At 63.4% G+C, this 57,671-nt stretch carries 51 protein-coding genes, 2 tRNA genes and 1 rRNA gene (2 of these 54 cut by a window edge); 21 read left to right on the top strand and 33 right to left on the bottom strand.

The features are described from left to right. From PRtIB026_RS06860 to mrcB, 11 genes are all read right to left on the bottom strand, one after another. A 16S ribosomal RNA gene (locus tag PRtIB026_RS06860) occupies positions 1–873 on the bottom strand; it reaches 664 nt to the left of the window's first position. An 857-nt stretch (positions 874–1,730) separates the two neighbouring features. Further along, positions 1,731–2,756, bottom strand: coding sequence for an IS110 family transposase (locus PRtIB026_RS06855; protein WP_203646634.1), 1,026 nt, complete (start codon positions 2,754–2,756; stop codon positions 1,731–1,733). A gap of 408 nt (positions 2,757–3,164) precedes the next feature. Further along, positions 3,165–3,773, bottom strand: coding sequence for a protein-methionine-sulfoxide reductase heme-binding subunit MsrQ (msrQ, locus tag PRtIB026_RS06850; protein ID WP_232857780.1), 609 nt, complete (start codon positions 3,771–3,773; stop codon positions 3,165–3,167). Beyond that, positions 3,773–4,786: a protein-methionine-sulfoxide reductase catalytic subunit MsrP gene (msrP, locus tag PRtIB026_RS06845; RefSeq protein ID WP_203648058.1), complete on the bottom strand. Its 1,014-nt coding sequence runs from the start codon at positions 4,784–4,786 to the stop codon at positions 3,773–3,775. Before msrP ends, msrQ begins: the two co-directional genes overlap by 1 nt. A gap of 77 nt (positions 4,787–4,863) precedes the next feature. Continuing rightward, positions 4,864–5,715 (bottom strand): CDP-diacylglycerol--serine O-phosphatidyltransferase, encoded by an 852-nt coding sequence (gene pssA / locus PRtIB026_RS06840; RefSeq protein WP_028691215.1) that lies wholly within the window; start codon positions 5,713–5,715, stop codon positions 4,864–4,866. Between the two features lie 151 nt (positions 5,716–5,866). Then, the gene (gene ilvC, locus PRtIB026_RS06835) at positions 5,867–6,883 is read right to left on the bottom strand and encodes a ketol-acid reductoisomerase (protein WP_027917653.1); all 1,017 of its coding nucleotides are present in this window, start codon (positions 6,881–6,883) and stop codon (positions 5,867–5,869) included. A gap of 53 nt (positions 6,884–6,936) precedes the next feature. Beyond that, complete coding sequence (ilvN, locus tag PRtIB026_RS06830; RefSeq protein WP_003250040.1) at positions 6,937–7,428, bottom strand: acetolactate synthase small subunit; 492 nt, start codon at positions 7,426–7,428, stop codon at positions 6,937–6,939. Position 7,429: 1 nt separating this feature from the next. Continuing rightward, positions 7,430–9,154, bottom strand: coding sequence for an acetolactate synthase 3 large subunit (locus PRtIB026_RS06825; protein ID WP_203648059.1), 1,725 nt, complete (start codon positions 9,152–9,154; stop codon positions 7,430–7,432). 407 nt (positions 9,155–9,561) lie between these two features. Further along, on the bottom strand, positions 9,562–9,894 hold the full coding sequence (locus PRtIB026_RS06820) for a YqcC family protein (protein ID WP_203648060.1): 333 nt from the start codon (positions 9,892–9,894) through the stop codon (positions 9,562–9,564). Beyond that, entirely contained in the window at positions 9,891–10,670 is a 780-nt protein-coding gene (locus tag PRtIB026_RS06815) for a tetratricopeptide repeat protein (protein WP_203648061.1), read from the bottom strand. The genes PRtIB026_RS06820 and PRtIB026_RS06815 overlap by 4 nt, the downstream gene beginning before the upstream one ends. A gap of 26 nt (positions 10,671–10,696) precedes the next feature. Continuing rightward, positions 10,697–13,018 (bottom strand): penicillin-binding protein 1B, encoded by a 2,322-nt coding sequence (mrcB, locus tag PRtIB026_RS06810; RefSeq protein WP_203648062.1) that lies wholly within the window; start codon positions 13,016–13,018, stop codon positions 10,697–10,699. A 116-nt stretch (positions 13,019–13,134) separates the two neighbouring features. Between mrcB and PRtIB026_RS06805 the strand changes: the two genes are divergently transcribed. From PRtIB026_RS06805 to PRtIB026_RS06795, 3 genes are all read left to right on the top strand, one after another. Further along, positions 13,135–14,697, top strand: coding sequence for an AAA family ATPase (locus PRtIB026_RS06805; protein WP_203648063.1), 1,563 nt, complete (start codon positions 13,135–13,137; stop codon positions 14,695–14,697). Positions 14,698–14,797: 100 nt separating this feature from the next. Further along, a complete protein-coding gene (locus PRtIB026_RS06800) occupies positions 14,798–15,145 on the top strand; it encodes a pentapeptide repeat-containing protein (RefSeq protein WP_062572758.1) in 348 nt (115 codons plus the stop codon). Positions 15,146–15,450: 305 nt separating this feature from the next. Next, on the top strand, positions 15,451–15,729 hold the full coding sequence (locus tag PRtIB026_RS06795) for a TfoX/Sxy family protein (RefSeq protein WP_203648064.1): 279 nt from the start codon (positions 15,451–15,453) through the stop codon (positions 15,727–15,729). A gap of 170 nt (positions 15,730–15,899) precedes the next feature. Here PRtIB026_RS06795 and PRtIB026_RS06790 read toward each other — a convergent pair whose 3' ends face one another. The 4 genes from PRtIB026_RS06790 to PRtIB026_RS06775 are packed head-to-tail and all read right to left on the bottom strand — an operon-like array spanning position 15,900 to position 19,491. Further along, positions 15,900–16,793, bottom strand: a complete 894-nt coding sequence (locus PRtIB026_RS06790) for a ChaN family lipoprotein (RefSeq protein ID WP_203648065.1) — start codon at positions 16,791–16,793, stop codon at positions 15,900–15,902. Between the two features lie 12 nt (positions 16,794–16,805). Then, complete coding sequence (locus PRtIB026_RS06785) at positions 16,806–17,573, bottom strand: heme ABC transporter ATP-binding protein (protein WP_203648066.1); 768 nt, start codon at positions 17,571–17,573, stop codon at positions 16,806–16,808. Beyond that, positions 17,573–18,556 carry a FecCD family ABC transporter permease gene (locus PRtIB026_RS06780; RefSeq protein WP_234560893.1) on the bottom strand — a complete coding sequence of 328 codons (984 nt, stop codon included), beginning with the start codon at positions 18,554–18,556 and terminating at the stop codon, positions 17,573–17,575. Before PRtIB026_RS06780 ends, PRtIB026_RS06785 begins: the two co-directional genes overlap by 1 nt. Before the next feature lie 50 nt (positions 18,557–18,606). After that, entirely contained in the window at positions 18,607–19,491 is an 885-nt protein-coding gene (locus PRtIB026_RS06775; RefSeq protein ID WP_203648067.1) for a heme/hemin ABC transporter substrate-binding protein, read from the bottom strand. Between the two features lie 161 nt (positions 19,492–19,652). Between PRtIB026_RS06775 and PRtIB026_RS06770 the strand changes: the two genes are divergently transcribed. Beyond that, positions 19,653–19,970, top strand: coding sequence for a Rieske (2Fe-2S) protein (locus tag PRtIB026_RS06770; protein WP_203648068.1), 318 nt, complete (start codon positions 19,653–19,655; stop codon positions 19,968–19,970). On the opposite strand, the gene sfsA is transcribed toward PRtIB026_RS06770, so the two are convergent. Next, positions 19,960–20,673, bottom strand: coding sequence for a DNA/RNA nuclease SfsA (gene sfsA / locus PRtIB026_RS06765; RefSeq protein WP_203648069.1), 714 nt, complete (start codon positions 20,671–20,673; stop codon positions 19,960–19,962). The two genes, PRtIB026_RS06770 and sfsA, sit on opposite strands and share 11 nt — an antisense overlap. Positions 20,674–20,676: 3 nt before the next feature. After that, entirely contained in the window at positions 20,677–21,849 is a 1,173-nt protein-coding gene (locus PRtIB026_RS06760) for a pyridoxal phosphate-dependent aminotransferase (RefSeq protein ID WP_203648070.1), read from the bottom strand. 213 nt (positions 21,850–22,062) lie between these two features. Here PRtIB026_RS06760 and dksA point away from each other — a divergent pair, with 213 nt between their 5' ends. From dksA to PRtIB026_RS06680, 16 genes are all read left to right on the top strand, one after another. Then, positions 22,063–22,506 carry an RNA polymerase-binding protein DksA gene (dksA, locus tag PRtIB026_RS06755; RefSeq protein WP_203648071.1) on the top strand — a complete coding sequence of 148 codons (444 nt, stop codon included), beginning with the start codon at positions 22,063–22,065 and terminating at the stop codon, positions 22,504–22,506. A gap of 100 nt (positions 22,507–22,606) precedes the next feature. After that, complete coding sequence (gene gluQRS, locus PRtIB026_RS06750) at positions 22,607–23,494, top strand: tRNA glutamyl-Q(34) synthetase GluQRS (RefSeq protein WP_203648072.1); 888 nt, start codon at positions 22,607–22,609, stop codon at positions 23,492–23,494. Between the two features lie 302 nt (positions 23,495–23,796). Continuing rightward, positions 23,797–23,973 (top strand): hypothetical protein, encoded by a 177-nt coding sequence (locus PRtIB026_RS06745; protein WP_003250005.1) that lies wholly within the window; start codon positions 23,797–23,799, stop codon positions 23,971–23,973. After that, positions 23,957–26,932 carry a sensor histidine kinase gene (locus PRtIB026_RS06740; protein ID WP_203648073.1) on the top strand — a complete coding sequence of 992 codons (2,976 nt, stop codon included), beginning with the start codon at positions 23,957–23,959 and terminating at the stop codon, positions 26,930–26,932. The genes PRtIB026_RS06745 and PRtIB026_RS06740 overlap by 17 nt, the downstream gene beginning before the upstream one ends. A gap of 4 nt (positions 26,933–26,936) precedes the next feature. Continuing rightward, a complete protein-coding gene (locus PRtIB026_RS06735; RefSeq protein WP_203648074.1) occupies positions 26,937–28,379 on the top strand; it encodes a sigma-54-dependent transcriptional regulator in 1,443 nt (480 codons plus the stop codon). 762 nt (positions 28,380–29,141) lie between these two features. Beyond that, complete coding sequence (locus PRtIB026_RS06730) at positions 29,142–30,530, top strand: polynucleotide adenylyltransferase PcnB (RefSeq protein ID WP_203648075.1); 1,389 nt, start codon at positions 29,142–29,144, stop codon at positions 30,528–30,530. Positions 30,531–30,532: 2 nt separating this feature from the next. Continuing rightward, on the top strand, positions 30,533–31,012 hold the full coding sequence (gene folK, locus PRtIB026_RS06725; protein WP_203648076.1) for a 2-amino-4-hydroxy-6-hydroxymethyldihydropteridine diphosphokinase: 480 nt from the start codon (positions 30,533–30,535) through the stop codon (positions 31,010–31,012). A gap of 250 nt (positions 31,013–31,262) precedes the next feature. Next, positions 31,263–32,063 (top strand): 3-methyl-2-oxobutanoate hydroxymethyltransferase, encoded by an 801-nt coding sequence (gene panB / locus PRtIB026_RS06720; RefSeq protein ID WP_110735118.1) that lies wholly within the window; start codon positions 31,263–31,265, stop codon positions 32,061–32,063. Continuing rightward, the gene (gene panC, locus PRtIB026_RS06715) at positions 32,060–32,923 is read left to right on the top strand and encodes a pantoate--beta-alanine ligase (protein ID WP_203648077.1); all 864 of its coding nucleotides are present in this window, start codon (positions 32,060–32,062) and stop codon (positions 32,921–32,923) included. Before panB ends, panC begins: the two co-directional genes overlap by 4 nt. Positions 32,924–33,187: 264 nt before the next feature. After that, complete coding sequence (pgi, locus tag PRtIB026_RS06710; protein WP_232856611.1) at positions 33,188–34,852, top strand: glucose-6-phosphate isomerase; 1,665 nt, start codon at positions 33,188–33,190, stop codon at positions 34,850–34,852. A gap of 218 nt (positions 34,853–35,070) precedes the next feature. Beyond that, positions 35,071–37,005, top strand: coding sequence for an acetate--CoA ligase (gene acs / locus PRtIB026_RS06705; protein ID WP_203648079.1), 1,935 nt, complete (start codon positions 35,071–35,073; stop codon positions 37,003–37,005). 76 nt (positions 37,006–37,081) lie between these two features. Further along, positions 37,082–37,384: an ArsR/SmtB family transcription factor gene (locus PRtIB026_RS06700; protein WP_203648080.1), complete on the top strand. Its 303-nt coding sequence runs from the start codon at positions 37,082–37,084 to the stop codon at positions 37,382–37,384. Between the two features lie 169 nt (positions 37,385–37,553). Then, positions 37,554–38,537, top strand: coding sequence for a zinc-dependent alcohol dehydrogenase family protein (locus PRtIB026_RS06695; protein WP_203648081.1), 984 nt, complete (start codon positions 37,554–37,556; stop codon positions 38,535–38,537). Positions 38,538–38,571: 34 nt separating this feature from the next. Further along, complete coding sequence (locus tag PRtIB026_RS06690) at positions 38,572–38,925, top strand: antibiotic biosynthesis monooxygenase family protein (RefSeq protein ID WP_203648082.1); 354 nt, start codon at positions 38,572–38,574, stop codon at positions 38,923–38,925. Positions 38,926–38,956: 31 nt separating this feature from the next. Next, complete coding sequence (locus PRtIB026_RS06685; RefSeq protein ID WP_203648083.1) at positions 38,957–39,826, top strand: oxygenase MpaB family protein; 870 nt, start codon at positions 38,957–38,959, stop codon at positions 39,824–39,826. 79 nt (positions 39,827–39,905) lie between these two features. Further along, positions 39,906–42,842 (top strand): DUF748 domain-containing protein, encoded by a 2,937-nt coding sequence (locus PRtIB026_RS06680; RefSeq protein ID WP_203648084.1) that lies wholly within the window; start codon positions 39,906–39,908, stop codon positions 42,840–42,842. Positions 42,843–42,911: 69 nt separating this feature from the next. Here PRtIB026_RS06680 and PRtIB026_RS06675 read toward each other — a convergent pair whose 3' ends face one another. After that, positions 42,912–43,325 carry a VOC family protein gene (locus PRtIB026_RS06675; protein ID WP_010955354.1) on the bottom strand — a complete coding sequence of 138 codons (414 nt, stop codon included), beginning with the start codon at positions 43,323–43,325 and terminating at the stop codon, positions 42,912–42,914. Between the two features lie 60 nt (positions 43,326–43,385). Here PRtIB026_RS06675 and PRtIB026_RS06670 point away from each other — a divergent pair, with 60 nt between their 5' ends. Further along, positions 43,386–43,688: a putative quinol monooxygenase gene (locus PRtIB026_RS06670; protein WP_203648085.1), complete on the top strand. Its 303-nt coding sequence runs from the start codon at positions 43,386–43,388 to the stop codon at positions 43,686–43,688. A gap of 205 nt (positions 43,689–43,893) precedes the next feature. On the opposite strand, the gene PRtIB026_RS06665 is transcribed toward PRtIB026_RS06670, so the two are convergent. The 15 genes from PRtIB026_RS06665 to ftsH all read right to left on the bottom strand — a co-directional run. Beyond that, a complete protein-coding gene (locus PRtIB026_RS06665; RefSeq protein WP_050706982.1) occupies positions 43,894–44,244 on the bottom strand; it encodes a BON domain-containing protein in 351 nt (116 codons plus the stop codon). 259 nt (positions 44,245–44,503) lie between these two features. Next, positions 44,504–46,609: a polyribonucleotide nucleotidyltransferase gene (gene pnp / locus PRtIB026_RS06660; protein WP_203648086.1), complete on the bottom strand. Its 2,106-nt coding sequence runs from the start codon at positions 46,607–46,609 to the stop codon at positions 44,504–44,506. Positions 46,610–46,857: 248 nt separating this feature from the next. Continuing rightward, complete coding sequence (gene rpsO / locus PRtIB026_RS06655; RefSeq protein ID WP_203648087.1) at positions 46,858–47,127, bottom strand: 30S ribosomal protein S15; 270 nt, start codon at positions 47,125–47,127, stop codon at positions 46,858–46,860. Between the two features lie 150 nt (positions 47,128–47,277). Beyond that, complete coding sequence (gene truB / locus PRtIB026_RS06650) at positions 47,278–48,195, bottom strand: tRNA pseudouridine(55) synthase TruB (protein ID WP_203648088.1); 918 nt, start codon at positions 48,193–48,195, stop codon at positions 47,278–47,280. A gap of 3 nt (positions 48,196–48,198) precedes the next feature. Beyond that, a complete protein-coding gene (rbfA, locus tag PRtIB026_RS06645; RefSeq protein WP_028691251.1) occupies positions 48,199–48,597 on the bottom strand; it encodes a 30S ribosome-binding factor RbfA in 399 nt (132 codons plus the stop codon). A 116-nt stretch (positions 48,598–48,713) separates the two neighbouring features. Beyond that, positions 48,714–51,254 carry a translation initiation factor IF-2 gene (infB, locus tag PRtIB026_RS06640; protein WP_110735084.1) on the bottom strand — a complete coding sequence of 847 codons (2,541 nt, stop codon included), beginning with the start codon at positions 51,252–51,254 and terminating at the stop codon, positions 48,714–48,716. A gap of 27 nt (positions 51,255–51,281) precedes the next feature. Next, on the bottom strand, positions 51,282–52,763 hold the full coding sequence (nusA, locus tag PRtIB026_RS06635) for a transcription termination factor NusA (protein WP_050706987.1): 1,482 nt from the start codon (positions 52,761–52,763) through the stop codon (positions 51,282–51,284). Between the two features lie 59 nt (positions 52,764–52,822). Next, positions 52,823–53,281, bottom strand: coding sequence for a ribosome maturation factor RimP (rimP, locus tag PRtIB026_RS06630; protein ID WP_036986186.1), 459 nt, complete (start codon positions 53,279–53,281; stop codon positions 52,823–52,825). Between the two features lie 130 nt (positions 53,282–53,411). Beyond that, positions 53,412–53,488, bottom strand: a tRNA-Met gene (locus PRtIB026_RS06625). A 98-nt stretch (positions 53,489–53,586) separates the two neighbouring features. Beyond that, positions 53,587–53,672: transfer RNA gene (locus PRtIB026_RS06620), tRNA-Leu, on the bottom strand. Positions 53,673–53,690: 18 nt separating this feature from the next. Further along, positions 53,691–54,083, bottom strand: a complete 393-nt coding sequence (secG, locus tag PRtIB026_RS06615) for a preprotein translocase subunit SecG (RefSeq protein ID WP_203648089.1) — start codon at positions 54,081–54,083, stop codon at positions 53,691–53,693. A 4-nt stretch (positions 54,084–54,087) separates the two neighbouring features. Next, entirely contained in the window at positions 54,088–54,843 is a 756-nt protein-coding gene (gene tpiA, locus PRtIB026_RS06610; protein WP_203648090.1) for a triose-phosphate isomerase, read from the bottom strand. Between the two features lie 66 nt (positions 54,844–54,909). After that, positions 54,910–56,250 (bottom strand): phosphoglucosamine mutase, encoded by a 1,341-nt coding sequence (glmM, locus tag PRtIB026_RS06605; protein ID WP_203648091.1) that lies wholly within the window; start codon positions 56,248–56,250, stop codon positions 54,910–54,912. Positions 56,251–56,266: 16 nt separating this feature from the next. Then, positions 56,267–57,118: a dihydropteroate synthase gene (gene folP / locus PRtIB026_RS06600; RefSeq protein WP_203648092.1), complete on the bottom strand. Its 852-nt coding sequence runs from the start codon at positions 57,116–57,118 to the stop codon at positions 56,267–56,269. Between the two features lie 8 nt (positions 57,119–57,126). Next, positions 57,127–57,671, bottom strand: the 3' end of a protein-coding gene (gene ftsH, locus PRtIB026_RS06595) for an ATP-dependent zinc metalloprotease FtsH (protein WP_203648093.1). 1,363 nt of this gene lie beyond the right edge of the window; the window shows 545 of its 1,908 coding nt (coding positions 1,364–1,908); its start codon lies beyond the right edge, outside the window; its stop codon occupies positions 57,127–57,129.

The following is a 57,671-nucleotide window of genomic DNA, read 5'->3' as shown; positions in this document are numbered from 1 at the left end:
GTCAACTTAATGCGTTAGCTGCGCCACTAAAATCTCAAGGATTCCAACGGCTAGTTGACATCGTTTACGGCGTGGACTACCAGGGTATCTAATCCTGTTTGCTCCCCACGCTTTCGCACCTCAGTGTCAGTATCAGTCCAGGTGGTCGCCTTCGCCACTGGTGTTCCTTCCTATATCTACGCATTTCACCGCTACACAGGAAATTCCACCACCCTCTACCGTACTCTAGCTTGCCAGTTTTGGATGCAGTTCCCAGGTTGAGCCCGGGGCTTTCACATCCAACTTAACAAACCACCTACGCGCGCTTTACGCCCAGTAATTCCGATTAACGCTTGCACCCTCTGTATTACCGCGGCTGCTGGCACAGAGTTAGCCGGTGCTTATTCTGTCGGTAACGTCAAAATTGCACGGTATTAACGTACAACCCTTCCTCCCAACTTAAAGTGCTTTACAATCCGAAGACCTTCTTCACACACGCGGCATGGCTGGATCAGGCTTTCGCCCATTGTCCAATATTCCCCACTGCTGCCTCCCGTAGGAGTCTGGACCGTGTCTCAGTTCCAGTGTGACTGATCATCCTCTCAGACCAGTTACGGATCGTCGCCTAGGTGAGCCATTACCTCACCTACTAGCTAATCCGACCTAGGCTCATCTGATAGCGCAAGGCCCGAAGGTCCCCTGCTTTCTCCCGTAGGACGTATGCGGTATTAGCGTTCCTTTCGAAACGTTGTCCCCCACTACCAGGCAGATTCCTAGGCATTACTCACCCGTCCGCCGCTGAATCAAGGAGCAAGCTCCCGTCATCCGCTCGACTTGCATGTGTTAGGCCTGCCGCCAGCGTTCAATCTGAGCCATGATCAAACTCTTCAGTTCAATACTGCTTGGGTTTTTAAGAAACCCTAAACTTGGCTCAGCAATCTCAAATGACTATGTGATTTCTCGCATGGCCACTTGTGATGCTGATAATCTTGGCGACTATCAGTCCATACTCACAAGCACCCACACGAATTGCTTGATTCAATTTGTTAAAGAGCGTTTGGTTAAGAGCCTTTCGTCTCAACCGAGGCGCGCATTCTACGCTTTCCTCATTTCGTGTCAAGCGTTTATTTTGAAGTTTTTCGTTTCACTTCAAATACTTGACTCGCTGCGATCTCTCGTAGCGGGAGGCGAATCATACAGCGTTACAACCTGCTGTCAACTGCCTTTTTCACCGCTGCCGATCGTGAGACCGAAGCACCTCCGCCACCCTCTTCAACAATCAACTCTTTGATATTCAAGGAGTTTTTTGTTCCGATGTCGCTGGAAGTGGGGCGCATTATAAGGGGATCTGAGAGAGCGTCAACCGTTAATTTCATTAAAGTGAAATATCGGGGGGGAAAGACCATGCCGGGGCCACCAAGTGTTCGCCGAGAGCCTTGCAGCGCCTATCAGATCGAGCGCCGCCCGCGCGGCGCATCGCGGCACAAGGCCGCTCCTACATCTATGGTTACCCCCATTTCTGCAATACTGTACTGAGATGTGCGTGAGTTTGGTTTGCGTCAATCTATACGGCGTCGTGTGGGAGGTTGGTCCCGCGCCTCGATGAAAATCGCGCCCGACGAGCCTAGATATTTGTTCGGCTTCTGAAGCCGAGTAGGAGCTCAGGTTGATCGCCAGGCCGGTATACCGTTCACGTCATCTGTGTGCAGCATCGCAAAACCAGGTGGGTTGTTACTCGTGTGTCTGCAGGGTCAAGCGTTCATGGCGCTTGACCCTGCATCAAATTCGCTGTGGTGTGCCGTGATGGCCCAGGCGATTCGGGCCAGTTTGTTGGCGATAGCGCACACCACCAGGTTGGGGTGGTGAACACGTAGCAAGCCACGTACCCAGTCCGCCAGCTTGCCGGTTTTGCGCTCCAGCCCAATCAGATAGACCCTCGCGCACTGGATCAGCAGTCGTCGCTGATTGCCGTCGCCCCGCTTGCTGATTCGCCCCAGGCAAGGTTTGCCGCCTGTCGTGTGCTGCCTGGGAACCAGGCCTATGGAGGCTGAATAATTTCGCCCACAGCGGAACTGCTTACCATCACCCAATTCCGCAGCCAGGGCGGTAGCGGTGATCGGGCCAATACAAGGTATCGACATCAAACGGGAAGCAAGATCATCGCTAACGGCCTGGCTATGCACTTCCTTGTCTAGAGCCTTGATCCGATCATCGAGATAGCGGAAGTGGGCATGTAGGTCCAGCAACAGCTTCTTGATCAACGGTGAGAAGGTACTGTCGTCCAGCAGAATGGGGAGCTCCCGGACCGCCTTGAAGGTGGGTGCCAAACTGACCCCCACCTCGAGCAAATAAGCGTGGATGCGGTTCATGGTGGCAGTACGGTCTCTGATGAAGCTGTCGCGCAGTGAATTGAGCATCGCCAGCGCCTGCTGGGCCTCGGTTTTGGGAGGCACGAAGCGCATCTGATCGCGGGTTGCCGCCTCACCGATAGCGGCAGCATCGGCAAAGTCATTCTTGTTGCTTTTCACGTAGGGGCGAACGAACTGTGCGGGAATAAGTTTGGGCGTATGACCCTGTCTCGTCACCTCTCGCGCCATGAAATGAGAGCCACCACAGGCCTCCATCGCCACCGTACAGGGCGCAAGATTGGCAAGGTGGCGGATGAGTGACTCACGGTTGAACCTGCGGTGATAGAGCTCATGACCCCGATCATCCTGAGCGTGTACATGGAAGCTCAACTTTCCCAGGTCGATGGCGATGATGGCGACAGTGTTCATGGCGTTGCACTCCGATAGGCACCCTGTGAAAGCTTAGAGGGCTGACACAGGGTGGGGCGGGGGTAGCCATTTCATTATTTGTTGCAACGTGCCGAACCTGTCAGGCCATGGTTGTCAGCCTTGGAGCATGTCTTGAGACAGGTGAGGCGGCAGTGGTGCCCACGCTGAAACCGCGTCGTACCCACAAGGCGTACCAAGAAATGGAACAGGATTGACTGGCCCGAAACAGATGTAGGAGCGGCCTTGTGCCGCGATGCGCCGCGCGGGCGGCGCTCGATCTCATAGGCGCCAGAGAACCCACGGCGAACACCTCTGGAACACAACGCAACCCCAAGGCGAACACCTCGCACACACAACACAATCCCAAGACAGGCACCTAACAACACCAACCCCATTCCCAACCGACCCTCAAACCGCCCTCCCCCGCCCGACCAATCGTGGAACACGCCGCCACACCGGGGGAATGCGCAGCACCAGAAGGAAAACCCCAACAGCGGCATACACCGCCCACTCCTTCAGGTCCGAGCGCACGATCCACAGGAAGTGCAACAGCCCCAACCCGAGAATCACATAGACCAGCCGGTGCAGCTTCTTCCACCGCGCGCCAAGACGCCGCTGGCTATACCGGTTGGAAGTGACCGCCAGCGCCAGCAGGCCAAGAAAACCCAAGGCGCCGACAATGATGTAGGGCCGCTTGCGCAACTCCACCCCGAACTGCCCCCAATCCAGCCCCAGGATGAACACCATGTACGCCGTCATGTGCAGCACTATATAAGCAAAGCACCACAACCCCAGCTGACGCCGCACCACGATCCATCCCGACCACCCCGTCAGCCGCTGCAGCGGCGTCATGCTCAGGGTGATCAACAGGAAGACCAGCGCCCCCAGGCCAAGACGGTCCACCATGATCTTGCCCGGATCCGGCCCGAGCAGCCCCATGGCCGCCTCGTACAACCACCATACGGGGAACAGGCAGCCGCTCACGAAGATCGCCAGGCGCAGCCAGGGATAACGCATCAGTAGTTCTTCCGCAGGTCGAGGCCGGTATACAGCGACGCCACTTCATCGGCGTAGCCGTTAAACATCAGCGTATCGCGCACATTGGGACTGAACAGCCCGCTGGGCAGGCGACGCTCCCGGGCCTGGGTCCAGCGTGGGTGGTCGACCGTCGGGTTGACGTTGGCATAGAAGCCGTACTCGTCCGGCGCCAGCCCCTGCCAGGTGGTCTGCGGCTGCTCCGCCACCAGGCTGATGCGCACGATCGACTTGATGCTCTTGAATCCGTACTTCCATGGCACCACCAGGCGCAGCGGCGCGCCATTCTGGTTGGGCAGCTCACGGCCATACATGCCCACCGCCAGAATCGCCAGCGGGTTCATCGCCTCATCCAGGCGCAGACCCTCGACATAGGGCCAGTCGATCAGGGCGAAACCGGACCGCTGGCCGGGCATGCTCTTGGGGTCTTCCAGGGTTTCGAAACGGATATAGCGCGCTTTCGAGGTTGGCTCGACCTGCTTGAGCACCTGAGCCAAGGGGAAGCCCAACCAGGGAATCACCATCGACCAGGCCTCCACGCAGCGCAGGCGGTAGATCCGCTCCTCAAGCTGGTAAGGCTTGACGAAGTCCTCCAGCGCATAGCGCCCGGGCTTGGCCACCTCGCCATCCACCACCAGGCTCCAGGGCTCGGTCTTCAGGCTGCCGGCATTGGCCGCCGGATCGCCCTTGTCGGGCCCGAACTCGTAGAAGTTGTTGTAGTGGGTGGCGTCCTTGAACGGCGTGATCGCCTCACCGCTGACGGTAACCGCCTGCCAGCGCGTGGCGCCGAGCTTATCGGTGAACCAGCCCGGCGCGCTGCCCGCCTCGACATCGGCATAGCGGGAAACCTCCGCCGCGGCGCCCAACCGGGGCAAAGCACCCAGGGCTGCACCTGCAAGGCTGGCGCCCAGCAGCGTGCGACGGGAGAGGTAGAAATCTTCGGGGGTGATCTCGGACGACTTGCAGTCGCTGGATCGGGGAAGCTTGATGAGCATGGCGGCTCCACAGTACGGGTAACTGATGTACACGTAAGACTATGGAGCCGGCAGGTTATTCCGCGATTAAATCCTTGTCAGGATTTACGACGGCGCGCCCGCAACAGGAACTGGATCGGCCCCGACGCGGCATAGGCGAGGAAGATCAGCAGCAGGATGCGCGGCGGGTCGCTGAACACCACGGCGAACACCAGCACCACGGCCAGGATCGCGACAAAGGGCACGCGGCCCTTGAGGTCGAGTTCCTTGAAGCTGTTGTACTTGATGTTGCTGACCATCAGCATGCCCGCGGCTGCCACCAGCAGCGCCACCAGGAACGACAGCTTGGAGCCCTGGATGCCGTAGTCGCTGAACGCCCAGACGGTACCGGCCACCACGCCGGCCGCCGCCGGGCTGGCCAGGCCGATGAAGTAACGCTTGTCGGCGGTGCCGACCTGGGTATTGAAGCGTGCCAGGCGCAGCGCAGCGCCAGCCACATAGATGAAGGCGACCATCCAGCCGACCTTGCCCATGTCGCCCAGGGCCCAGCCGAACGCCAGCAACGCCGGCGCCACGCCGAAGGCGACCATGTCCGACAGCGAGTCGTACTCGGCACCGAAGGCGCTTTGCGTATTGGTCATGCGGGCCACGCGACCATCGAGGCCGTCGAGGACCATGGCGACGAAGATCGCGATGGCGGCGAAGGCGAAATACTTGCTCGCCTCCCGTGGATCACCCGCGCTCAGGGCGCTCTGCGCGCTCATCGAGCTGATGATGGAATAGAAGCCGGCGAACAGGTTCGCGGTGGTGAACAGGTTGGGCAGCAGATAGATACCGCGGTGACGCACCTTGCGCCCTTCGGCGTCGTGACCTTCTTCAACGTGCTCATCGACAGGTAGCAGGCTTTCGGCGTCGGAGGGCTTGTTCGGCTCTTCGGGACGTTCGCTCATGAAAAGTACCTTGCAACAGGGTGGAATATGTTCGACATGGGCTCGGCAAAACCGTTCTAACAGCGAGCCACTGGTCGCTTTATACCAGAAGCTGACCGCGCAAACGAAAAAACGCGGCCGAAGCCGCGTTTTTCATTTATCGACGCAAGACTCAGTTCTTGGTCTTGTCGACGATCTTGTTGGCCGAGATCCACGGCATCATCGAACGCAGTTGCTCGCCGATGATTTCGATGCCGTGGGCGGCGTTGTTGCGGCGCTTGGCGGTCATCGAAGGATAGTTGGTGGCGCCTTCGCTGATGAACATCTTCGCGTACTCGCCGTCCTGGATGCGCTTGAGGGCATTGCGCATGGCCTTGCGGGATTCTTCGTTGATGACTTCAGGGCCGGTGACGTACTCACCGTACTCGGCGTTGTTGGAGATCGAGTAGTTCATGTTGGCGATACCGCCTTCGTACATGAGGTCGACGATCAGCTTCAACTCGTGCAGGCACTCGAAGTAGGCCATTTCCGGGGCGTAGCCCGCTTCGACCAGGGTTTCGAAACCGGCCTTGACCAGCTCGACGGTACCGCCGCACAGAACGGCCTGCTCACCGAACAGGTCGGTTTCGGTCTCGTCCTTGAAGGTGGTTTCGATGATGCCGGTACGGCCGCCACCGACGCCAGCGGCGTAGGACAGGGCGACGTTCTTGGCGTTGCCCGAGGCGTCCTGGTAGATGGCGATCAGGTCAGGGATACCACCGCCCTTGACGAACTCGGAGCGCACGGTGTGGCCCGGAGCCTTCGGCGCGATCATGATCACGTCGAGGTCGGCACGCGGAACGACCTGGTTGTAGTGGATCGAGAAGCCGTGGGAGAAGGCCAGGGTGGCGCCCTTCTTGATGTTCGGCTCGATCTCGTTCTTGTACAGCTGGCCCTGGAATTCGTCCGGGGTGAGGATCATGACCAGGTCGGCAGCGGCGACGGCGGTAGCCACGTCAGCCACTTTCAGGCCGTGGGCTTCTGCCTTGGCAACGGTAGCCGAACCTTTACGCAGACCGACGGTAACGTCCACACCGGAGTCCTTCAGGTTGCACGCCTGGGCGTGACCTTGCGAACCGTAACCGATGATGGCGACTTTCTTGCCCTGGATGATGGAAAGGTCGCAGTCTTTATCGTAGAAAACTTTCATGAAATACCCCTGTTATATCTCGGCCCCAGCGGAGCCATCGCTAGTTTTTGAAGTTAGATGCTGAGCACTTTGTCGCCACGGGCAATGCCGGTGACGCCACTGCGCACGGTTTCGAGAATCGATGCGGTGCCGATGGCCTGGATGAAGCTGTCCAGCTTGTCGCTGGTGCCGCTCAGTTGCACGGTGTACACGCTGGCGGTCACGTCGACGATCTGGCCACGGAAGATATCCGTGGTGCGCTTGATTTCGGCGCGCTGGGCACCAGTGGCCTTGACCTTGACCAGCATCAGTTCGCGCTCGATGTGGGCGCTTTCCGACAGGTCGACAAGCTTGACCACTTCGACCAGCTTGTTCAGGTTCTTGGTGATCTGCTCGATCACCTCGTCATGGCCAACAGTGGTCAGCGTCAGACGCGACAGGGTCGGGTCTTCGGTCGGTGCCACGGTCAGGCTTTCAATGTTGTAGTTGCGCTGGGAGAACAGGCCGACCACGCGAGACAAGGCACCGGGTTCGTTTTCCAGCAGCAAAGAGATGATGTGCCGCATATCAGGTACGCTCCGTCTTGCTCAGCCACATGTCACGCATCGAGCCGTCCTTGATCTGCATCGGATAGACGTGCTCGGTCCGGTCGACCGCGATGTCGATGAACACCAGGCGGTCCTTCATCGCGAAAGCCTCTTCCAGCTTCGGCTTGAGGTCTTTCAGGCTGGTGATGCGGATGCCCACATGGCCATAGGCCTCGGCCAGCTTGACGAAGTCCGGCAGCGACTCGACGTAGGAGTGCGAGTGGCGACCGTTGTAGGCCATGTCCTGCCATTGGCGGACCATGCCCAGCACACCGTTGTTCAGGTTGACGATCTTCACCGGCAGGCCGTACTGCATGCAGGTGGACAGCTCCTGGATGTTCATCTGGATGCTGCCTTCACCGGTAACGCAGGCCACGTCCTGGTCGGGGAAGTTGAGCTTGACGCCCATGGCCGCCGGGAAACCGAAGCCCATGGTGCCCAGGCCACCGGAGTTGATCCAGCGGTTGGGTTTGTTGAAGCGGTAGTACTGCGCCGCGAACATCTGGTGCTGGCCCACGTCGGAGGTGACGAAGGCATCGCCGTTGGTCACTTCGCACAGGGTCTCGATCACCTGTTGCGGTTTGATGAGGTTGCCGTCGCCCTTGTCGTAGGGGAACAGCGCACCGTCGCCGCGCCATTCGTCGATCTGCTTCCACCAGGCATCCAGCGCCGCCTTGTCAGGCTGCTCGCCGATTTCCTTGAGGATGGTGAGCATCTCGCTCAACACGCTCTCGACCGGGCCGACGATCGGCACGTCGGCCTTGATCATCTTGGAGATCGACGCTGGGTCGATGTCGATGTGAATGATCTTGGCGTTCGGGCAGAACTTGGCCGGGCCGTTGACCACGCGGTCGTCGAAACGCGCACCGACGGCGAAGATCACGTCGGCGTGGTGCATGGCCATGTTGGCGGTGTAGCTGCCGTGCATGCCGAGCATGCCGAGGAACTGGCGATCGGTGCCCGGGAAGCCTCCGAGGCCCATCAGGGTGTTGGTGACCGGCAGGTTCAGCGTCCTGGCGATTTCGGTGAGGGCTTCGGAGCCGCCGCCGAGGATCACGCCACCGCCGGAGTAGACGATCGGGCGCTTGGCCGCCAGGAGCATCTCGGCCGCCTTGCGGATCTGCCCGGAGTGACCACGAACAGCCGGGCTATACGAACGCAGCTTGACCTTTTTCGGGTAGATGTACTCGAACTTCTCGGCCGGGTTGGTCATATCTTTTGGAATGTCGACCACTACCGGGCCGGGACGGCCGGACTGCGCAAGATAGAAGGCTTTTTTCAGGACTTCGGGGATTTCCGAAGCGTGCTTGATCATGAAGCTGTGCTTCACGATCGGCCGGGAGATACCGATCATGTCGGTTTCCTGGAACGCGTCGGTGCCGACCATGGTGCTGGGCACCTGGCCAGACAGGATGACCATCGGAATGGAATCCATGTAGGCGGTGGCAATGCCGGTGATGGCATTGGTCGCGCCCGGGCCGGAAGTCACCAGTACCACGCCGGCCTTGCCGGTGGCACGGGCGTAACCGTCCGCCATATGGGTGGCAGCCTGCTCGTGGCGGACCAGGATGTGCTGGACTTCCGGTTCCTTGAACAGGGCATCGTAAACATGAAGGAGAGCACCACCAGGGTACCCGTAGATGTGCTTAACGCCTTCGTCACGCAAGAAGCGGACGACCATCTCAGCGCCAGATAAAAGCTCCACGTTGTTCACCTCTAAAACGCCAGAATACCGCCCTCACTGAGCGGGTCTTAATAGGTTTACTGCCAAGCAGAGCATGAGCGAACGTCAGCACTGACTGAGCAAGTATTGGGAGTGCCCTGGTGTGTTGCGGGCCTTCCCACCCAGCGCGAGGTAACGCGTTGCGGGGTGTTACAAGTCGGCGCGGGTGTGCGCCTCATGATCTGCTTAGCGGGTCTGCTTCTGGCAGTCCCTCTACAGCGGAATCTGGATTCTTGTGATTCGGCGCGCACAAGTCAAGAAAAATTATTGCCAATTTTTCCGCAAGATGAATTGCTGCAACCACTAAAAAGGTGCTCAGCAGCAGATTTAAGAAGATTTCCATAAAAAAGGGCCACAATCTGCGGCCCTTGATGGAAAAAGAGAAGAAATCAGGCGGAGGGGCTGATCAATTGGTCGAATTCTGCCAACAGGCGCCGTAGCTCGCGGCTTTGTTCCGGACGGTCGACAAACACCGTCTCGGCCATCACCAGGATGCCCGAGGCATTGGGCAGCGGGTGGCCGTGTTCGAGAATGAGCGTCATCCGCGGCAGGAAGATCCACTGCAGCCACTGTTCGAAGGCCATGCTGTCGACGGCGAACGGCACCACGCTGGCCAGCGCCTCGGCGCTGGGTGCGGCATCACTCCACCAGCCCTGGACCTTGAGCTCGCGCTCGATCAGCAGCAGATGGTCGGCGATATCGAGTATGCGCTGTTCCATCACAGGTTGACCCGCGCCTTCTGCCGCGCCAGGGCCGCGCCGGCACTGTCACCCTGCTTCTCGCGAGCCTGGGCGATGGTGTTCCACAGCTGCGCCTGCAGGTCGGGGCGACCATTGGCGTAGGTCAGGGCGCGCCGCGCCAGTTGCTCGGACTGCGCGGCGTCGCCCTGCGACAGGCGCACCTGGGCCAGGCGGAACAGCACCTGCGGCTCACGCGGGGCGATGCGCTGGGCACGCTCCAGGCTCGACGCGGCGCCGTTGAAGTCGCCACTGCCCTGCTGCTGCTGGGCGGTGGTCAGCAGCGCCAGCACCGGGCCGTCGAGCTGTTCGTCGGCGGACAGGCCGCCGCCGGAGACGTTGCCCCGCGGAATCCCGGTGGGCGCGCTGGTGACCGGTGCCGGATTGCTCATCGAGGCGATGTCGAAGGGCTCGTCGGCGATCGGGTTGGGGTTGGTGCTGATCGGGCCGCTGCTGACCGGACCCGGGGTGATCGGCCCGGTGCTGATCGGTGCCGAGCCGGTACCTGCCGGGAACGACTGGATCGGCGCGCCGCCGGTCCCTTGCGGGATCATCACGGTGACGCCGGAGTCTTCCGGCAACGACCGGGCCTGGCTGCTGCCGCCGCTGGTCGGATAGGCCGACGTGCGGTTGGCCGAGACGCGCTCGCTGTTGGAGACCCGGGTGCTCGAATCGACCACCGGAATGTTGCCACGCGGGACGCTGGCACAGCCGTGCAGCACGGTCACTGCCGCCACGGCAGGAATCCACCACTTGTTCACTTCACACCCTCTTCAGAAGCTCGCGCTCAATTCATCCAGCCCTTGACCCAGTCCATCACCTCTTCGGCCGGGTTCTGCTCGCCACCACAGGTGGCGCCAGCGGGTGGTTCACTGCCACGAATATACGGCATCTGCACCGCTCCCGGACAGCTGCCGTCGGAACCCTGGCCGCTGTAAGGATCGATCCAGGCCTGCACCACGTTGTCCGGCTGCGGCATGTCCAGCGGCAGCGGGTCGGCCTTCTTCATGAAGCTGGTCCACACCTGCAGCGCGCCGGTGGCACCGGTGAACGGCGTCTTGCCGTTGTCGTCGCGGCCCAGCCAGACCACCGCCAGCAGGTCCTGGCTGAAGCCGGAGAACCAGCTGTCGCGCGAGTCGTTGCTGGTGCCGGTCTTGCCCGCCAGGGTCAACGAACTTGGCAGCACGCTGTACACCGAACGACCAGTGCCTTCGCGCATTACCCGCTGCATGGCGTTCTGCACCAGGTAGATCGAGCCCGGGTCGAAGGTCTGCTGGATCTGGAACGGGTAGCGCTTGAGCGGCTCGCCTTCGGCGGTGAGCACGCTGCGGATACCGCGCATCGGCGTGTTGAAGCCGCCGTTGGCGATGGTCTGGTACATGGTCGCCACCTGCATCGGCGACATGCCGCCGGCGCCCAGCAGCATCGACGGGAACGCCGGCCAGTCGACCTGCACGCCAAGCCGACCGATGGTCTTGATCACGTTGGGCACGCCCACTTCCAGGCCGAGCTTGGCGGTCGACAGGTTGTAGGAGTTGGCCAGGCCCTGGTACAGGTAGATGGTGCCGTGCGGGCGGCGATCGTAGTTCTGCGGACGCCACACCTGGCCATCGGCGCCCTTGACCGAGAACGGCTCGTCCTGCACCCAGCTGGTCAGGGTGAACTTGCTCGGTTGCTCCAGCGCGGTCAGGTAGACCGCCGGTTTGACCAGCGAGCCGATCGGCCGCACCGCATCGATGGCGCGGTTGAAGCCGGCGAAGCCCGACTGGCGGCTGCCGATCAGCGCCTGCACCTCACCGGTTTCGGGGTTGGTGACGACCATCGCCGACTCCACTTCGTCGGCGCCCTTGCGCCCGGCCAGGCGCTTGAAGGTCTCGCTCATGGCGGTCTCGGCCTTCATCTGCAGGATCGGGTCGAAACTGGTGAAGATGCGCAGGCCTTCTTCGGTCAGGTCTTCGTCGCGGTAATCCTGGCGCAGCTGGCGCTTGACCAGGTCGAGGAAGGCCGGGAACGAGCTGTCGGCCAGGCTGCCGCGCTTGGTCACGCCCAGCGGCATCTTCTTCGCTGCATCGACCACCTCCTGGGTGGCCACGCCCTGCTCGGCGAGCAGGTCGAGCACCAGGTTGCGCCGTTGCAGGGCGCGCTCGGGGTGACGGCGTGGGTTGTAGTAGGACGGGCCCTTGACCATGCCCACCAGCAAGGCGATCTGGTGCAGCTTGAGTTCCTGCAGCGGCTGGCTGAAGAAGAACTGGCTGGCAAGGCCGAAGCCGTGCACCGCGCGCTGGCCGTCCTGGCCGATGAACACTTCGTTCAGATAGGCCTCGAGGATTTCACGCTTGTCATAGTGCACTTCCAGCAGCACCGACATCATCGCTTCGGTCAGCTTGCGACTGAGACTGCGCTCGTTGGTGAGGAAGAAGTTCTTCACCAACTGCTGGGTCAGGGTACTGCCGCCCTGGCGCATGGCGCCCGAAGAGGTGTTGACCCAGACGGCCCGGGCAATGGACTTGGGCGACACGCCGAAATGGCTGTAGAAGTCGCGGTCTTCGGTGGCGATCAGGGTTTCCACCAGGTACGGCGGCACCTGGTCGATCTTGATCAGGATGCGGTCTTCGAGGTTCTTCGGGTAGATGCCGCCGATCATCAACGGCTCGAGGCGCACCACGTCGAGCTTGCCGCCATTGGCGCCGCTGAGGCCCGCGACATAGTCGCCGGAGAAGCGCACGCGCACGAACTGCGCCGGCTCCATGCCCTCGTAGAACTGGAAACCACGGGTGTTGAGGTCGACGTTGTTGCCATTGACCGACGCGGCGCCCGGGCCATTGGCCACGCCTTCCCGGCGATAGCCCAGGGCATCGAGTTCGGTGAGGAAGTCGTTCTTGCTCAGCTTCTGGCCGACGAACAGCTCCAGCGGCCGGGCATACACCTTGGCCGGGATGGTCCAGCGCTTGCCGGAGAACTTCTCCTGGACGGTCGCATCGAGGTAAACCGCGAAGCCGGCGATCACCACCAGGCCGACCAGGCTGAGCTTGAGTGCCCAGCCCAGCCAGGCGCGGGCGCGGCCGGTCGGGCGTTTTTTAGAGGTGCGGGAATTTCGGGTACGTGTCATGGCGGCGGATTATACGCACTTTGGAAAAGGGGGGCAGACGCCTACGGCGGTTTGCAGGGACGGCACCATTGACCATAATGTCCGATTCGAATTCCCTGACCCCTGAAGGATGATCCGTGAGCCAAGCCCTGATCAGCGCGCTGCAGAACCCCGCCCTCTATCCGCACCCTGTCGCGGGCTTCCAGCTCATCGAGACGCATATCTCCTGGGTTCTGCTCACCGGCGAGTACGCCTACAAGATCAAGAAGCCGATGAACTTCGGCTTCCTCGACTTCACCGGCCTTGACCAGCGCGGGCATTTTTGTAACGAAGAGCTGCGGCTGAACCAGCGCCTGACCGAAGGCCTGTACCTGGAAGTGCTGCCGATCACCGGCAGCGTCGAGGCCCCGCAGATCGGCGGCGAAGGCCCGGCGATCGAGTACGCGCTGAAGATGCGCCAGTTCCCCCAGGACCAGATGCTCAGCACCCTGCAGGCCAACGGCGAGCTGAACGCCGGTCACATCGACCAGATGGCCCGGCAGATCGCCGAGTTCCACCTGCAGGCGCCGAAAGTGCCAGTCGACCATCCGTTGGGCACCCCGGACGCGGTCATGGCGCCGGTGGAGCAGAACTTCGAGCAGATCCGCCCGTTCCTGACCGACAAGGCCGACCTGCAGCAACTGGACAACCTGCAGGCCTGGGCCCAGGACAGCTTCAAGCGCCTGCATGGTCTGCTCGAGGCGCGCAAGACCGATGGTTTCATCCGTGAGTGCCACGGCGACATCCACCTGGGCAACGCCACCCTGATCGACGGCAAGGTGGTGATCTTCGACTGCATCGAGTTCAACGAGCCGTTCCGCCTGACCGACGTCTACGCCGACGTCGGCTTCCTGGCCATGGACCTCGAGGACCGCGGCCTGAAGTGCCTGTCGCGACGCTTCATCAGCCAGTACCTGGAGCTGACCGGTGACTACGAAGGTCTGGAGCTGCTGAACTTCTACAAGGCCTACCGCGCCCTGGTGCGGGCCAAGGTCGCGCTGTTCAGCCTGTCGCCCGACGCCGACGGTGTGCAGCGCGCCACCACCCTGCGCACCTACCGCAACTACGCCAACCTGGCCGAAAGCTACAGCGCCATTCCCTCGCGCCTGCTGGCCATTACCGAGGGCGTTTCGGCGGTGGGCAAGAGCCACGTGGCCATGCGCCTGGTCGAAGCGCTGGGCGCAATCCGGGTGCGTTCGGATGTCGAGCGCAAGCGCCTGTTTGGAAAGCAATCGGCAGACAACGCCGGCCAGCTCGAGGCAGGCATCTACGACAAGGAGGCCAGCGTTGCCACCTACAAGCGCCTGCATGAGCTGGCGGCGATCATCCTGCGCGCCGGCTTCCCGGTGGTGCTCGACGCCACCTACCTCAAGCAGCAGCAGCGCAAGGCGGCGGCGGACGTGGCCAACAAGACCGGCGCGCCATTCCTGATTCTCGACTGCCAGGCGCCCGACGCGGTGATCGCCAGCTGGCTGGCCCAGCGCCAGGCCGAAGCCATCGACCCTTCGGACGCCACCCTGGAAGTGATCCAGGCGCAGCAAGCCAGCCGCGACCCGCTGGATGCCGAGGAGCAGCAGCACAGCAAGCGCGTGAACACCCAGGAAAGCGCCAGCATGGACCAACTGATCGAGCAGATCCGCCAACGCCTGCCCGGCCTTTGAGCCGCAAGGCGTGAAGCAGTCGACAGTTCACGCCTGAAGTCCGGCGCCCCTCCAGTGATGTCATTACAATATCATCACACCCCACGGAGGAGGCGCCGCCATGAATCAGCCCCGTCAGCTGGACAACGTCCTGTACTCGATGATCCGCGACGAGAAGATCGCGGCGTTCAACCGCGAGAAGCCCAGCGATTCGACTATCGACTTTCGAGGCGGTGATTTCCGCGGCCTGGATCTGCGCGACCTGGACGTACGCGGCATCGACTTCACCGACGCGTACTTTCGCGCTGCCGACCTGCGCGGGCTCGACCTGCGCGAGAACGGCCTGGAGGGCGCCAGCCTCGCCCATGCGCAGATCTCCGGGACCTACTTCCCGGCTGAGCTCAGCGCCGACGAGATCCTGATGTCGGTGAAGTTCGGGACGCGGATGCGTTATCGCAGCGCTCGCTGAGCACTTGTTACCGACCTGACGCTGCGAGAGCAACTGTCTTGCCCAAATGCCTCAAGCTGGCGCGATCCCTGTGGGAGCGGGCTTGCCCGCGAACACCGGCAAAGCCGGTGCCACACACCGCAGCGCCTGCTTCGCGGGTAAACCCGCTCCCACAGGGGCCCGCACAGCTTGTGATCGACCGCCAGGCAGCATCCCGTCGCCGACAGATGGCAAAAGGCCGCGCATTTTCCAACCCCCGCTACACTCCTCAGTGACCTGCTCGCGATTTATCCCCACGACCCGTTCAGCCATCGCAAGGAGGCTCGATGAACGATGAATTGCAGCATCTGAAAAACCTTGGCAAGACCTCCGCGCAATGGCTGCACGCCGTCGGTATCCACAGTGCTTCGGACCTGCGCCGGCTTGGCGCGGTGGGTGCCTATCAAGCCGTGAGAACGCGAGGATTCCGGGCTTCGAAGGTGTTGTTGTACGCCATCGAGGGGGCCCTGCTGGACATGCACTGGAACGACCTGCCGGCCGAACGCAAGCAAGCGCTGAACCAACAGCTCGACGCGAAATGCCCGTCACAGAAAAACGAAAAATAATTGGAAAAGGCATTGACTCCGAAATGAGAATCGTTATGATTATCACAACTGGTCGCGAGACCGGTTGGGTAACCTGAATGCTCCCTGGTTCGGACGCTCAGATTATCTCCTCATCAGGCTAATCACGGTTATTGACCCGGCACTTTGCCGGGTCTTTTTTTGCCCGCGATTCAGTGCGCCTTGCGCAGTTGGGCGCAGTAGTCCTGCTCCGGCGTCGCCGGGGTGTACCAGACATAATCGGCCATGCCCGGCTCGACCGCCTCCCCCACTTCCGTCAGCAACAGCACCTTGCCCTCGGCCTTGGCGTCGAGGTCGGCCAGATGCAGGGGCACGCCCAGGTCCTTGCGCGCATGGTAGCTGCCGGTGAGCAGCAGTGCCGGTTGCGGCGCGGCCAGCAGCCGCTCGGCGATGCGTCGGTCGCGCTGCTGCTGCACCGCCAGCATCGCCGGCAGTTGGTTTTCCGGCAGCAGGTTGCAGTGGCCGGCGCGCACCTGTGCCAGCAGCGCCTGCACCACGGCCGGCGCATTGGAGCGCTCGCCCGAGGGTGTCGCTGGCTGGCGATAGGCTTGGCGGACCTCCTCCGGCGACAGGTTAGCGGCCAGCAGCGGGTAAGGTTGGCCCAGGGCCTCGCGGACGATCGGCCCGTACAGCGCCCAGTCCCAGCCGGATTGCCAGTCGAGGGCCTTGGGCAGGTCGGCTGGCGGCGACGCCTTGCCCTTCTGCGCATCGACCAAGGCCTGCTGCTGCGGCTCAAGCATTTCCAGCAGCAGGCTGCCCTGCGGCCGGCGGCTCTCCAGGGCGCGCAGCAACCAGAGCTGCAGGCGGTGATGGTCGGGGTTGTCGTGCTTTTCACCCACCAGTACCCGTGGCGCATCGGCCAGGCGCTGGACCAACTGCCAGGGGCTCAGTGCCTGGCCGCTGGACAACTCGATGATCTGCCCCAATTGGGCGCTGTCGCGGCCCTCGATACCCTGCCAGGCCGGCACGGGTGGCAGGCTCGCCTGGCAACCTCCCAGCGCCAGCGCCAGGCAGATGGACAGGCCGGACAGCACAGGATGGCGCATGGTGAAAGGCTCCTAGCGAGTGATGATCAGCGGGTGGCCGCGCTCCGGGTGAGGCTGGACCAGGACATCGATACCAAATATCGCCCGCAGCGCCGCCGGTGTCAGCACCTGCTGCGGGGTGTCCAGGGCGTGGCAGCGGCCCTGCTCCAGCAGCAGGATATGGTCACAGTAGCGCGCCGCCAGGTTCAGGTCATGCAGGATCACCAGCACCGCCGCGCCACGGTCGGCGAAGCTGCGCACCGCCTGCAGCGTGGTGTGCTGGTGCAGCGGGTCGAGCGCGGAGGTGGGCTCGTCGAGCAGCAGCGTGGTACCCGGCTCGCCGGGCCACAGCTGGGCCAGCACCCGCGCCAGGTGCACGCGCTGGCGTTCGCCGCCGGACAGCGCCAGGTAGCTGCGCTCGACCAGGTGCCCCGCATCCGCCGCCGCCAGCGCCGCCTCGACGATCTCCCGGTCACGCTGACGGCCACTGGCATGAGGTAGGCGACCGAGGCCGACCACCTCCTCGACACTGAACGCGAAGCCCAGGCTGGACACCTGCGGCAACACTGCCAGCCGGCGGGCCCGTTCCTGGCCCGACCAGCCCTCCAGACCGCGGCCATCGAGCTGCACCTGCCCGGCGCTGGGCGCCAGTTCGCCACACAGGGCGCCCAGCAGGCTGCTTTTGCCAGCGCCGTTGGGCCCGAGCACGCCGAGAACCTGCCCGGGCCGCAGCGTCAGGTTGATGTCGTGCAGCACCTGGCTACCACCGCGCTTGAGGGACAGCCCTTGGACGTCGAGCATCAGCTACGTACCTTCACCAGCAGGAACAGGAAGAATGGCGCCCCGATGAAGGCGGTGACGATGCCGATCGGCAATTCCGCCGGGGCCAGGGCCAGACGCGCAATCAGGTCGGCGAACAGCAGCAGGGTACCGCCCGCCAGCAGCGACGCCGGCAACAGCACCCGGTGATCCGGCCCCGCCACCAGGCGCACCAGGTGCGGCACCACCAGGCCGATAAAGCCGATCAGGCCGGCAGCGGCAACCGCCGCCCCCACGCCCAGCGCGGTGCAGAACACCAGTTCGCGCTTGAGCGCTTCGACCTCGATGCCCAGGTGTCGGGCTTCCGACTCGCCCAGCAGCAAGGCGTTGAGCGCCTGCGCCCGGCGCGGCAGCCACAGGGCCACGGCCGCCGCCACCAGCAGCAAGGGCCATAGCCGCTCGTAGCTGGCACCGTTTAGGCTGCCCAGGTTCCAGAACGTCAGGGTGCGCAGGGTGGCGTCGTCGGCCAGGTAGGTGAACAGGCCCACCGCCGAGCCGCCCAGCGCGGTCATGGCGATGCCGGCCAGGAGCATGGTCGCCACATTGGTCTGGCCGTCACGCCGCCCCAGGCGGTAGACCATCGCCGTCACGCCCAGCCCACCGACGAAGGCGCAGAGCGACAGCAGGTAAGGCGCGAACCAGTCGGCAATGCCCCCCAGCCAACTGCCGCCGACGATCGCCACCGCCGCGCCCAGGGCAGCGCCACTGGCGACGCCGACCAGGCCCGGATCGGCCAGCGGGTTGCGGAACAGCCCCTGCATCGCCACGCCGGACAACGCCAGCACGGCACCGACCGCCAACCCCAGCAAGGTGCGCGGCAGGCGGATCTGGCCGAGGATCATCTCGGCCTGCTCCAGGCCTTCGCCGGATACCGGCAAGCCGATCAGGCGCAAACCGGCGCGCAGGGTGTCGAGCAGCGGCAGGCTGACCGGGCCCAGCGCCAGCGATAGCCAGACCGCGAGCAGGCACAGCAGCGCCAGGGTAATGAACAAGGTACGTGGTCGAATCCGCTGCCTCATGGGTTGAAACTGGCCTTGGCGGCAGGGTAGAAGCTGGCGGCCAGCTCATGCAGGGTGGCGGGCAGGCGCGGGCCCAGGCCGCCGACCAGCAGCGTCGGGTCGAGCGACAGCAGGCGTTTGTCGCGCACCGCGCGCGAAGTCGCCAGGGCCGGGTTTTCCTTGATCAGCGCCTGCAGGGCCTGCTCGCCGCTGAGGGCCCGGTCGGAGAACACCACCACGTCCGGATTCAGCGCGGCGAGGGCCTCCACCGAGAAGTTCTTGTAGCCCTGGTGATCGGCGAGGTTGCGCCCTCCCGCCTGGCGCAGCACCCAGTCCCCGGCGGTGCCCTGCCCGGCGATCATCGGCTTGGCGCCGGCATGGCCGACCAGCAGCAGGACACCGGGCGCCTTGTGCCCGGCCTGGGCCTGCTCGACCTGCTTGTGCAGCGCCTCCAGTTGCCGGCGATAGTCCGCCGCCAGCGCCTCGGCCTTCTGCTCGTCACCCAGCAACGCTCCCAAATGCTTGAGGTTCTCGTCCACCGCGCCGACCTCGGCCTTGCTGGAGAACAGCTCGACCCGCACCCCGGCCTTGCGGATCTGCGCCAGCACCGGCGGTGGTCCCATCTCCTCGGTACCCACCAGCACATCGGGGCGCAGGCTGAGGATGCCCTCGGCCGACAACTGGCGCTGGTAACCGATGCTGGGCAGCGCCTTGAGCGACTCGGGGTGCTGGCTGGTGGTGTCGACACCGACCAGCCGCTGCTCGCCGCCCAGGGCGCTGATCCACTCGCTCAGGGCGCCACCGGCGCTGACCCAGCGCTGCGGCAGCTCGGCGGCCATGGTTTGGGCGGACAGGGCAAGACCGGCGCACAGGGCAATCAAGGCAGCGGGACGGCGCATCATCGGATTCCTTTGCAGAGGGCGGGCAGCACACCTTGTGGCGGGCGGCACAAGTGCGCACCATAGACAGCCTGGCGCGACGAATGCGGGCAATTTGATAATTATTCGCATTGAAGCGTCAAGCCATCCCTTTGTCACACGGCTTAACCGGAAACTCCGCTGCAATGCATTTTCTCTGCGCCTCCAACGACCTCGCCGAGGGCCACAGCCGCGCCTTCAGCGTAGCCGGCGTGCCGCTGTTCGGCGTGCGCCGCCAGGGCAAGGTCCACCTCTACCGCAACCGCTGCCCGCACCGGGGCATCCCGCTGAACTGGGCAGCGGACAACTTTCTCGACGACAGCGCGAGCCTGATCCAGTGCGCCCATCACGGGGCCCAGTTCCTGATAGAAAGCGGCGAATGCATCACTGGCCCCTGCGCGGGCGAATGGCTGGAGGCCCTGGACTGCCGGGAAGACAGCCAGGGCATCTGGCTCACGGAGTGAGCAGCACCGGCAGCGGACGGTCGATGACCAGTTGCTGCGCATCCAGCCGGGTGCCGTAGGCCAGTACCTCGACCCCTTGCGCCACGGCGGCGCGCAGGGCCTGGGCATAGGCGGCGTCGATCTCCTCGGCAGGGCGAACGGCCTCGATACCGGTCAGGTTCACGCAATACAGCTGCACCGCGCGGATACCCTGGCGCGCCAGAGTGGCCAGCTCGCGCAGGTGCTTGGCGCCGCGCTGGGTGACAGCGTCGGGGAAGGCCGCCACCGGCGTGTCGGGGTAACCCAGGGTTACGCTCTTGACCTCGACATAGGCGTGGGTGCCGTCGGCATACTCCAGATAAAAGTCGATCCGGCTGCGCTCCTCGCCATAGGCCACCTCACGCTTGAGCGTGGTGAAGCCAGTCAGTTCGCTGATCACCCCGGCGCGCAGCGCCTCTTCCACCAAGGCGTTGGCACGCCCGGTATTGACGCAGGCCAGGCGGCCCTGGGGCGTTTCGCTGATCTCCCAGGTACCGGGCAACTTGCGCTTGGGGTCGTTGGAGCGGCTGAACCACACTTGTCCGCCCTCGCGCATGCAGTTGAGCATTGAGCCGGTGTTGGGGCAATGAATGGTGATCTGCTCACCACTGGCCAGCTCGATGTCGGCCAGGAAGCGTTTATAGCGGCGCAGCAGGCGCGCCTGTTCCAGGGGCGGAAACTGCATCGGTCAGCCCTGCCAGCTCTGCAGGCCACGGGCGATGCGCTGTACCGCCTCTTCCAGGCGCGGCAGGCTCTGGGTATAGGCGAAACGCACATGGTGACTGGCCTGGTGCCGGCCGAAGTCCAGACCCGGGGTGAATGCCAGGTGCTCGGTTTCCAGGAAGTGCCGGCAGAACGCGAAGGCATCGCCGCCGAACGCGCTGATATCGGCATACAGATAGAAGGCCCCCTGCGGCTCCACGGCGATGCCGAAGCCCAGCCCGCGCAATGCCGGCAGCAGATAGTCGCGCCGACGGGCGAACTCGGCGCGGCGCTCTTCGAGGATGGCCAGGGTTTGCGGCTCGAAGCACGCCAGCGCGGCGTGCTGGGCCATGCTCGGGGCACTGATGTAGAGGTTCTGCGCCAGCTTTTCCAGGTCTGCCACCGCCGACGGCGGGGCCACCAGCCAGCCCAGGCGCCAGCCGGTCATGCCGAAATATTTGGAAAAACTGTTCAGGACGAATGCCTCATCGTCCACTTCCAGCACGCTCGGCGCATCCATGCCGTAGGTGAGGCCGTGGTAGATCTCGTCCACCACCAGATGCCCGTGACGCTCGCGGGTGGCCCTGGAAAGGCTGGCCAGCTCGTCGCGGTCGAGCACGGTGCCGGTCGGGTTGGCCGGTGAGGCGACCAGGGCGCCGACAGTGTCCTTGTCCCAATGACGCTCGACCAGATCAGCGGTCAGCTGATAATTGACGTCCGGGCCCACCGGCACCAGCTGCGCGCCACCTTCGACCAGGCGCAGGAAATGCCGGTTGCACGGATACCCCGGGTCGGCCAGCAGCCAATGCTTGCCCGGATCGACCAGCAGGCTGCTGGCCAGCAGCAGGGCGCCGGAGCCGCCAGGGGTGATGAGCACGCGCTCCGGATCGAGGTCCACACCGTAACGCTGGCCATAGAACCCGGCAATCGCCTCGCGCAGTTGCGGCAGGCCACGGGCCGCCGTGTAGCGGGTGTGCCCGGCGGCCAGGGCGGCCTGGCCTGCGGCGACGATCGGCGCGGCGGTGGTGAAGTCCGGCTCGCCGATCTCGAGGTGGATCACGTCGTGGCCCGCGGCCTGCAGCTCGTTGGCACGGGCCAGCAGGGCCATGACGTGGAAGGGTTCGATGGCGCGACTGCGCGCACTGTGTGGCTGAGCCATGGGCCTTCTCTCAATTGGGTCTAAACTGGTGATTCTACCTGTGCACGCCAACGAACGCGCCGGTCAAGCCGCTGTCAAAAGCAGGCATAGGGCGGGGTAGCGCACCCCGGATCTATCTGGTAAGTTCGGCGGCTCGCAGTCGCAGGGCCGGCGGGCGCCGGAGATGGAAGCAAGCCTGCGCATTGGATCAGATGAGTGAGAGGCGGTCTATTCATGTCCACCGTAGAAAAGCAAAAAGTCCAGACCATGTACGGTGTCGAGCCCTACGTAGAGGCCAAAGGTGAAGAGTACATGGGCGAGCCCATGAAGAAGCACTTCATCAAGCTGCTCAGCGCCTGGAAAGGCGAGCTGATGGTCAGCGTGGATCGCACCGTGGACCACATGAAGGACGAAGCAGCCAACTTCCCCGACCCGGCGGACCGTGCCAGCCAGGAAGAAGAATTCGCCCTGGAGCTGCGCAACCGCGATCGCGAGCGCAAGCTGATCAAGAAGATCGACAAGACCCTCGACAAGATCAAGGCCGACGAGTACGGCTGGTGCGACTCCTGCGGCATCGAGATCGGCCTGCGCCGCCTCGAGGCCCGTCCGACCGCCGACCTGTGCTTCGACTGCAAGGAAATTGCAGAGAAGAAGGAAAAGACTGTCGGTAAAGGCTGATCCCGGACCCTCGCAGACGGGGCGTATCGGTTGTGGAAGCGGGCTTGCCCGCTTTCTACGACGGGTACGCCCCGTCTTCATTTATATAGCTGTGCAATCCATGAACGACTCCCGCTACATCGGCCGCTTCGCCCCCACCCCCAGTGGCTTCCTGCACTTCGGCTCGCTGGTCGCCGCCCTCGCCTCCTGGCTTGACGCCCGCGCCGTGAACGGCCGCTGGCTGCTGCGCATGGAAGATACCGACCCGCCCCGGGAGATGCCCGGCGCCCGTGACGCGATCCTGCAGACGCTGGAGCGCTACGGGCTGGAGTGGGACGGCGAGGTGGTGTTCCAGAGCCAGCGCCACGATGCCTATGCCGCGGTGGTCGACCGCCTGTTCAACATGGGCCTGGCCTATGCCTGCAGCTGCTCGCGCAAGCAGCTGGAAGGGCACAACGGCATCTACCCAGGCTTTTGCCGCAACGCCGGGCACGCCCGCGAAGGCGCGGCGATCCGCCTGCGGGTGCCGGAGCTGATCTATCGATTCAGCGATCGGGTCCAGGGCACGTTCGAGCAGCACCTGGGCCGCGAGGTGGGCGACTTCGTCATCCAGCGTCGCGACGGGCTGTATGCCTACCAGCTGGCGGTGGTGCTGGACGATGCCTGGCAGGGGGTTACCGATATCGTGCGCGGCGCCGACCTGCTGGACAACACGCCGCGCCAGCTGTACCTGCAGGAGTTGCTGGGGTTCTCGCAGCCGCGTTACCTGCACATTCCATTGATCGTGCAGCCGGACGGGCACAAGCTGGGCAAGTCGTACCGCTCGCCACCGCTGGAGGCGGACCAGGCGACGCCGTTGCTGCTGCGTGCCCTGCGGGCATTGGGGCAGCAGGCCGATCCGGCACTGGCGGGGGCCAGCCCGGCCGAGGTGCTGGCGGTGGCCCGGCAGCAGTGGCGGCCGGAGAATATTGCCCGGCAAATGACAGTGCCCGAAGCTGAATTGCGCTGATGCCCTGGTCCGACCGGCCAACGCGATCCCTGTAGGAGCGGCCTTGTGCCGCGATGGGCTGCAAAGCAGCCCCGGCAATATCTGAGGCAACACTGAAAACCTGGGGCCGCTACGCGCCCCATCGCGGCACAAGGCCGCTCCTACAGGGACCGCGCAAGACAGCAAGCCCTGCGTTTCAGCAAAATCAAAAGCCCAACAAATTCAACCCCTTGGCGAACCGCACCGATTCCCGCTAGCATCGCCCCAGCCATTTGCGCCAATAATAAGTCCAAGCCCGCAGCGCCCAACCCATCGAGGCCAGCATGTACATCTATCGTTTGGTCCTGCTTCTGGTCGTGGGGATCTACCTGTTCTCCCCGGCCATCATGGACTGGTGGATCGAGCCGACCGGAGCCTGGTACCGCCCCTACCTGCTCTGGCTGATCCTGATCGTCGTCACCTTCATCCTGCAGAGCCAACGAGATGCCGATGAGCTTTAGCCTGACCCAGATGATCCTGATCAGCGCCGCCTACCTGCTGGTGCTGTTCGGCGTGGCCTGGATCAGCGAACGCGGGCTGATCCCGCGCGCGGTCATCCGCCACCCCCTGACCTACACCCTGTCGCTGGGCGTCTACGCCAGTGCCTGGGCCTTCTATGGCTCGGTCGGCCTGGCCTACCAATACGGCTACGGCTTCCTCGCCTGTTACCTGGGGGTGTCCGGGGCCTTCCTGCTGGCACCGGTGTTGCTCTACCCGATCCTCAAGATCACCCGCACCTACCAGCTTTCGTCGCTGGCCGACCTGCTGGCGTTTCGCTTTCGCAGCACCTGGGCCGGCGCGCTGACCACCATCTTCATGCTGATTGGCGTGCTGCCGCTGCTGGCCCTGCAGATCCAGGCGGTGGCCGACTCGATCAGCATCCTCACCGGCGAGCCGGTCAAGGCGCGGGTGGCGTTCGCCTTCTGCGTGCTGATCGTGCTGTTCACCATCTTCTTCGGCTCGCGCCATATCGCCACCCGCGAGAAGCATGAAGGCCTGGTGTTCGCCATCGCCTTCGAATCGGTGATCAAGCTACTGGCCCTCGGCGGCGTCGGCCTCTACGCGCTGTACGGCGTGTTCGGTGGGCCACACGGCCTGGAAGTCTGGCTGCTGCAGAACCAGACCGCCCTCGCCGCCCTGCACACGCCGCTGCAGGAAGGGCCGTGGCGCACCCTGCTGCTGGTGTTCTTCGCCTCGGCGATCGTCATGCCGCACATGTACCACATGGCCTTCACCGAGAACCTGAGCCCGCGCTCGCTGGTCAGCGCCAGCTGGGGCCTGCCGCTGTTCCTGCTGCTGATGAGCCTGGCCGTGCCGCTGGTGCTGTGGGCCGGCCTGCGCCTGGGCGCCAGCACCAACCCCGAGTACTTCACCCTGGGCCTGGGCATCGCCGCCAACAACGAAGCGCTGGCGCTGCTGGCCTATGTCGGCGGGCTGTCGGCCGCCAGCGGGCTGATCATCGTCACCACCCTGGCGCTGTCGGGCATGGCCCTGAACCACCTGGTACTGCCGCTGTACCAGCCGCCGGCCGAAGGCAACATCTACCGCTGGCTGAAATGGACCCGCCGGGCGCTGATCGTCGCCATCATCACCGCCGGCTTCATTTTCTACCTGACCCAGAACACCCACCAGAGCCTGGCCAACCTGGGCATCGTCGCCTTCGTCGCCACCCTGCAGTTCCTGCCCGGCGTGCTTTCGGTGCTGTACTGGCCGACCGCCAACCGCCGCGGTTTCATCGCCGGGCTGCTGGCCGGCATGCTGGTGTGGATGGCGACCATGCTGCTGCCGCTGCTGGGCAACCTGCAGGGCTTCTACATCCCGCTGCTGGACATGATCTACGTGCTGGACGACACCAGCTGGCACATGGCGGCCATCGCCTCACTGGCGGCCAACGTCCTGCTGTTTACCCTGATCTCGCTGTTCACCAACGCCAGCAGCGAAGAGGTCAGCGCCGCCGAGGCCTGCGCGGTGGATAACGTGCGTCGCCCGCAGCGCCGCGAGCTGCATGCCGCCTCGCCCCAGGAGTTCGCCACCCAACTGGCCAAGCCGCTGGGCGCCAAGGCCGCACAGAAAGAGGTGGAACAGGCCCTGCGCGACCTCTACCTGCCCTTCGACGAGCGCCGTCCCTACGCCCTGCGCCGCCTGCGCGACCGCATCGAGGCCAACCTCTCCGGCCTGATGGGCCCGAGCGTGGCCCAGGACATGGTCGAGACCTTCCTGCCCTACAAGTCCGGCAACGAGAACTACGTCACCGAGGACATCCACTTCATCGAGAGCCGACTCGAGGATTACCACTCACGCCTGACCGGCCTTGCCGCCGAGCTCGACGCCCTGCGCCGCTACCACCGCCAGACCCTGCAGGAACTGCCCATGGGCGTGTGCTCGCTGGCCAAGGACCAGGAGATCCTGATGTGGAACAAGGCCATGGAGGAGCTCACCGGGATCGCCGCCAAGCACGTGGTCGGTTCGCGCCTGGTGACCATCGGCGAACCCTGGCGCGGCCTGCTGCAAGGTTTCATCAACGTGCCCGACGAGCACCTGCACAAGCAGCGCCTGGCCCTCGATGGCCAGCCACGCTGGCTCAACTTGCACAAGGCGGCCATCGACGAACCGCTGGCCCCGGGCAACAGCGGCCTGGTGCTGCTGGTCGAGGACCTCACCGAGACCCAGGCGCTGGAAGACAAGCTGGTGCACTCCGAACGCCTGGCCAGCATCGGTCGCCTGGCGGCGGGCGTGGCCCACGAGATCGGCAACCCGATCACCGGCATCGCTTGCCTGGCGCAGAACCTGCGCGAGGAACGCGAGGACGACGGCGAGATCATCGAGCTGTCCAGCCAGATCCTCGAGCAGACCAAGCGCGTGTCGCGCATCGTCCAGTCGCTGATGAGCTTCGCCCATGCCGGCGGTAGCCAGCAGAACAGCGAGGAGCCGGTGTGCCTGGCCGAAGTCGCGCAGGACGCCATTGGTCTGCTGGCGTTGAACCGGCGCAATTTCGAAGTACAGTTCTTCAACCTCTGCGACCCGCAACACTGGGTCGAGGGCGACCCGCAGCGCCTGGCCCAGGTGCTGATCAACCTGCTTTCCAACGCCCGCGACGCCTCCCCGCCCGGCAGCGCCGTGCGCGTGCGCAGCGAAGTGAACGAACACACCGTCGACCTGATCGTCGAGGACGAAGGCAGCGGCATCCCGAAAAGCATCATGGACCGCCTCTTCGAACCCTTCTTCACCACCAAGGACCCGGGCGAAGGAACCGGACTGGGGCTCGCTCTGGTCTATTCCATCGTGGAAGAGCATTATGGGCAAATCACCATCGACAGCCCGGCCGACATCGAGCGCCAACGTGGTACCCGGATCCGCGTGACCCTGCCCCGGCATGTCGTAGCGACGTCCCCTGAAATTCGAGACCGTCGAGAGAATTGAATCAATGCCGCATATTCTGATCGTCGAAGACGAAACCATCATCCGTTCGGCCCTGCGTCGCCTGCTCGAACGGAACCAGTACCAGGTCAGCGAAGCCGGCTCGGTGCAGGAAGCCCAGGAACGCTTCAGCATTGCCACCTTCGACCTGATCGTCAGCGACCTGCGCCTGCCGGGCGCCCCGGGCACCGAGCTGATCAAGCTCGGCCAGGGCACCCCGGTGCTGATCATGACCAGCTACGCCAGCCTGCGCTCGGCGGTGGACTCGATGAAGATGGGCGCGGTGGACTACATCGCCAAGCCCTTCGACCACGACGAGATGCTCCAGGCCGTGGCCCGCATCCTGCGCGACCGGCAGAACGCTCCAGCCGCCGCGCCTGCCGCCGAACCACGCGCCGGTAACGGCAAGGCCGCCAGCGACAAGGCAGGTAGCGCGGCCGCCAACGGCGAGATCGGCATCATCGGCTCCTGCCCGCCCATGCAGGACATGTACGTCAAGATTCGCAAGGTCGCCCCGACCGACTCCAATGTGCTGATCCAGGGCGAGTCGGGCACCGGCAAGGAGCTGGTCGCCCGAGCCCTGCACAACCTCTCGCGCCGGGCCAAGGCACCGATGATCTCGGTGAACTGCGCGGCGATCCCCGAGACCCTGATCGAGTCGGAACTGTTCGGCCACGAGAAGGGCGCGTTCACCGGCGCCAGTGCCGGGCGCGCGGGCCTGGTCGAGGCCGCCGACGGCGGCACGCTGTTCCTCGACGAGATCGGCGAACTGCCCCTGGAAGCCCAGGCCCGCCTGCTGCGCGTGCTACAGGAAGGCGAGATCCGCCGGGTCGGCTCGGTGCAGTCGCAGAAGGTCGATGTGCGCCTGATCGCCGCGACCCACCGCGACCTGAAGAACCTGGCCAAGGCCGGGCAGTTCCGTGAAGACCTGTACTACCGCCTGCACGTGATCGCCCTGAAACTGCCAGCCCTGCGCGAGCGCGGCAGCGACGTCAACGAGATCGCCAATGCCTTCCTTGCCCGCCAGAGCGCACGCATCGGCCGCGACGACCTGCACTTCTCCCACGAGGCCGAGCAGGCCATCCGTCACTACAGCTGGCCGGGCAACGTGCGCGAACTGGAAAACGCCGTGGAGCGCGCAGTGATTCTCAGCGAGAGCGCGGAAATTTCCGCCGACCTGCTGGGCATCGATATCGAGCTGAGCGACCTGGAAGACGATGACGTGCTGGACAGCCTGCCAAGCCTGGCCAGCGCCAACAACGCCAGCCACGAGCCGACCGAGGACCTGTCGCTGGAGGACTACTTCCAGCATTTCGTCCTCGAGCACCAGGACCACATGACCGAGACCGAGCTGGCGCGCAAGCTGGGCGTCAGCCGCAAATGCCTGTGGGAACGCCGCCAGCGCCTGGGTATCCCGCGACGCAAGAGCAACGCCACCAGCGACAATTGATTCTATGTAATCCGATCGCGGGGCCAGCCCGCTCCCACGCCAGCCTTGCCTGGTCCGTGGGAGCGGGCTAGCTCCGCGATGCGTTTGTGCGGTAACACATCAGTCCCCGCAAAAATCTGTTACCCACCCTGTCAGCCGTAACATCCCCCGAGGCGTAAGGTAACGAAATTTCTACATTTGCCCCGCCCAAAAACCTGCCTGAACCACTGAAACCCCCGATTTCATTGGGTTTTCAAAAGTTGGCACGGCACCTGCTACATGTTTGGTACAAGAACAATAACAAGCACTGCAACTCAGAATAAGAACAAGACGAAACGGCTCACGCACAATAAGAACAAGACGGCGGAGGCGCAGCTAACTGATTCTTTTGGAGAGGCGTTGTGTTTGGGGCTTGCCCCACGATCAGGCAGAGAACAACAAAAACTGCACTAAAAAGCAGCACCTGAACTGATTGGATCGACAGATCAGCATCAACTCGGCGACCAAAGCAATCCGTTTGCTCTTCACCCCCGGTTTGGGGGTCGTCCACAAGCTTCGAGATTTGTGGACAGGGCATTCAACAAAAACAAGAAGCCCGGCAGAAAAACAATAAGAGCACGCAACGACTTTGATGGGGAGCTTCGGCTCCCCATGTCGTTTCTCCCTTTCGCATCGCCCTTGCCACACCGCCTACACCATTCCCCCAGTAAATGCTAGAATCCCCGCCCATCATGCGGCCATTCTCCTATCCTTGGCCGATCATTCCTTCAAACAGTGCATCCCATGCTGAAGAAGCTGTTCCAGTCGTTCCGCCCGCCCGTCCGTGGCCAGCACCACAGGCGCACCACGCCTGAAGTGATCAACAAGAGCCAGCACTCGCTGCAGCGCAGCCAGTTCAGCCGCCATGCCGTGGGCATCGTCGAGCGTCTGCAGGCAGCCGGTTACCAGGCCTACCTGGTCGGTGGCTGCGTGCGCGACCTGCTGCTGGGCATCACGCCCAAGGACTTCGACGTCGCCACCAGCGCCACCCCCGAGCAGATCCGCGCGGAGTTCCGCAACGCCCGCATCATCGGCCGGCGTTTCAAGCTGGTGCACGTGCATTTCGGCCGTGACATCATCGAGGTCGCGACCTTCCGTGCCCCGCACTCGGATGAAGACCAGTCCGATAGCCACCGCTCGTCGCACAATGCCAGCGGCCGCATCCTGCGCGACAACGTGTACGGCACCCTGGAAGAAGACGCGCAACGCCGCGACTTCACCATTAACGCCCTGTACTACGACCCGGTCAGCGAGCGCATCCTCGACTACGCCAACGGTGTCCACGACATCCGTAACCGCCTGCTGCGCCTGATCGGCGACCCGACGCACCGCTACCAGGAAGACCCGGTACGCATGCTGCGCGCCGTGCGCTTCGCCGCCAAGCTGGACTTCGGCATCGAGAAGCACACCGTGCAACCGATCCGCGAACTGGCGCCCATGCTGCGTGACATTCCGCCGGCACGCCTGTTCGAGGAGTGCCTCAAGCTGTTCCTCAACGGCCAAGGCGCGATCACCTTCGAGATGCTGGTCGACCTGCAACTGTTCGAGCCGCTGTTCCCGGCCAGCAGCCAGGCCCTGGAAGAACGCCCGACCTACACCCACACCCTGATCAGCCAGGCCCTGAGCAACACCGACCTGCGCGTCAAGCAGGGCAAACCGGTGACCCCGGCATTCCTCTTCGCCGCCCTGCTCTGGCCGGCCCTGCCGGGCCGCGTGCTGTACCTGCAGAGCCAAGGCGTGCCGCCGATCCCTGCCATGAACGGCGCGGCCCACGACCTGATCGCCGAACAATGCGCACGCATTGCCATCCCCAAGCGATTCACCCTGCCGATCCGCGAGATCTGGGACATGCAGGAGCGCCTGCCACGACGCAGTGGCAAACGCGCCGACATGCTGCTGGACAACCCGCGCTTCCGCGCCGGCTACGACTTCCTCCTGCTGCGTGAAAGCGCCGGCGAGGAAACCGACGGCCTGGGCGAGTGGTGGACCGACTACCAGGACGCCAACGACAGCCAGCGCCGCGACATGATCCGCGAGCTCGGCAGCCGTGACGACGGCGGCACTGCCGGCCCACGCAAGCGCAAGCGCAGCGGCGGCAAACGCAAGCGTGATGACGAGCAGGCCTGGGACTGAGCATGAACACCCGTGCGTTCATCGGCCTGGGCAGCAACCTGGATGAGCCCGCCGAGCAGCTGCGCAGCGCCCTGCAGGCGCTGGACCTGATCACCGACACCCGCCTGGCGGCGGCCTCGGCGCTCTACACCAGCGACTCGCTGCTGCCCGGCCAGCCGCGCTACACCAATGCCGTGGCGGCCATCGACACGGCCTTGGCGCCGCTGGACCTGCTCGACGCGCTGCAAGCCATCGAGAACGACCAGGGCCGCGTGCGCCAGGAGCGCTGGGGCCCACGCACCCTCGACCTCGACGTGCTGTTGTTCGGTGACCGGGTCATTGACGTGCCGCGCCTGCAGGTGCCGCACTACCACATGCACGCACGCCCCTTCGTGCTCTACCCGCTCGCCGAGCTGGTGCCCGCCGAATTCCGCCTCGCCGACGGCCGCGCCCTGGCGCAGTTGCTCGAAGACTGTCCGTTCGTCGGCCTGGAACGCCTGTAATTCGGGCGTTTCCGACGGCGGTAACGCCAGTAACACCGGTACCGTAACAATGCGGTAACACGGCTGGTTGACTTCCCCCACCTCGCTCACGACTATAGGCGTCCCGCGGCGCCACTCTGCCGCAATCACCCATTTAGGCCCGGACGGACCTGTGCCCGAACATCACAGACGATGATGTGCCGCTCCGGAAGATGAATACACGCGTTGTACGCAGTTGTTGTTCACAGCGCCTGAACGAGGATTCCCCTACATGCCTGAAGTAACCCTGACCACCCTGCATGGCCTGAAGGCCAAGGGTGAAAAAATCACCATGCTGACCTGCTATGACGCGACCTTCGCCAAGGCCGCCAGCCAAGCCGGCGTGGAAGTCCTGCTGGTGGGCGACTCCCTGGGGATGGTCCTGCAGGGCCATGACAGCACCCTGCCGGTCACCAACCGCGACATGGCCTACCATACCGCCTGCGTCAAGCGCGGCAACGATGGCGCGCTGATCCTCGCCGACCTGCCGTTCATGGCCCACGCCACTCCCGAGCAGGCCTTCGCCAACGCCGCCGAACTGATGCGCGCCGGCGCCCACATGCTCAAGATCGAAGGCGCCGCCTGGCTCGGCGAGACCATCCGCCTGCTGGCCGAACGCGGCGTACCGGTGTGCGCACACATGGGCCTGACCCCGCAGACGGTCAACGTGCTGGGCGGCTACAAGGTCCAGGGCCGCCAGGAAGCCCAGGCCCGGCAGATGCGCGCCGACGCCATCGCCCTGGAGCAGGCTGGCGCGGCCATGCTGCTGCTTGAGTGCGTGCCCAGCGAGCTGGCGGCAGAGATCACCCAGGCGGTGGGCATTCCGGTGATCGGCATCGGCGCCGGCAGCGCCACCGATGGCCAGGTGCTGGTCCTGCATGACATGCTCGGGCTGTCGCTCAGCGGCCGCGTGCCGAAGTTCGTGAAGAACTTCATGGCCGGCCAGCCGGACATCCAGAGTGCCCTGGCTGCCTACGTTCGCGCGGTCAAGGACGTCAGCTTCCCTGGCAGCGAACATGGGTTCAGCGCATGAATACCGTCAAGACCGTCCGTGAACTGCGCGCCGCCGTGGCCCGCGCCCGTGGCGAAGGCAAGCGCATCGCCTTCGTGCCGACCATGGGCAACCTGCACAGCGGCCACGCCGCCCTGGTGACCAAGGCCGCCCAGCGCGCCGACTTCGTGGTCGCCAGCATCTTCGTCAACCCGCTGCAGTTCGGCGCCGGCGAAGACCTCGACAAGTACCCCCGCACCCTCGTCGCCGACCAGGAAACACTGCTGCAGGCCGGCTGCCACCTGCTGTTCGCCCCCACCGTCGAGGAGATGTACCCCGACGGCATGGCGGTGCAGACCCGGGTGAGCGTGCCGCAACTGTCCGAAGGCCTGTGCGGCGCCAGCCGCCCCGGGCACTTCGAAGGCGTGGCGACGGTGGTCAGCAAGTTGTTCAACATGGTCCAGCCAGACCTGGCCGTGTTCGGCGAAAAGGACTTCCAGCAACTGGCGGTGATCCGCGCCATGGTGCGCGACCTGAACATGCCGATCCAGATCATCGGCGAGCCGACCGTGCGCGCCGAGGACGGCCTGGCGCTGTCGTCGCGCAATGGCTACCTGACGCCGGAGCAGCGTGCCACCGCCCCGGTGCTGTACCGCACCCTGAGCGGCATCGCCGACGCCCTGCGCCGTGGCCAGCGCGACTACCCGGCGCTGATCGCCGAGGGCCAGGGGCAACTCGAAAGCGCCGGGTTCCGTAAGGATTACCTGGAAGTGCGCCACGCCGTCACCCTGCGCCCGGCGCAAGTCGATGACCGTGACCTGGTGGTAATCGCCGCGGCTTACCTGGGTAACACCCGGCTGATCGACAATCTCTACCTGCACCTCGAAGAGCAGAGCGCCTGATATGACCCGTGGGAGCGGGCTTGCCCCGCGATAGCGCCTGCCCAGGCAACCGCAATCGCAAGGCAAGCCCGCTCCCACGACGCTCAACCTCACGAAGTCTGCTGTCACAAAGCCAGCTCTCACGATCACCCTCGTGACAATTTTCATCCTCCTCGCTTGCCTCACCCATTCCCGGTTTCCTGCCAATGCCTATAATGTCCAGCTTGCAACCGGCAACGAATGCCGCTGTCCAAGCCTGACCATGCACCAAGGAAACCACCCGCAATGGCGTATTACCGTACCCCCCACGATGTGACGGCGCTGCCCGCCTGGCAGGCGCTTCAGCAACACCGCGACGCCATGCAGGGCTTCAGCATGCGCGAAGCCTTCGCCGCCGACGGCAAGCGCTTCGAGCAGTTCTCCTTGAGCAGCTGCGGCCTGTTCCTCGACTACTCGAAGAACCTGATCACCGAGCAGACCCGTGACCTGCTGGTGAACCTGGCCAAGGACGTCGACCTGGAAGCGGCCATCAAGTCGATGTTCAGCGGCGAGATCATCAACGCCTCCGAAGGCCGTCCGGTGCTGCACACCGCCCTGCGCCGCCCGGTCGGCGACAAGCTCAGCGTGAACGGCGTCAACGTGATGCCGGAAGTGCACAAGGTGCTGAACCAGATCACCGAACTGGTCGGCCGCATCCACGACGGCCTGTGGCGCGGCTACAGCGAAAAACCGATCACCGACGTGGTCAACATCGGCATCGGCGGCTCGTTCCTCGGCCCCGAGCTGGTCTCCGAGGCGCTGCTGCCCTACGCCCAGCGCGGCGTGCGCTGCCACTACCTGGCGAACATCGACGGCAGCGAGTTCCATGAGCTGTCGGCCAACCTGCGCGCCGAGACCACCCTGTTCATCGTCTCGTCGAAGTCGTTCAACACCCTGGAAACCCTGAAGAACGCCCAGGCCGCGCGCACCTGGTACCTGGCCCAGGGCGGTTCGGAAGCCGAGCTGTACCGCCACTTCATCGCCGTATCCAGCAACAAGGCCGCGGCCGTGGCCTTCGGCATCCGCGAAGAGAACATCTTCCCGATGTGGGACTGGGTCGGCGGGCGCTACTCGCTGTGGTCGGCCATCGGCCTGCCGATCGCCCTGGCCATCGGCACCGCCAACTTCAAGGAACTGTTGTCCGGCGCCTACACCATGGACCAGCACTTCCAGACCGCGCCGTTCGAGAAGAACATGCCGGTGCTGCTGGCCCTGCTGGGCGTGTGGTACGGCAACTTCTGGGGCGCCCAGGCCCACGCGATCCTGCCGTACGACCATTACCTGCGCAACATCACCAAGCACCTGCAGCAACTGGACATGGAGTCCAACGGCAAGAGCGTGCTGCAGGATGGCACCCCGGTGAAGACCGAAACCGGCCCGGTGATCTGGGGCGGCGTCGGCTGCAACGGCCAGCACGCCTACCACCAGTTGCTGCACCAGGGCACCCAGCTGATCCCGGCGGACTTCATCGTCCCGGTGGTGAGCTTCAACCCGGTGGCGGACCACCATCAGTGGCTGTACGCCAACTGCCTGTCGCAGAGCCAGGCGCTGATGCTCGGCAAGACCCGCGAGGAAGCCGAGGCAGAACTGCGCGCCAAGGGCCTGAACGAGGCCGATATCGCCAAGCTGGCGCCGCACAAGGTGATCCCGGGCAACCGCCCGAGCAACACCCTGGTGGTCGAGCGCATCAGCCCGCGCCGCCTCGGTGCGCTGGTGGCGATGTACGAGCACAAGGTGTTCGTGCAGAGCGTGGTCTGGGGCATCAACGCCTTCGACCAGTGGGGCGTGGAGCTGGGCAAGGAACTGGGCAAGGGCGTGTACCAGCGCCTGGTGGGCGCCCAGGAGGACAACGCCGAGGACGGCTCCACCCAGGGCCTGATCAACTACTTCCGCGGCCGTCACCGCGGCTGACGCTACACAGCCGCTCTTTGTGTAGGAGCGGCCTTGTGCCGCGAAAGGGCCGCACAGCGGCCCCGGCAATCATCATGGGGCCGCTTCGCGGCCCTTTCGCGGCGCAAGGCCGCTCCTACACGGACACCATGATCCTCAAGGAACATCACCTCTAGCTACACTGTCCATCGAATAGCCGTTGCAGTCCCTCGCCCCTAACAAGAGCAGGACCACCCGCCATGTTCGATATCCGCGACTATCCCCAGGCCCTGGCCGTGAGCCAGTCCGCCACCCTCAGCGACGACGAATACCGCCGCCTCTACCGCCAGTCGGTGGATGATCCCGACGCCTTCTGGGCCGAACAGGCCAAGCGCCTGGACTGGATCAAGCCCTGGTCAAGCGTGCAGCAATGCGACCTGAACACCGGCAGCGCCCGCTGGTTCGACGGCGCCCAGCTCAACGTCAGCCATAACTGCATCGATCGCCACCTGGCCCAGCGCGGCGAGCAAACCGCCCTGCTCTGGGAAGGCGACGATCCCGCGGACAGCAAGGCCATCAGCTACCGCGAACTGCACCGCCAGGTCTGCCGCCTGGCCAACGCCCTGAAAGCCCGTGGTGTGAACAAAGGCGACCGGGTGTGCATCTATATGCCGATGATCCCCGAGGCCGCCTACGCCATGCTCGCCTGCACGCGCATCGGCGCCATCCACTCGGTGGTGTTCGGCGGATTCTCCCCCGATGCCCTGCGCGACCGCATCCTCGACGCCGACTGCCGCACCGTGATCACCGCTGACGAAGGCGTGCGGGGCGGCAAGCGCATCCCGCTCAAGCACAACGTCGACAAGGCGCTGGCAAACTGCCCGAACGTCAGCAGCGTGCTGGTGGTCAGGCGCACCGGCAGCGATGTGATTTGGAGCGAAGACCGCGACCTCTGGTATCACGAGGTGACGGAAAAGGCCGCTGACGACTGCCCGGCCGAGCCGATGAACGCCGAGGATCCGCTGTTCATCCTCTACACCTCGGGCAGCACCGGCAAGCCCAAGGGCGTGCTGCATACCACCGCCGGCTACCTGCTGCAGGCGACCATGACCTTCAAGACCGTGTTCGACTACCGCGACGGCGAGGTGTTCTGGTGCACCGCCGACGTCGGCTGGGTCACCGGCCACAGCTATATCGTCTACGGCCCGCTGGCCAACGGCGCGATCTCGCTGATGTTCGAGGGCGTGCCCAACTACCCCGACACCTCGCGCTTCTGGCAAGTGGTCGACAAACACCGGGTGAACATCTTCTACACCGCGCCCACCGCCCTGCGCGCGCTGATGCGCGAAGGTGCCGGCCCCTTGCAGGGCACCTCACGCGAGACCCTGCGCCTGCTCGGCAGCGTCGGCGAGCCGATCAACCCGGAAGCCTGGGAATGGTATTTCGAAGAGGTCGGCAAGAAACGCTGCCCCATCGTCGACACCTGGTGGCAGACCGAGACCGGCGGCATCATGCTCACCCCCCTCCCCGGCACGCCACGGCTCAAGCCGGGCTGCGCCACCCAGCCGATGTTCGGCGTGCAACCGGTACTGCTGGACGACAAAGGCAAGCTGATCGAAGGCCCCGGCGCCGGGCTGCTGGCGATCAAGGCCAGCTGGCCCGGGCAGATCCGCAGCGTCTACGGCGACCACCAGCGCATGGTCGACACCTACTTCAAGCCGATGCCCCGCTACTACTTCACCGGCGACGGCGCCCGCCGCGATGCCGATGGCGACTACTGGATCACCGGGCGCATCGACGATGTGATCAATGTTTCCGGCCACCGTATCGGCACCGCCGAGGTGGAGAGCGCCCTGGTGCTGCACGACAGCGTCGCCGAGGCCGCCGTGGTGGGTTATCCCCACGACCTCAAGGGCCAGGGTGTGTATGCCTTCGTCACTCCCATGAACGGCGTGACGCCGGACGACGCGCTCAAGGCCGAACTGCTGGCCCTGGTCAGCAAGGAGATCGGCAGCTTCGCCAAACCCGAGCTGATCCAGTGGGCCCCTGCCCTGCCCAAGACCCGCTCGGGCAAGATCATGCGGCGCATCCTGCGCAAGATCGCCTGCAATGAACTGGACAACCTGGGCGACACCTCCACCCTCGCCGACCCGAGCGTGGTCCAGGGCCTGATCGACAAACGCCTGAACCAATAGGCCGCTTCGCAGGGCGGCCGCTGCCGGCCGTCCTGCGGTGAATTGACATATCGGTAAATACCGATATTATCGCGTCATGGAACTGCTCGACGTATTCAAGGCACTCTCGAACCGCACACGCCTCGAGATCCTCAAAGGCTTGAAAGACCCGGTGAATCACTTTCCTCCACAGGACGAAGGTGACGTTCACACCGTGGGTGTCTGTGTGAGCAGTATCCAGGAAGGCGTGGGGCTGTCGCAGTCAACGGTGTCCGACTACCTGGCCACCCTGCAGCGTGCAGGCCTGGTCGAGGTCCGCCGCATTGGCCAGTGGACCTACTACAAGCGCAACGAAGCAGCCATCAGCGCGCTCGCCGAGCTGATCGGGAGCGACCTGTAGGGTTTGCTTTTACCTCGATATATCGGTATTTCCCGATATCCCGTTTTAACGAAATCAAGGAGCAATCCCAGAGGTGCCTGCCAGGCGCCCAGAAACAGAAAGGCAGCTTGATCTCACTTTATATATCGACATTTCTCGATATCCCTTTTTATAGAAGCGAGGAAACACCATGAAAGCGTTGATACTGGATGCCTTCGGCGGCCCGGATGCATTCGTCTATCGTGACATCGCCAAGCCGGTGCCAAAAGCCGGGCAGGTACTGGTCAGGGTGCATGCCACCTCCGTCAATCCGCTGGACTACCAGGTGCGTCGCGGCGACTATCCCGACCTGGTGCCGCTGCCGGCCATCACCGGGCACGACGTCTCCGGCGTCGTCGAGGCCGTCGGGCCTGGGGTGACGGCGTTCAGCCCCGGTGACGAGGTGTGGTACACCCCGCAGATCTTCGAGGGCGCCGGCAGCTATGCCGAATACCACGTCGCCGCCGAAGGCATCGTCGGCCGGAAGCCGCCGTCGCTGAGCCATCTCGAGGCGGCAAGCCTGAGCCTGGTCGGCGGCACGGCCTGGGAGGCGCTGGTGGTCCGCGCGGCGCTCAGGGTGGGCGAGAGCATCCTGGTGCATGGCGGTGCCGGCGGCGTCGGCCATGTGGCGATCCAGCTGGCCAAGGCCATGGGCGCCAGGGTCTTCACCACGGTACGCGAAGCGAATGCCGAATTCGCGCGACGCATGGGCGCCGATGTGGTCATCGACTACGAGCGCCAGGACTATGTCGATGTCATCCTCAAGGAAACCGCAGGCCATGGCGTCGACGTGGTATTCGACACCATTGGCGGCGATACCCTGTCTCGCAGCCCGGACGCCCTGGCCCAGTTGGGGCGCGTGGTGTCGATCGTGGACATCGCGCAACCACAGAACCTCATTCAGGCCTGGGGCAAGAACGCGAGCTATCACTTCGTCTTCACCCGGCAGCAGCGCGGCAAGCTCGATGAGCTGAGCGCGCTGGTCGAGCGCGGACAACTGCGGCCACATGTGGGCGCCATCTATCCCCTGGCCGACGTTGCGCTCGCCCATGCCCGGCTGCAAAGCCCCAACAATGGCCTGCAAGGAAAGATCGCCATTGCGGTCGTGCCTGCGGCCGAACCCAGCAACGCTTGACGCCCCCTCGCCCAACCCAATCATGAGGACCGCCATGATCTACGAAATCGCCATTCTTCCCATCCAGCAGGCGCGCATCGACAGTTTCAGGCACGCCTTCGCCGAAGTCGCCCCTCTGCTCAGTCGGGCCAAAGGGTACCTCAGCCACCTGCTCGCGCAAGGGATCGAAACACCCCATCACTTCAACCTGATCGTACAGTGGCAATCCCTCGAGGATCACACGCCTGGCTTCGAGACCAGCGAAGACCACCAGGTCTTCATGGCCCACCTCACACCGTATTTTTCCGAGGAGCCCACGGTTTATCATATCCACGGAGGCGCGCTCGAGACGCACGCCCCCGCCGGCCCGGGAGACGCCAGGCCAATGGACATACGCCTCAATTCATAGACGGCCGCCATGGCGGCCAGCACAGGTCGCCATGGAAGTCCTACGTCGTCGCATCGAAACCCAGGTCATGAGCCTCACCGGGCTGGCCCTCGGCCAGCTCGACCTGGAATCGCCCAAGGGTGATCCCGGCCTGTTCGGCCCAAAGAGCATCAGCTGGCAGGTACATGGCGACTTCCCCAGCATGTTGGTGGGCGGGATCAGCGCGTTGATGCTGCAACTGCTGCACCCGCTGGCACTGGCCGGGGTGTGGGACCATTCGAACTTCCGCCAGGATCTGCTCGGACGCCTGCGCCGTACCAGCCAGTTCATCTCCGGCACCACCTTCGGCTCGACCCGCGACGCCGAGTGGCTGATCGACAAGGTTCGCACCATCCACCTCAAGGTGACCGGCACCGCGCCCGATGGCCGTCCCTATGCGGCGAGCGACCCCGACCTGCTGACCTGGGTGCATGTGGCCGAAGTCAGCAGCTTCCTCGCCGCCCACCTGCGTTATCGCAATCCTCGCCTGCCACGCGCCGAGCAGGACGCCTACTACGACGAGATCGCGCTGATCGCCGAGCGCCTCGGCGCACGTGACGTGCCACGCTCCTGCGCCGAGGTCGACGAGTACCTGCGGCGCATGCGCCCGCAACTGCAGTGCGACGCGCGCAGCCTGGAGGTGGTGGACATCCTGCTCAAGGCCCCGGCGCCCAGCCGGATGGCCGAGCCGGTGGGCAAGCTGATGCTCAAGGCCGGCATCGACCTGCTGCCCGAATGGGCCAGCGAAATGCTCGGCCTGCACCAGAGCGCGGTCGAGCGGCGCATGATCCGCCTGGGCCTTAACAACACCGCCCCGGTGCTGCGCTGGGCCATGCGCGACGGTTCGGCGCACCGCGCACGGCGGCGCATGGGCATCGAATGAGGTATTTTGCTCCGTTCATCGGAACCGATTTAACGTGCCATACTCCAAGCACCCCAGCCTGATACAGACGATGCGACACATGCCCAAAGGATTGACCCGCGCTATCGGCGCACTGCTGGCCCTCGTGGCCCTGTACGGCCTGCTCGGCTTTTTCATTCTCCCCGGTGTCGCCCTGCGCATCGCCAACCAGCAACTGGCGCAATACGCCACGGTGCCGGCGCACCTGCAGCGCATCGAGCTCAACCCGTTCAGCCTTGAACTGACCCTCTGGGGCCTGCAGATCGGCGAGCCCGGCAAGGAGCAGGTCGGCTTCGAGCGCCTGTATGCCAACCTGTCCCTCGACAGCCTGTGGACCAAGGCCCTGCGCCTGGACGCCGTGGAGCTGGACAAGCCGCGCACCGAGCTGCTGTTCGCCAAGGACGGTAGCCTCAACCTGGCCCAGTTGTTCAAGATCCCGCCCAGCGAGCCCAAGCCGGAGGAGCCGCCAAGCGACCCGTTCCCGCTGCGCATCGCCAGCATCAAGCTCAGCGAAGGCTACCTGCATTTCCAGGACCTGCGCCCGAGCGAGCCAATCGAGTTCCTTTACGACTCGATGAACCTGGAGCTGAAGAACCTCAGTACCCTGCCCGACGACAACGCCGACATGACCCTGGTGGCCAACGGCCCGGCCGGCGGGCGCATCGACTGGAGCGGCACCCTGAGCCTGACGCCGATCGCCTCCGAAGGTACCCTCAAGGTCACCGACGGCAAGATGAAGCTGTTCTGGCCTTATGTGCGCGACGCCGTGCCGCTGGTGCTGGAAGACGGCATGGTCAGCCTCGACACCCACTACAAGCTCAACCTCGCCAAGGAAACCGAGCTGCTGCTCGACAACACCTCGGTGCGGGTCGCGCCCTTCGCCATCAAGGCCCCGGACGGGCGCCCGCTGGCCCGCCTGGCCAGCCTGGAGGTGAGCGAGACCTCCATCGACCTGGCCAAACAGCTGGTCACCGTCGGCAAGATCCGCAGTGAGAAGCTGGAGACCTGGGCGGCCCTGGAAAAGGACGGCCAGCTCGATTGGCAGAAGCTGTTCGCCAGCCAGCCGGCCAAGGCCACGCCGAAGGAAAAGGCCGAGCCCGCCGCCGCCGAACCGCCCCCTGAAGAGCAGGCCGCCAAGGAGCCGAGCAAACCCTGGCAGGTGCTGCTCAAGGACGTGCAGGCGCGTAACTACCTCATTCACCTGGCTGACCGTAGCCAGAAAGAGCCCGTGGCCCTGGATGTCGGCCCACTCAACCTCGACCTGCAGAACTTCGACAGCCTCAACCAGTCGCCCTTCACCCTCAAGCTCGACACCGGCGTGGGCAAGCAAGGCAAGTTGCAGGCCGCAGGTCAGGTCAACCTGGCGCCAGTCAGCGCGAAACTCGACGTCGCCACCCGCGACATCGACCTGCGCGTCGCCCAGGCCTACATCAGCCCGTTCATCCGCCTGGAACTGCGCAGCGGCATGCTCTCCAGCGACCTCAAGGTCGACCTCAAGAGCACCGAGCCACTGGCCTTCAGCATCAACGGCAAGGCCCAGGCCAACCAGCTGCACACCCTGGACACCATCAAGAACCGCGATTTCGTCAAATGGCAGCAGGTCAACGTCGACGGCCTGTCCTATGTGCACGGTGATGCCCTGTCGATCGACAAGGTTACCCTGCTGCAACCCTATGCGCGCTTCATCATCAACGAAGACCGCACCACCAACGTCGACGACCTGCTGATCCCGCAACCCGCGGACAAGCCTGCCGCGGCGCCGAGCAAGCCGGCCGCGTCCAGCGGCGGCAAGGAACTGGGCATCCGTATCGGCCAGATCAGTATCAACGATGGTTCGGCCAACTTCGCGGACCTGACCCTGACCCCCAACTTCGCCACTGCCGTGCAGCAGCTCAACGGCCAGATCGGCACCATCGACAACCGCAAGCCGTTGCCGGCCAAGGTGGATATCAAGGGCAAGGTGGACCGCTACGCACCGGTCACCATCAAAGGTGCGCTCAACCCGTTCAACCCGCTGGCCAGCCTGGACATCGCCACCAGCTTCAAGCGTGTCGAGCTGACCACGCTCACCCCCTACTCCGGCAAGTTCGCGGGCATGCGCATCCGCAAGGGCCGGCTGAACCTCGACCTGCACTACCTGATCACCAACGGCCAGCTCAAGGCCGAGAACAAGGTGGTGATCGAACAGCTGCAACTGGGCGAGAAGGTCGACAGCCCGGACGCCGTGGACCTACCGATCCGCCTGGCCGTCGCCCTGCTCAAGGACACCGAAGGCAGGATCTCCATCGAGTTGCCGGTATCGGGCGACCTCAACAACCCGCAGTTCAGCGTGATGCCGATCGTCTGGCAGACCCTGCGCAACCTGGTGCTGCGCGCGGCCCAGGCGCCGTTCAAGCTGCTCGGCGGGCTGGTCGCCGGCGGCGGTTCGGAAGATTTGGGCAACGTTTCTTTCGCGGCGGGCTCCAGCGACCTTACCCCTGAAGTGCAGGCGTCCCTGGACAAGCTCGCTTCGGCCCTGAAAGAGCGCCCTGAGCTGCGCCTGGAGATCGAGGGCACCGCCGCCCAGAGCAGTGACGGCCCGCTGATCGCCCAGCAGCGCCTGGAGCGCGAGTACCAGGCCACCTGGTACAAGATCCTCCAGCGCCGCGGCGACAAGGTACCGGCCAACGCCTCGTTGCTGGTGGTCGATGACAGCGACAAGCCGGCGATGCTCGAAGGCATCTACCGTACCCGTCTCAAGCAGCAGCCACCGGCCGAGTGGGAGAAGCTGGGCCGTGACGAACGCAGCGCCAAGCTGCGCGAGGCGGTAATCAAGTCCTGGGCGGAAAGCACCGCATTGCTGCGCACCCTCGGCCAGGAACGCGCCAGCAGCATCAAGGACTACCTGGTGGACAAGGGCCAGCTGGAAGATGACCGGGTGTACTTTATCGACACCAATCTCGGCCAGGCAGAGAGCGATGGCCGAGTGGTGACACCGATGCATCTGGATGCCGAGTAACCCTTCACGACCGCGACGCCCTCATCGCCGGCTTGCCGGCGATGAGGGCAGCACAGGCGATCAATCCCATCAGACCAGCCGCTGCCCCGACACCGCCGGGTGATACAACGGCTGCACCTTGTTCCCCGCAGGGTCCAGCAAATGGAAGCTGCGGGCACCATCGCCATGATTGAAGGGGCGATCCAGCAGCGTCACGCCGTGGGCCTTGAAGTACTGATACCAGGCTTCGAGTTCCTCCACGCTGTCGACGATGAATCCATAGTGATCCAGGGTCTGCAGCCCGTTGGCCGCTCCGGCGCCACGTCCCAGCGACAGGTTATCGTTACCGCAGGTGAGGTAGACCAGGTCTTCGTTGGCGCGGTTCAGCACCTCCATGCCCAGCACATCCACGTAGAAGCGCTCGCATTCCTCCAGGTTGGGGACCAGCAAGGCAATATGACGCAGGCCATTCAGGCGACCTGGGCGGGCAGGTAGTTCGGACATGAGCAAGGCTCCTTTTTTGTATACAATTCAAAACAGAATTTAAAACAAAAGGAGCTTCCTGTGTACTGCCTGTTTATCAAGACACGTGTGAAACCCGGTACTGCCGAAGCTTTCCTGACAGCGATCAAGGCCAATGCCGCCGCTTCGGTGGCCACCGAGCCGGGCTGCCTGGTGTTCGATGTGGCCCAGGATCGGGAGAGTCCGGATGTGATCTACCTGTACGAGATCTACCAGGACGACGCTGCATATGAGGCCCATACCCAGACGGCGCATTTCCGGGACAGCAGGCCTTTGGTGGAGCCTTTGATCGTGGAACAGGTGTGCTTCGAGAGCGATGTGATCGCACGTAATCCGGCGCTATAACGCCTTGTGTAGGAGCGGCCTTGTGCCGCGAAAGGGCTGCACAGCAGCCCCGGCAATTCGATGGTGGCTCAGAACCTGGGGCCGCTGTGCGCCCCTTTCGCGGCACAAGGCCGCTCCTACAGGGAAGCGTAAGCAAAAGCCCCGGCAGATGCCGGGGCTTGTGCTTGAAGGGGTGGCCAAATCCTTTTGGCCGACGGGACAATCCTTACTCGGACTTCAGGCCATCAGCCGAGACGGCCTGGACGCCCTTGATCTTCTTGGCGATGGCGACTGCCATATCCTTCTGCGCGTCGGTAATGGCCACGTCCGAGGACAGGGACACTACGCCTTTGTTGGTTTCGACCTTGATGTCACTGCCTGGCACGCCTTTCTCGGTCATCAGGTCAGCCTTCACCTTGGTGGTGATCCAGGTGTCGGAAGTAGCTTCCTTGGCTTTGGTCACCTCACCGGCCGCCAGCGTCATCGGGGCCTGGGTGGACTGGGCAGCGAACGCCGCGTTAGCCATGGTCAGGGTCAGAGCGGTGGCAGTAGCGGCAGCAATGGCGAACTTCTTCATGTGGGTCACTCCTGTTTTTCGAAAGGTCTGCGCCGTAGTTCCTGGCGTCAGGTAGAAGTGATGTTGCAGGGCGTGTGCCAGCTTTCCTCATAAATATTAATTTTTATAAATCAATAGCTTATCAATTCTGACCGACATCGATGATCGTGCAATTTGCAAGCCCGGGCAAAATCCTGCATGCAAGATGCAAGTCCACAAGACAAAGCCACAGGCATAAAAAAAGGACCCCGAAGGGTCCTTCCTGTCAGCCTGGTAAGGCTTAGACGCCCGATGCCTTGGCAGCGGCAACGTCCTTGATCGACAGTTTGATACGGCCGCGGTTGTCCACGTCCAGTACCAGCACTTCGACTTCCTGGCCTTCCTTCAGCACGTCGGTGACCTTCTCGACGCGAGCATCGCTCAGCATGGAGATGTGCACCAGGCCGTCCTTGCCCGGCAGGATGTTGACGAAGGCGCCGAAGTCGACGATGCGCTCGACCTTGCCGACGTAGATCTTGCCGATCTCGGCCTCGGCGGTGATGCCCAGGATGCGCTGCTTGGCAGCGTCCGCGGCTTCCTTGGTCTCGCCGAAGATCTTGATCGAGCCGTCGTCTTCGATATCGATCGAAGCCTTGGTCTCTTCGCAGATGGCGCGGATGGTGGCGCCACCCTTGCCGATGACGTCACGGATCTTGTCGGTGTCGATCTTCATCGCGATCATGGTCGGGGCGTTGGCCGACAGCTCGGTACGCGACTCGCCGATGATCTGGTTCATCTGGCCGAGGATGTTCAGGCGCGCTTCCAGGGCCTGGCCCAGGGCGATCTCCATGATCTCTTCGGTGATGCCGTTGATCTTGATGTCCATCTGCAGCGCGGTGACGCCCTTGGCGGTACCGGCTACCTTGAAGTCCATGTCGCCCAGGTGGTCTTCGTCACCGAGGATGTCGGTCAGGACGGCAAACTTGTCACCTTCCTTGACCAGACCCATGGCGATACCGGCAACCGGAGCTTTCATCGGCACGCCGGCATCCATCAGGGCCAGCGAGGCGCCGCAGACCGAAGCCATGGAGCTGGAACCGTTGGACTCGGTGATTTCCGACACCACGCGGATGGTGTACGGGAACACGTCGGCGGCCGGCAGCATGGCCTGGACCGAACGACGGGCCAGACGGCCGTGGCCGATTTCGCGACGGCCGGCACCGCCCATGCGACCACACTCGCCCACCGAGAACGGCGGGAAGTTGTAGTGCAGCATGAAGGGGTCTTTCTTCTCGCCTTCGAGGGTGTCCAGCAGCTGGGCGTCACGGGCAGTACCCAGGGTCGCGACGACCAGGGCCTGGGTTTCGCCGCGGGTGAACAGCGCCGAACCATGGGTCTTCGGCAGAACGCCGACTTCGATGTTCAGCGGACGCACGGTCTTGGTGTCGCGACCGTCGATACGCGGCTTGCCGTTGACGATGTTTTCGCGAACGGTGCGGTATTCGATTTCGCCGAAGATGTCTTTGACTTCACCAGCCGAAGGCTGGCCTTCTTCACCGGAGAACTTGGCGATCGCCTGATCGCGCAGCTCGCCCAGGCGGGCGTAACGGTCAGCCTTGACGGTGATGGTGTAGCCCTGGGAAACGGCTTCGCCGAACTCGGCACGGATGGCGTTGAACAGCTCGGTGTTGGCCGCAGCAGGTTTCCAGTCCCAGGTCGGCTTGGCCGCTTCGGCAGCCAGCTCTTTGACAGCCTGGATGACAGCCTGGAATTCGTCGTGGGCGAACAGTACGGCACCCAGCATCTGGTCTTCGGTCAGCTCTTTGGCTTCCGACTCAACCATCAGTACCGCATCGGAGGTACCGGCAACGACCATGTCCAGGCTCGAGGCAGCCAGTTGCTCGTAGGTCGGGTTCAGCAGGTAGCCGGTGCTTTCATGGAAGGCCACGCGGGCGGCGCCGATCGGGCCTTCGAACGGAATGCCGGAGATAGCCAGGGCAGCCGAGGTACCGATCATCGCGGCGATGTCCGGATCGGTCTTCTTGCTGGTGGAAACCACGGTGCAGACGACCTGGACTTCGTTCATGAAGCCTTCAGGGAACAGCGGGCGGATCGGACGGTCGATCAGGCGCGAGGTCAGGGTTTCCTTCTCGGAAGGACGGCCTTCACGCTTGAAGAAACCGCCTGGGATCTTGCCGGCGGCGTAGGTCTTTTCCTGGTAGTGCACGGACAGCGGGAAGAAGCCCTTGCCCGGATCAGCCTGCTTGGCGCCAACCACGGTCACCAGCACGGTGACATCGTTGTCGACGGTGACCAGCACGGCGCCGGTGGCCTGACGGGCGATGCGGCCCGTTTCGAGGGTTACGGTCGATTGACCGAACTGGAATTTCTTGATTACCGGGTTCACGGTTTCCTACCTTCTTCAGTGGCTCTTGGGGGAACTGGTTCTTGCGAATTCTTGGGCAGAACGGGGAATCGGCCCCATTGACCGTCCAGATACAACACGAGGCTGGGAGCCTGGCGCCGGGCGGATAAACCGCACGACGGACCAGGCTGCCAACCTCGCTGATCGCGTGGCGTGTCCAACGCCAGGGTTGCCGGGCAACCCTGCCGATGCATGCGACACGCCATGCAACACCACTGGCCAGACCGCTATTAGCGACGCAGGCCCAGGCGACCGATCAGGGCGCTGTAACGAGTGGTGTCTTTGCCCTTCAGGTAATCCAGCAGCTTACGACGCTGGTTGACCATACGGATCAGACCACGACGGGAGTGGTGGTCTTTATCGTTGGCCTTGAAGTGGCCTTGCAGCTTGTTGATGTTGAAGGTCAGCAGAGCAACCTGCACTTCCGGGCTACCGGTATCGCCGGCGGCTTGCTGGTAATCGGCAACAATTTGAGCTTTTTCTTCGACGCTGAGGGCCATTTGGCTTCTCCTGATAAACGGATCCCGCGAGCGGGGTCCAATAGGCCAGGGACAAAGTCCCCGTATTAAAAAGAAGAGGTGTGACCGTGCCTAATAACAGCCAACCTCGTATCCACCGGTTTCAGCATAAGCCTCTACCCGTGGTTCCGGTCATTCCGACCGAATCAGTCGACGCGGCGCAACGCGCCCGTCTTCGCTCACTTCACCGATACCGATGAAGCGACCATTGTGATCCTGTACCCGGACCATGCCGAACTGCGGCGCGTCCGGCGCACGTACTGCCTGACCATGCAGCCAGTAGAACGCGCTGTGCTCGGACAGCAGCACCAGTGGCCAGTCCTGCAGCCCGCTGTCAGAAGGCATCAGGAAGCGATCGAGCGCTTCGTTGCCGCCTTCGGCGTGGGCTTGTTCGAGTTCCTCGAGCGTCACGGTCTGTGCCAGCTCGAAGGGGCCCGCCTGGGTACGACGCAGTTCGGCGACGTAGGCACCACAGCCCAGCGCCTCACCGATATCCTCCACCAGGGTGCGGATATAGGTGCCTTTGCTGCATCCAACCGAAAGGCGCGCACGGGTGCCTTCGCACTCGAGCAACTCCAAGCGGCTAATAGTAACAGAACGCGCCTCGCGCTCCACTACCTCTCCTGCACGAGCCAGCTTGTACAGCGGCTGGCCATCACGCTTGAGGGCCGAGTACATCGGCGGCACCTGGAGGATTCCACCCTTGAAACGCGGGATCACGGCCTCGATGTCGGCGCGACCAACGGTCACTTCGCGGGTCTGCAGGACTTCGCCTTCGGCATCTGCGGTGCTGGTAGTCTGCCCCATCTGCATGACCGTCTCGTAGCCCTTGTCGGAATCGAGCAGGTACTGCGAGAACTTGGTCGCCTCGCCGAAGCACAGCGGCAGCACGCCGGTGGCCAGCGGGTCGAGGCTGCCGGTGTGGCCGGCCTTTTCCGCGTTGAGCAACCAGCGAACCTTCTGCAGCGCGGCGTTGGAGGTGAACCCCAGCGGCTTGTCGAGCAGGATGATGCCGCTGACGTTGCGGCGGATACGTTTGACCTGGGCCACCGCTTACTCCTTGGCGTCCAGCTCGTCGGCATCCTTGTGCAGGCGGTCTTCGGCCACCGCACGTTCGATCAGTGCCGACAGGTGGACACCACGGCTGACGCTCTCATCGAAGTGGAAGTGCAACTGCGGCACGCTGCGCAGCTGCATCGAGCGACCCAAGTGCAGGCGCAGGAAGCTGGCGGCACTGTTCAGCGCCTTGAGCGACTGCTTCACGGCGTCGGGCGTTTCTTCGCCCATGACGGTGATGAAAACCTTGGCATGGCCCAGGTCGCGGCTGACGTCCACGGCGGTGATGGTCACCAGGCCGACACGCGGGTCTTTGACTTCACGGCGGATCAGCTCTGCCAGCTCACGCTGCATCTGATCGCCGATACGTTGGGTACGGCTGTATTCTTTTGCCATTCTTGCTACCTGTAACGTAAAGCGGCAAACGCCCGGTCAGGCTGAAGCCTGACCGGGCGCTACCTTGTGAGGCGCCGCCAGCCGCCTTACGACGGGGCCTGCGCCACGCTCGCCCCTTACAGGGTACGAGCCACCTGGACTTTCTCGAAGACTTCGATCTTGTCGCCGACCTTGACGTCGTTGTAGCTCTTGACGCCAATACCACACTCCATGCCGTTACGCACTTCGGAGGCATCGTCCTTGAAGCGACGCAGCGATTCCAGCTCGCCTTCGAAGATCACCACGTCATCGCGCAGTACGCGGATCGGACGGTTGCGGTACACGGTACCTTCGATGACCATACAGCCAGCGATGGCGCCGAACTTCGGCGAACGGAACACGTCGCGCACTTCGGCCACACCCAGGATGTTCTCGCGAACATCGCTGCCGAGCATGCCGGTCAGGGCCTTCTTGACGTCTTCGATGATGTCGTAGATCACGTTGTAGTAACGCATATCCAGACCTTCCTGCTCGACGATCTTGCGCGCGCCGGCATCGGCACGCACGTTGAAGCCGAACAGCACCGCGTTCGAGGCCAGTGCCAGGTTGGCGTCGCTCTCGGTGATACCACCGACGCCGCCACCAATGACGCGTACCTGAACTTCGTCGTTGCCCAGGCTGCCGAGCGAACCCTGCAGCGCTTCGAGGGAACCACGCACATCGGTCTTGAGGACGATGTTGAGGGTCTTCTTCTCTTCCTGACCCATGGTCTCGAAGATGTTTTCCAGCTTGCCGGCGTGCGCACGGGCCAGCTTGACCTCGCGGAACTTGCCTTGACGGAACAGCGCAACTTCACGCGCTTTCTTCTCGTCGGCAACCACCGACATCTCTTCGCCAGCGTCGGGCGTGCCGTCCAGGCCAAGGATCTCGACCGGGATCGACGGGCCGGCTTCCTTCACAGGCTTGCCGTTCTCGTCGAGCATGGCACGTACGCGGCCATAGTTCGAGCCGACCAGGACCATGTCGCCCTGACGCAGGGTACCGTCCTGAACCAGGATGGTGGCCACCGGGCCGCGACCCTTGTCCAAACGCGACTCGACCACGACACCGCGACCAGGAGCGGTCGGAGTGGCCTTGAGTTCGAGGATCTCGGCCTGCAGCAGGACAGCTTCGAGCAGTTCGTCGACGCCGGTACCCATCTTCGCCGAAACCTTGACGAACGGCGTGTCACCACCCCAGTCCTCGGAGGTCACGCCTTCGACCGACAGCTCGTTACGGATGCGATCGAGGTCGGCACCCGGCTTGTCGATCTTGTTCACCGCGACAACCAGCGGAACGCCAGCAGCTTTCGCGTGCTGAACGGCTTCGCGGGTCTGTGGCATCACACCGTCGTCCGCCGCCACCACCAGGATGACGATGTCGGTCGCCTTGGCACCACGGGCACGCATCTGGGTAAACGCAGCGTGGCCGGGGGTGTCGAGGAAGGTGACCATGCCGCGGTCGGTTTCGACGTGGTAGGCACCGATGTGCTGGGTGATACCACCGGCTTCGCCAGCGGCCACCTTGGCACGACGGATGTAGTCGAGCAGCGAGGTCTTGCCGTGGTCGACGTGGCCCATGACGGTCACGACCGGAGCACGCGAGGTGGTCTCACCTTCGAACTTCAGCGATTCGGCCAGGGAGTCTTCCAGGGCAGTGTCGCTGACCAGGGTGACCTTGTGGCCCAGCTCTTCGGCAACCAGCTGAGCGGTTTCCTGGTCGAGCACCTGGTTGATGGTGACCGGGGTGCCCAGCTTGAACATGAACTTGACGACTTCAGCGGCCTTGACCGACATCTGTTGCGCCAGTTCCGAGACGGTGATGGTCTCGCCGATGGTCACGTCACGAATGACCGGACCAGTCGGGCTCTGGAAGCCGTGCGCATTGCGCTTCTTGCCCTTGCCCTTGCCACCGCGGCCACGACGGAAGCCATCGCTTTCTTCGTCGGTGGTGCGAGGTGCGGCGCGCGGAGTCGGAGCCTTTTCCTTCTCCTTGACCTTGACCTTGACCGACATGCGCGGCGCTTCGCCACGACCGGCCGCAGCCGGGCCACCACCGCGACGATCATCATCACGGGTACGGCTTTCGTTGCGACGGGTCTCGTCTTTCTTGCGCTCGGCGGCACGGGCGGCGGCGTCTTCGGACACCGGCGCGTTGGCCACTACCGGGGCAGCAGCCGGGGCAGGCTCGGCCTTGGGCGCTGGCGCCGCGGCCGGGGCCTCGGCAGCCTGACGGCGTGCCTGCTCCTCGTTGCGCTGGCGAACTTCGGCGTCAACCTTCTCGCGCGCTGCATTTTCGGCGGCGCGGCGCTCTTCCTGCTCGCGTTTCTGCTCAGCCTGGATCTCTTCCGGGCTGCGCTGCACGAATACTTTCTTCTTGCGTACTTCTACGCTGATGCTCTTGCTACCGGCGACACGCAGAGTGCTGGTGGTCTTGCGCTGCAAGGTGATCTTGCGCGGCTCTTCCGCCTTGCTCTTGTGGCTGCTCTTCAAATGAGTCAGCAGGGTCTGCTTCTCATTGTCGGTCACTACCTGACCGGCGTCGGTGTGCGGCAGACCTGCCTCACGCATCTGCTGCAGCAGGCGCTCTACCGGTGCCTCGACCTCTTGGGCCAGTTCTTTCACCGTGACTTGCGTCATGCACTTCTCTCCTCAGGCCGCGCCTAATTACTCGAACCAGTGGGCTCGGGCGGCCATGATCAACTTGCCGGCACGCTCTTCGTCGATGCCGTCGATGTCGAGCAGGTCGTCAATCGACTGCTCGGCCAGGTCTTCGCGGTTAACCACGCCGCGCACCGCCAGTTCCGCCGCCAGGTCCTTGTCCATGCCCTCGAGGGAGAGCAGGTCTTCAGCCGGATGGGCGTCTGCCAGTTTTTCTTCGGTAGCGATGGCCTTGGTCAACAAACGGTCCTTGGCTCGAGCGCGGAGCTCATTGACGATGTCCTCGTCAAAGCCATCGATGTTGAGCATTTCTTCCAACGGTACGTAGGCAATTTCTTCAAGGCTGGTGAAGCCTTCGTCGACCAGCACTTGTGCCAGCTCCTCGTCGACTTCCAGTTCCTCGATGAAGTTGCGCAGGATGTCGCCTGTCTCAGCCTGTTGCTTGGCCTGGATGTCCTTCTCGGTCATCACGTTCAGGGTCCAGGCAGTCAGCTGGCTGGCCAGGCGGACGTTCTGGCCGCCACGTCCGATGGCCTGTGCCAGGTTGTCCTCGGCCACGGCGATGTCCATCGCATGGGCATCTTCATCAACGATGATCGCGGCAACCTCTGCCGGCGACATGGCGTTGATAACGAACTGCGCCGGGTTCTCGTCCCACAGGACGATATCCACACGCTCGCCACCCAACTCGCCGGATACGGCCTGGACGCGCGAACCACGCATGCCGATACAGGCGCCTTGCGGGTCGATGCGCTTGTCCTTGGAGCGGACGGCGATCTTGGCGCGCGACCCCGGATCACGGGAGGCGGCCATGACTTCGATGAGGCCTTCGGCGATTTCCGGCACTTCGATGCGGAACAGCTCGATCAGCATCTGCGGCGCGGTGCGCGACAGGATCAGCTGAGGACCGCGGTTCTCGGTGCGGATTTCCTTGAGCAGCGCACGCAGGCGCACGCCGACACGGAAGGTCTCACGGGGAATGATGTCTTCGCGGGCCAGCAGCGCCTCGGCGTTGTTGCCCAGGTCGACGATGACGTTGTCGCGGGTGACCTTCTTCACGGTACCGGAGATGATCTCGCCCACGCGCTCGCGGTAAGCATCGACCACCTGGGCGCGCTCAGCTTCGCGAACCTTCTGCACGATGACTTGCTTGGCGGTTTGCGCAGCGATGCGACCGAACTCGATAGACTCGATCTTCTCTTCGATCACGTCGCCAACTTTGGCTTCAGGATGACTTTCCTGAATCTTTGCTGGCCAGACCTCGATTGCCGGATCATCCAGATCCGCTTCTTCGACGACCGTCCAGCGACGGAAGGTCTCGTAGCTACCGGTGTGGCGGTTGATTTCCACACGCAGGTCGACTTCGTCTTCAAAACGCTTTTTGGTTGCAGTGGCCAGGGCCACTTCCAGCGCTTCGAAAATGACGCCGGGCGGTACACCCTTTTCGTTGGATACCGATTCAACAACCAGCAGTACTTCTTTGCTCATCGTACGCCTCGCCTTGCGCAAGCCATTGGCCCCGGATCTTTCACCGGGCCCGGCACGTCTCAGTCAAAACTGGGAATAATATTGGCCTTGTCGATCGAGTCGATCGGCAACAGGAACTCGTGCTGGTCCACCTGCACCACCACATCCTGCTCCTCCACACCGCGGAGAAGGCCCTGGAAGTTACGACGGCCCTCGAAGGGCGTACGCAGCTTGATCTTCACCTGCTCGCCGGCATGCGCAGCAAACTGTTCTAAGGTGAACAGCGGGCGGTCCATGCCTGGAGAGGACACCTCGAGGGTATATTCAGAGCTGATCGGATCTTCCACATCGAGAATGGCGCTTGCCTGACGGCTGACGGCTTCGCAGTCGTCCACCAGGATCCCGTCTTCCTTGTCGATGTAGATACGCAGTACCGAATGCTTGCCTTGGGAGACGTATTCGATCCCCCAGCATTGGTAGCCCAGGCCCTCGACCACCGGGGCCAACAAGGCCTGCAACTGTTCTAGCTTGCTCGACACCTGAACCCCCTCGTGCATGCTGTGCAAATAAAAAATGGGCGAAGCGCCCATCCCTGAAAGCGCCGTTGGACAACGACGCCGAAAACTGTTCGGCTAGCAAAAAGCCCCTGAAAAGGGGCTCTGCTGAAGCTGGTTGCGGGGGCTGGATTTGAACCAACGACCTTCGGGTTATGAGCCCGACGAGCTACCAAGCTGCTCCACCCCGCGACAAAGCTGGGGCGAAAGTATAAGACTGAACCCTTTGCCGGGTCAATCCGACCTCCACCTGCAAGAAAGCCCGCTAAAGCGGGCTCTCATGCTTCAATTGGTACCGAGAAGGGGACTCGAACCCCTACACCCTATGGGCACAACCACCTCAAGGTTGCGTGTCTACCAATTCCACCACCTCGGCAATACTACTTGAAACCCGTTACTGCTGCTCTTTGGCTGGAGGAGGTACGTCACCAGTATTGGTGGTTTCACTCTTCTGCTGCTGGAGCACCGGTACATCATCATTGACTGCCGGCTTTGGCTCTTTGACTTCCAGCACTGCTGGATCTGGCAGACCAACTTGAGTCAGCTGGTGAGCCTGCTGCTTGGCGAAGTATCCTAACCCAAGTGCAGTCAAAAAGAAAGTGGCAGCAAGTATAGCAGTAACTTTACTCAAAAAGGTAGCGGAACCTTGGCTTCCGAACACAGTATTTGAAGCACCTGCGCCGAAAGATGCACCGGCTTCCGCACCTTTACCCTGTTGCAGCAGCACCATTACAACCAGTGCCAACGCTGCCAACAGATGAAAAACAACTACGACTGTTTCCAGCATTTGTTCAGTTTCCTGCGGCGCGACAAATTGCACCGAATTCGTCTGCGTTCAGGGACGCTCCACCAATGAGCCCCCCATCGATATCCGGCATGCCGAACAGTTCAGCCGCATTGGCCGCCTTCACGCTGCCGCCGTAGAGAAGTTGCACTTTTTCGGCAACTTCGGCGTCCTTCGCCGCCAACTGCTTGCGGATGGCTGCATGCACATCCTGGGCTTGCTGTGGCGAGGCCGTCAAACCAGTACCAATGGCCCAAACAGGCTCATAGGCAATAACCGCATTGGCGAAAGCCTTGATACCGAACGCGTCGATAACACTGCTTAGTTGACGCCCTACAACTTCGAGCGTCTCGCCTGCCTCACGCTCTGCAAGAGTTTCCCCTATACACAGCACTGGCGTCAAACCACTTTTCTGTGCGGCTGCAAACTTTTGATTCAGCACTTCGTCTTTTTCACCAATAATCTGGCGACGTTCGGAATGCCCAATCAAGACATATTTGCAACCGACTTCAGCCAACTGACTCGGAGCAACTTCGCCGGTCAGAGCGCCTTGTTCAGGCTGTACTGCAGAATTCTGTGCGCCTACGTTGATTCCCTTACCTTCCAAGCCATCAATCACTTGATTGATGAACAGGGATGGTGGAAACACCGCGACTTCCACTCCGCTCGGCAGGGACAATTTGCCCAAGCCCTGGGTCAGCTCTACGACGCTGGCGCGGGTACCGTGCATCTTCCAGTTACCAGCTACCATGGGGCGACGCATGCTTTACCTCGTCGGTCAAAGTGGGCGCAGATCTTACCCAACCAGATCTGCGCTGGCAAGCCTCTTTCAGGCACAAACTTCTTCGACCAGCTTGGCCAGAGCTTCGGCATGGCCACGCACCTGGTTTTCATCATCGCCTTCGACCATCACCCGCACCAGCGGCTCGGTACCGGATTTGCGCAACAGCACCCGCCCACGACCGGCCATCGCCTCGGTGGCCTTGGCGCTGGCTTCCTTGACCAGGGGGTTCTCCAGCGGGTCGTTCTTGCCGGCCGCGAAGCGCACGTTGATCAGCACCTGCGGGCATTTGCGCACGGCCTGGCGGGCCTGGGCGAGGTTTTCGCCACGGCGTTTGAGCGCCATCAGCACCTGCAGCGCGGCGATGATCGCATCACCAGTGGTGGTGTGACTGCCACAAACGACATGACCGGAATTTTCACCACCCAGCAGCCATTCGCGCTCAAGCAGTTCGGCCATGACATAGCGATCGCCCACCTTGGCCCGCACGAACGGGATATCCAGTTCCTTGAACGCCAGCTCCAGGCCCAGGTTGCTCATCAAGGTACCGACCACGCCGCCCTGCAGCTTGCCACGCTCCTGCATGTCGCGACCGATGATGAACAGCAGCTCGTCCCCGTCGACGATGGCACCGGTGTGATCGACCATCAGCACGCGGTCGCCGTCGCCGTCGAAGGCGATGCCGAGATCCGCATGGCCGACCAGGACCGCCGCCTGCAGCGATTCGATATGGGTCGAACCGCAGCCCTCGTTGATGTTCAGACCATCCGGGGCGGCGTGCAGCACGGTGACATCGGCACCCAACTCACGGAACACGCTCGGCGCGACCTTGTAGGTGGCGCCATGGGCGCAGTCCACGACGATCTTCAGGCCTTCGAAGCTGGTGCTGCTGGGCACGCTGCTCTTGCAGAACTCGATGTAGCGCCCCGCCGCGTCATTGATGCGCGAGACCTTGCCCAGCTTGCTGGACTCGACGACATTCATCGGCTGGTCGAGCAGCTCCTCGATCATCAGCTCGACTTCGTCCGGCAGCTTGGTGCCAGCACCGGAGAAGAACTTGATGCCATTGTCGTCATGGGGGTTGTGCGAGGCGCTGATGACGATACCGGCCTCGGCATGGAAGGTGCGGGTCAGGTAGGCGATGGCCGGCGTCGGCATCGGGCCGAGCAGCATCACGTCGGCACCGGCCGCGGACAGGCCTGCCTCGAGCGCGGATTCGAACATGTAGCCGGAGATCCGCGTGTCCTTGCCCACCAATACGCGGCAGGTGCCCTGCTTGCGGAAGGCCATGCCGGCGGCCCAGCCGAGTTTCAGCATGAAGTCCGGGGTGATCGGGAATTGGCCTACGCGACCACGGATACCATCGGTACCAAAGTATTTTCTGCTCATAGTGACTCCAATGTTCTTATTCGGCGTTCTGGACCGCGGCGATCATGCGCACGACATCGACGGTTTCGGCGACATCGTGTACCCGCAGAATACTCGCGCCCTTGGTCATGGCCAGGGCGGCCAGGGCCAGACTGCCGTAGAGCCGCTCGCCGACCGGACGGTCCAGCGCGAGGCCGATCATGCTCTTGCGCGAGACACCCACCAAGAGTGGCCGCCCCAGGCGATAGAGCGCTTCCATGTGTTTGAAAAGGCTGAGGTTATGCTCAAGGGTCTTGGCAAAGCCGAACCCTGGGTCGAGGATGATGCGCTCAGCCCCGATGCCGGCCGCCGCGCAGGCGGCCATACGCTGTTCAAGATAGCGCGTTACATCGGCTGTCACATCCTCGTACTGCGGATTGTCCTGCATGGTGCCCGGCTCGCCACGCATGTGCATCAGGCACACCGGCAGGCCGGTATCGGCCGCCGCATCGAGGGCGCCATCGCGCTCCAGGGCGCGCACATCGTTGATCAGCCCCGCACCAAGGCGGGCCGTCTCGCGCATGACCGAAGGCGTGGAGGTGTCGACCGAGATGATCACATCGAGCCGACTGCTGATCGCTTCGACGATCGGCGCTACACGCTCCAGCTCCTCGATGGGCGATACCGCACGCGCCCCCGGACGGGTGGACTCGCCACCTACGTCGATCAGGGTCGCACCGGCCGCTACCATCTCCTCGGCATGGCGCAAGGCCACATCGCGCTGGCTGAAGCGCCCACCATCGGAGAACGAGTCTGGGGTGACGTTGAGGATACCCATGACATGGGTACGGGACAAATCAAGAACCCGGTTGCCGCAAGGCAACCGGGTCGGGTACTGCGTCAAGCTCATAGATACCCTTAGTGTTGAGCCGCTGGACCGCCGATCGGCGACTCCGGACGATCATCCTGGGAAGCCTGGTTGCCGGAGGTACCGGAATCATTGTCCCAGTCACGCGGCTCGCGCGGGGTACGACCTGCCATGATGTCGTCGATCTGGTCGGCATCGATGGTTTCGTACTTCATCAAGGCCTCGGCCATGGCGTCGAGCTTGTCACGGTTGTCGGTGAGGATCTGCTTGGCCGTGGCGTAGCACTGATCGATGATGCTGCGCACCTCGGAGTCGATCATCTTGGCAGTCTCGCCCGAGACGCTGGCATGCTGGCTCCCCGCGCTGCGACCGAGGAACACCTCGCCCTCTTCTTCGGCGTACATCAGCGGGCCGAGTTTCTCGGACAGGCCCCACTTGGTGACCATGTTCCGGGCGATCTGGCTGGCGCGCATGATGTCGTTGGAGGCCCCGGTGGTGACACCGTCGAAGCCCAGGGTCATCTCTTCGGCGATACGGCCACCGTACAGCGAGCAGATCTGGCTGATCAGCGCGCGCTTGGACAGGCTGTAGCGAT

Origin of the sequence: Pseudomonas sp. RtIB026 (assembly GCF_016861355.2) — a bacterium.
Classification (GTDB): Bacteria; Pseudomonadota; Gammaproteobacteria; order Pseudomonadales; family Pseudomonadaceae; genus Aquipseudomonas; species Aquipseudomonas peradeniyensis.
This window is presented reverse-complemented; position numbering and strand designations above follow the sequence as displayed.

Bases quoted from the DNA above. Each gene is read 5' to 3' on its own strand.
- PRtIB026_RS06855 (WP_203646634.1), bottom strand. From the start codon at position 2,756: ATGAACACTGTCGCCATCATCGCCATCGACCTGGGAAAGTTGAGCTTC.
- msrQ (WP_232857780.1), bottom strand. From the start codon at position 3,773: ATGCGTTATCCCTGGCTGCGCCTGGCGATCTTCGTGAGCGGCTGCCTG.
- msrP (WP_203648058.1), bottom strand. From the start codon at position 4,786: ATGCTCATCAAGCTTCCCCGATCCAGCGACTGCAAGTCGTCCGAGATC.
- pssA (WP_028691215.1), bottom strand. From the start codon at position 5,715: ATGAGCGAACGTCCCGAAGAGCCGAACAAGCCCTCCGACGCCGAAAGC.
- ilvC (WP_027917653.1), bottom strand. From the start codon at position 6,883: ATGAAAGTTTTCTACGATAAAGACTGCGACCTTTCCATCATCCAGGGC.
- ilvN (WP_003250040.1), bottom strand. From the start codon at position 7,428: ATGCGGCACATCATCTCTTTGCTGCTGGAAAACGAACCCGGTGCCTTG.
- mrcB (WP_203648062.1), bottom strand. From the start codon at position 13,018: ATGACACGTACCCGAAATTCCCGCACCTCTAAAAAACGCCCGACCGGC.
- PRtIB026_RS06800 (WP_062572758.1), top strand. From the start codon at position 14,798: ATGAATCAGCCCCGTCAGCTGGACAACGTCCTGTACTCGATGATCCGC.
- PRtIB026_RS06795 (WP_203648064.1), top strand. From the start codon at position 15,451: ATGAACGATGAATTGCAGCATCTGAAAAACCTTGGCAAGACCTCCGCG.
- PRtIB026_RS06790 (WP_203648065.1), bottom strand. From the start codon at position 16,793: ATGCGCCATCCTGTGCTGTCCGGCCTGTCCATCTGCCTGGCGCTGGCG.
- PRtIB026_RS06785 (WP_203648066.1), bottom strand. From the start codon at position 17,573: ATGCTCGACGTCCAAGGGCTGTCCCTCAAGCGCGGTGGTAGCCAGGTG.
- PRtIB026_RS06775 (WP_203648067.1), bottom strand. From the start codon at position 19,491: ATGATGCGCCGTCCCGCTGCCTTGATTGCCCTGTGCGCCGGTCTTGCC.
- PRtIB026_RS06770 (WP_203648068.1), top strand. From the start codon at position 19,653: ATGCATTTTCTCTGCGCCTCCAACGACCTCGCCGAGGGCCACAGCCGC.
- sfsA (WP_203648069.1), bottom strand. From the start codon at position 20,673: ATGCAGTTTCCGCCCCTGGAACAGGCGCGCCTGCTGCGCCGCTATAAA.
- PRtIB026_RS06760 (WP_203648070.1), bottom strand. From the start codon at position 21,849: ATGGCTCAGCCACACAGTGCGCGCAGTCGCGCCATCGAACCCTTCCAC.
- dksA (WP_203648071.1), top strand. From the start codon at position 22,063: ATGTCCACCGTAGAAAAGCAAAAAGTCCAGACCATGTACGGTGTCGAG.
- gluQRS (WP_203648072.1), top strand. From the start codon at position 22,607: ATGAACGACTCCCGCTACATCGGCCGCTTCGCCCCCACCCCCAGTGGC.
- PRtIB026_RS06745 (WP_003250005.1), top strand. From the start codon at position 23,797: ATGTACATCTATCGTTTGGTCCTGCTTCTGGTCGTGGGGATCTACCTG.
- PRtIB026_RS06740 (WP_203648073.1), top strand. From the start codon at position 23,957: ATGCCGATGAGCTTTAGCCTGACCCAGATGATCCTGATCAGCGCCGCC.
- PRtIB026_RS06735 (WP_203648074.1), top strand. From the start codon at position 26,937: ATGCCGCATATTCTGATCGTCGAAGACGAAACCATCATCCGTTCGGCC.
- PRtIB026_RS06730 (WP_203648075.1), top strand. From the start codon at position 29,142: ATGCTGAAGAAGCTGTTCCAGTCGTTCCGCCCGCCCGTCCGTGGCCAG.
- folK (WP_203648076.1), top strand. From the start codon at position 30,533: ATGAACACCCGTGCGTTCATCGGCCTGGGCAGCAACCTGGATGAGCCC.
- panB (WP_110735118.1), top strand. From the start codon at position 31,263: ATGCCTGAAGTAACCCTGACCACCCTGCATGGCCTGAAGGCCAAGGGT.
- panC (WP_203648077.1), top strand. From the start codon at position 32,060: ATGAATACCGTCAAGACCGTCCGTGAACTGCGCGCCGCCGTGGCCCGC.
- pgi (WP_232856611.1), top strand. From the start codon at position 33,188: ATGGCGTATTACCGTACCCCCCACGATGTGACGGCGCTGCCCGCCTGG.
- acs (WP_203648079.1), top strand. From the start codon at position 35,071: ATGTTCGATATCCGCGACTATCCCCAGGCCCTGGCCGTGAGCCAGTCC.
- PRtIB026_RS06700 (WP_203648080.1), top strand. From the start codon at position 37,082: ATGGAACTGCTCGACGTATTCAAGGCACTCTCGAACCGCACACGCCTC.
- PRtIB026_RS06695 (WP_203648081.1), top strand. From the start codon at position 37,554: ATGAAAGCGTTGATACTGGATGCCTTCGGCGGCCCGGATGCATTCGTC.
- PRtIB026_RS06690 (WP_203648082.1), top strand. From the start codon at position 38,572: ATGATCTACGAAATCGCCATTCTTCCCATCCAGCAGGCGCGCATCGAC.
- PRtIB026_RS06685 (WP_203648083.1), top strand. From the start codon at position 38,957: ATGGAAGTCCTACGTCGTCGCATCGAAACCCAGGTCATGAGCCTCACC.
- PRtIB026_RS06680 (WP_203648084.1), top strand. From the start codon at position 39,906: ATGCCCAAAGGATTGACCCGCGCTATCGGCGCACTGCTGGCCCTCGTG.
- PRtIB026_RS06675 (WP_010955354.1), bottom strand. From the start codon at position 43,325: ATGTCCGAACTACCTGCCCGCCCAGGTCGCCTGAATGGCCTGCGTCAT.
- PRtIB026_RS06665 (WP_050706982.1), bottom strand. From the start codon at position 44,244: ATGAAGAAGTTCGCCATTGCTGCCGCTACTGCCACCGCTCTGACCCTG.
- rpsO (WP_203648087.1), bottom strand. From the start codon at position 47,127: ATGGCCCTCAGCGTCGAAGAAAAAGCTCAAATTGTTGCCGATTACCAG.
- rbfA (WP_028691251.1), bottom strand. From the start codon at position 48,597: ATGGCAAAAGAATACAGCCGTACCCAACGTATCGGCGATCAGATGCAG.
- infB (WP_110735084.1), bottom strand. From the start codon at position 51,254: ATGACGCAAGTCACGGTGAAAGAACTGGCCCAAGAGGTCGAGGCACCG.
- nusA (WP_050706987.1), bottom strand. From the start codon at position 52,763: ATGAGCAAAGAAGTACTGCTGGTTGTTGAATCGGTATCCAACGAAAAG.
- secG (WP_203648089.1), bottom strand. From the start codon at position 54,083: ATGCTGGAAACAGTCGTAGTTGTTTTTCATCTGTTGGCAGCGTTGGCA.
- tpiA (WP_203648090.1), bottom strand. From the start codon at position 54,843: ATGCGTCGCCCCATGGTAGCTGGTAACTGGAAGATGCACGGTACCCGC.
- glmM (WP_203648091.1), bottom strand. From the start codon at position 56,250: ATGAGCAGAAAATACTTTGGTACCGATGGTATCCGTGGTCGCGTAGGC.
- folP (WP_203648092.1), bottom strand. From the start codon at position 57,118: ATGAGCTTGACGCAGTACCCGACCCGGTTGCCTTGCGGCAACCGGGTT.